Here is a 56902-nt window from a genome sequence, read left to right as displayed (position 1 = left end):
CATGAGCGTTCCCCACGTGCGTGGGGATGAACCGACGCTTTACAGCCATTCCCCGGCTGCCGATCCGCGTTCCCCACGTGCGTGGGGATGAACCGGCGAACATCACGCGCCCGCCCGGTCGCCGGCAGCGTTCCCCACGTGCGTGGGGATGAACCGCGCGCCGACCAGCATCAGCTGCGTGTTCACGCGCGTTCCCCACGTGCGTGGGGATGAACCGGGTTCTGAGATGGACGCATTTGCAGGGCTCGAGCGTTCCCCACGTGCGTGGGGATGAACCGGCGTGCGCGCGACGCTCACGCCCGGTGCTGCGGCGTTCCCCACGTGCGTGGGGATGAACCGCCCGCGCTGCCTGCTGGCGTCCCGGAACGCCTGCGTTCCCCACGTGCGTGGGGATGAACCGAAATCGTCGATCTTGGTGCCTGCTTTGGCGCCGCGTTCCCCACGTGCGTGGGGATGAACCGCCGCTGCTCGTGAGCTCGGCCGGCGGCTCGAAGCGTTCCCCACGTGCGAGGGGATGAACCGCGGTCAATTCCGGCGCGGGTTTGGTTGCTAGTGCGTTCCCCACGTGCGTGGGGATGAACCGCACTGCGCGCTGACCTACATCTCGCAGGCGGCCGCGTTCCCCACGTGCGTGGGGATGAACCGAACGCCTTCTGCCGCTTGTTCTCGGACCGGTTGCGTTCCCCACGTGCGTGGGGATGAACCGCACGTCTTGCCATTCGGCTTCGGCTTCCGGGCGCGTTCCCCACGTGCGTGGGATGAACCGTTCGACGAACTCACCGCCAAGATCGAAGACCTGCGTTCCCCACGTGCGTGGGGATGAACCGCGCCTTGTCGACTTCCCGAGCGGACTGAGCATGCGCTCCCACGCGCGTGGGGATGAACCGGGACGTGACGGACGGCACCGGGCCGCGCGAGGGCATTCCCCACGCGTGGGGACGAACCAGTGAGCTTCCACAACGCGCCCCCGGCATGCGCGCGTTCCCACGAGCGGCCGATCGCCCGCCCCAAATCGCGCCGACCGAGGTCGGTTAGTGCCAATCCTCCTTGCCGCAAGCTGAACACCCGCTGCCCCTTCCATCCGCGCAAACTTCCACCGGCCTGCCGCCATCTCCCCACCGCTCAGCCGCCGATCCCATGCGCCGCCACCTCCGCCGCTTCCGCCAACGTCTCGACCAAGCCCTGCCCAGCGCACTGCCCGAGGGCTTTCCGCTGCGCTATCTGCTGGCGAGCCTGCTGCTGGTCGCGCTGCTGCCGGCGCTGCTCGGCGAGGTGCCGGCCCAGCCCTGGCGCGATCCGCAGCTCTCGCCCGACGAACGCGCCCGCCTGCTCGAAGCCAAGCTCACGCCCGACGAGCGCATCGCGCTGCTGCACGGCCCGATGGGCACAGCCTTCGCCGGCAAGCCCAAGCCGCCCGGTGCGCTCGGCTCGGCTGGCTACATCCCCGGCATCGCGCGGCTCGGCATCCCGGCCCTGCAGGAAACCGACGCCAGCCTCGGCATCGCCAATCCGGCCGATGCGCGCCCCGGCGACGGCGCGACCGCGCTGCCGGCCAGCCTGGCGCTTGCGGCCAGCTTCAACCCGCGTCTGGCCTTCGACAGCGGCGCCATGATCGGCCGCGAGGCGCGCGCCAAGGGCTTCAACGTGCTGCTCGCGGGCGGCGTCAATCTGGCGCGCGATCCGCGCAACGGCCGCAACTTCGAGTACCTGGGCGAGGACGCGCTGCTGGCCGGCACGCTGGCCGGCGAGTCGATCCGCGGCATCCAGTCCGAGCGCGTGATCTCGACCGTCAAGCACTTCTCGCTCAATGCGCAGGAGTCGCGGCGCGAGTCGGTCGATGCGCGCATCGACGAGGCGGCGCACCGCGAATCCGACCTGCTCGCGTTCCAGTTCGCCATCGAGCGCGGCCGGCCCGGCGCGGTGATGTGCGGCTACAACCTGGTCAACGGCGCGCACGCCTGCGGCAACGACCACCTGCTCAACCGCGTGCTCAAGCGCGACTGGGGCTATCGCGGCTGGGTCATGTCGGACTGGGGCGCGGTGCATTCGGTCGACGACGCGACCCACGGCCTCGACCAGGAATCGGGCGAGCAGCTCGATGCCGAGGTGTTCTTCGGCGCGCCGCTCAAGGCGGCGGTGGAGTCGGGCCGCGTGACGCGCGAGCGGGTCGGCGACATGGCGCGGCGGGTGCTGCGCTCGATGTTCGCCGTCGGGCTGTTCGACGGCGCCTCGACCGGCGCGGCGCCGGCCGGCGCCATCGACCGCGCGGCCCATGCCCGCATCGCGCGCAACGTGGCTGCCGAGGGCATCGTGCTGCTCGCCAACCGCGCCGGCCTGCTGCCGCTCGGCGCCGAGCGCAAGCGCATCGCGGTCATCGGCGCGCATGCCGACGTGGGCGTGATCTCGGGCGGCGGCTCGTCCCAGGTGCTGCCCTGGGGCGGGCCGGCGGCGGTGGTGCCGGTCGGCCAGGGCGACAGCTGGATGCAGGCCTGGAGCCGCATCGTCTATCACCCGTCGTCGCCGTTCCGCGCGCTGCGCGAGCGGCTGCCGGGCGCGAGCGTGGTGTTCGACAACGGCCGTTATCCGGCGCAGGCGGCAGCGCTTGCACGCACGGCCGACGTGGCCGTCGTGTTCGTCGAGCAATGGATGATCGAGGCCATCGACGCGCCCGACCTGAGCCTGCCCGACGGCCAGGACGCGCTGGTCGAGGCGGTCGCGGCGGCCAACCCAAACACCGTGGTCGTGCTGGAGACCGGCGGCCCGATCGCGCTGCCGTGGCGCGACCGCGTCGGCGCCATCGTCGCGGCCTGGTATGCGGGCGCCGAGGGCGGCGCGGCGATTGCCGATGTGCTGACCGGCGCGGTCAACCCGTCGGGCCGGCTGCCGGTGAGTTTTCCGGACGGGCTGGCGCAGACGCCGCGCGGGCCGCTGCCGCCGCCCGATGCGCCGGCCGGCGCGCGCTTCACGGTCGATTACAGCGAGGGCGCCGACGTGGGCTACCGGCGTCATGCGGCGCTCGGCACGCGGCCGCTGTTCGCGTTTGGCCATGGGCTGTCGTACACGCGCTTCGGCTATGACGGCCCGCGCGCCGAGGGCGGCGACCGGCTCGCGGTAAGCGTGGAGGTGAGCAACCTCGGCACGCGCGCCGGCAGCGAGGTGGTGCAGGTCTATGCGCTCGATGCCGGCGGGCGGCGCGGCCGGCGGCTGGTCGGCTTCGACAAGGTGGCGCTCGCGCCCGGCGAGCGGCGGCGGGTGCGCATCGAGGTCGATCCGCGGCTGCTGGCGCGCTTCGATGTGGCGCGCGGCGACTGGCTGCTGCCGGGCGGCGAGCTTGGCATCGCCGTCGGCCGCGATGCGCTGACCGACATCCTCACCACCCGCGTGCGGCTGGATGAACGTCGGCTGCCGGCCGGCGAGGGCGTGGCGGCGCGGTAACTGCGTGCGGCGGCAAGTGCGTCGGGCGGCGTCAGCCGCCGGAGCCGCCTGCCGCCGTCACTCCGCCGTCACTCCGCCGCGCGCCAGCCGCCGCCGAGCGCGCGGATCAGCTGCACCCGCGCCGACAGCTCCGCCACCTTGAGCCCGATGCCGGCCTGCTGCGCCTGGGCCAGCGCCGCCTGCGCATTGGCCACCGGCAGAAAGGTGACCAGCCCGCCCTCGTACTGCCGGCGCGCCTGCTCGAAGGCGCGCTGCGCGGCGTCCTCGGCGGCCTGCTGATGCGCCGCTTCGTCGGCCAGTTCGCGGATCGCGGCCAGGCTGTCCTCGGCTTCGCGCCAGGCCACCAGCACGGTCTGGCGGTAGTTGGCCGAGGCTTCTTCATGCGCGGCGCGCGCGGCCGCCACATTGCCGGCGATGCGGCCGTTGTCGAACAGATTGAACGCCGCCGCCGGCCCCAGCGACCAGAAGCGGCTCGGCGCCAGCAGCCAGTCAGCGCCGCGCGTGGCCTCGCTGCCGAGCGCCGCACCGAGGCTGAACGTCGGGAACCATGCCGCGCGCGCCACGCCGATGTCGGCATTGCTCGCGAACACCCGGCGCTCGGCGGCGGCCACGTCGGGCCGGCGCTCCAGCAGCGCCGACGGCTGACCCGGCTGCACCGGCGGTGGCGCGGCCGGCAGCGCGCCGTCGGCCAGCGCAAAGCCGGGCGCCGGCTCGCCGACCAGCAGCGCGATCGCATTGCGCAATTGCGCCGAATGCAGCCGCAGCTCGGCCAGCGTGGCGCGCGTGTTCTCGACTTGCAGCCGCGCCTGATTCACATCCAGCTCGGTGACCAGACCGCCGGCGTGGCGGCGCTCGGCCAGCGCGAGCGCATCGGCAAAGGCGGCGAGCGAGGTTTCGAGCACGCGCCGGGTCTGCTCCTGGCCGCGCAGCGAAAAATAGTTGGCGGCCAGCTCGGCGCGCAGGCCGAGCCGCAGCGTGTCGAGGTCGGCGGCGCTGGCCTGCATGCGCGCATCGCCGGCCGCGACCGCATTGCGCACCCGGCCCCACACGTCGATCTCATAGCCCAGGCTGATGCCGAGCACCAGATCGTCGTTGACCAGCCGGGTCGCGCGGCGCGGCGCGTTCTCGGAAGTGCGCGCGCGGCTCGCCGAGGCGTTGAGATTCAGGCTCGGCAGCGTCGCGGCGCGCGCAATGCCGGCGAGCGCGCGGCTCTGGTCGTAGCGCGCCACGGCGGCGGCCAGGTTCTGGTTGCCGACCGTCACGCGCGCTTCGAGCGCATCGAGCAGCGGATCGTTGAAGCGCGTCCACCACGCGTCGGGGTCGAGGCTGTCGGCCGGCTCGGCCAGCTTCCAGCCATCGGGCGCGCTGGCGCCGGAGAAGGCCGCCGGCGTGGCGACGGCCGGGCGCTTGTAGTCGGGCGCCAGACTGCATCCGGCCACGGCGCAGGCCAGCCCGAGCAGCAGTGCTGCCGGCTTCACTTGGCTGCGCCCTTGGCGGCGTCGGCCGGCGCATCGGCCGGCACGGCCACCCGCACCGCCACGCCGTTGGCCGCCGAGTCGGACGGATTGAGCACCACGCGGTCGGTCGGCGCCAGCCCGGCGACGATCTCGATCTCCTTGCCGAAATCGCGCCCGGCCACCACCTGGCGCAGCGCGATCCGCTCCTGCGCATCGACCACCGCCACGTTCAGCCCGTCGGCGCGAAACAGCAGCGCATTGGTCGGCAGCCGCAGCACATCGGGCCGCGCCGGCAGCTTGAAGCGCACCTCGGCAAACGCGCCCGGCAGCACCGCGCCCGAGGCGTTGTCCAGGTCGAGCTGCGTCAGCAGCGTGCGCGAGCCGGGCGCGATCGCCGTCGCCGTGCTCGCGATGCGCGCCGGCCAGCCGGTGTGGGCCGCGCCCGCGACCAGCACGTCGGCGGTCTGGCCGACCTTGATGCCGCCGGCCAGCGACTCGGGCACCTGCACATACACGCGCAGCTTGCGGGTCGAGGCGATGCGGAACAGCGGTTCGCCGGCGCCGGCCGAGATCAGCGCGCCGGTCTCGGCATTGCGCGCCGTCACCGTGCCGGCAAACGGCGCCAGCACCCGCTTGAAGCCGGCGATCTCGCGCAGCCGCTGCACATTGGCGCGCGCCGAGTTGGCCGCCGCCGCGCGCGCCGTGGCCTCGCCAAAGCGGTCCTCGGCCTCCTGCGGCGCGACCGACCTGCTCGCCAGCAGCGTGCGATAGCGCTCGGCGGTGCCGGCGGCGATCTTTGCGTTGGCCTCGGCCGTGGCCAGATCGGCCTCGGCCTGGCGCAGCTGCTGGTCGACCTCGGGCGCATCGATCTCGGCCAGCAGCTCGCCGGCCTTGACCGGCGTGCCGATGTCGACCAGCCAGCGCTTGAGATAGCCGCTGGTGCGCGCATGGATCGGCGCCTCGTCCCAGGCGCGCACATTGCCCGGCAGGGTGAATTCATCGGCGCCGGTCGCTGCCTTGGGCGCGATCACGCTCACCACCGGCAGCGCCAGCGCGGTCGTGCGCTCGCGCAGTGCGGTCTCGGCCTCGGCGCGGCCGGCCAGCCGCCAGCCGACCAGCCCCACGATAGCCAGCGCCACGACGATGACCGGCAGCGCGCTGCCGGCATGGCGGCGCGCCGTCGGCCGCCGGGAAGAAAAATGAAGCGAAGGCATGGATCAGCTCCCGACCGTCGCCGCGAAGCCGGGCGCAGCCCGGCCCCGGTCGGCGCGGCCGTGCACGAGGGAAAAGACAACCGGGACGAAGAACAGCGTGGCCACCGTCGCGGCCAGCAGGCCGCCGACGACCGCGCGGCCGAGCGGCGCGTTCTGCTCGCCGCCTTCGCCGAAACCGAGCGCCATCGGCAGCATGCCGATGACCATGGCAAGCGCCGTCATCAGCACCGGGCGGAAGCGCGTGAAGCCCGCTTCGAGCGCGGCGGTGAAGGCGGACTCGCCGTGGTTCAGCCGCTCGCGCGCAAAGCTCACCACCAGAATGCTGTTGGCCGTGGCCACGCCCATGCACATGATTGCGCCGGTCAGCGCCGGCACGCTCACCGTGGTGTGGGTGATGAACAGCATCACCACGATGCCGCCCAGCGCCGCCGGCAGCGCGCTGATGATGACCAGCGGATCGAGCCAGCTCTGGAAGTTGACGACGATGAGCAGATAGACCAGCACCACCGCGCCCGCCAGCCCCAGCAGCAGGCCGTTGAACGAGCTGTTCATGGTCTGGATCTGGCCGCGCACATTCACCGACGAGCCCTTGGGCAGGTCCTTCTTGGCCTCGGCCACCAGCGCGGCGAGGCGGTCGGCCACCGCGCCCAGATCGCTGTCCTGCACCGCGCCGTAGATGTCGAGCGTGGGCATCGCGTTGTAGTGGCTCACCACCGCCGGCCCGGCGCTGCGCTTGAAGCTGGCCACATTGGCCAGCACCTGCGGCGGGGCGTTGCCGCTGGCGGCCGTGACCGGCAGCGTGGCCAGATCGTCGAGCGACTGCATGCGCGGCTGCGGCGTCTGCGTGGCCACGCTGTACTGGATGCCGGTGCGCGGATCGAGCCAGAAACCCGGATTGGTCTGGAAGCTGCCCGACAGCGACACCAGCAGATTGCTGGCGATGTCGCGCTGTTGCAGGCCCAGCTTCATCGCATTGGCGCGGTCCACGTCCACATTGATCTGCGGATAGTCGAAGGCCTGATGGATGCGCACATCGACCGCGCCCGGCACCTGCCGGATGCGCTCCAGCAGCTTGCCGGCCCAGGCCAGATTGCCGGCGACGTTGAAGCCGGTGATCTGCACATCGAAGGGCGCCGGCAGGCCGAAGTTGAGAATCTGGCTGACGATGTCGGCCGGCAGGAAGGCAAAGCTCACGCCCGGGAATTCGCCCGGCAGCCGGTCGCGCAGGGTGCGGATGTAGTCGGCGGTCGGCCGGTGGCCTTCGTTGAGCGCCACCAGAATGTCGGCATCGCCCGGGCCGATCGGCGCCGAGCTGGCATAGGTGAGGTTGATGCCGCTGTAGGGCAGGCCCAGGTTGTCGACGATGCCGGCGCGCTCGGCCTCGGGCACCACCTCGCGGATGACCGCCTCGATGCGGTCGCAGAGCTGGGCCGTGGTCTCGATGCGGGTGCCGCTCGGCGCGCGGATGTGCAGCTTGATCTGGCCCGCATCCACCGCCGGGAAGAAGTCGCGGCCCAGCAGCGGCAGCAGCGCCAGCCCGAGCGTGATGACCAGCGCGAACCCCGCCGCAAACCGCCACGGCCCGCGCAGCGCCGCCTCCAGCAGCCGGTGATAGCCGTCGCGCAGCCGCGCAAAGCGCAGCTCGAAACCGTGCTGGAAGCGCTGGAACACGCCGCGCGGGTTCTCATGCGCAAGCGGGTCGTGCATGCGCAGCCAGTACTTGGCGAGCGTGGGGATCAGCGTGCGCGACAGCAGGTAGGACGCCAGCATCGCGAACACCACCGCCTCGGCCAGCGGCACAAACAGAAAGCGCGCAATCCCGGTCAGGAAGAACATCGGGATGAAGACGATGCAGATGCACAGCGTGGACACCAGCGCCGGCGTGGCGATCTGGTGCGCGCCGTCGAGGATGGCGTCCTCCACCTCCTTGCCCTGCTCCAGATGCCAGTTGATGTTCTCGATGGCGACCGTGGCGTCGTCCACCAAAATGCCGACCGCCAGCGCCAGTCCGCCCAGCGTCATGATGTTGATGGTCTCGCCGAGCGCCGACAGGCAGATGATCGACGCCAGCACCGACAGCGGAATCGACACCGTGATGATGAGCGTGCTGCGCCATGAGCCGAGGAACAGCAGAATCATCAGCCCGGTCAGCGCCGCCGCGACGATGCCTTCGCGGATCACGCCGTCGACCGCCGCGCGCACGAAGACCGACTGGTCGCCGAGCAGCTTGATCGTCAGGTCGCGCGGCAGCCCGGCCTGGATGTCGGGCAGCAGCTCATGCACCTTGTCGATGATCGCCAGCGTGGATGCGTTGCCGGTCTTGAGCATGCTCATCAGCACCGCGCGCTTGCCCTCGACCCGCACGATGTTGGTCTGGGGCGCGGCGCCGTCGCGCACATTGGCCACGTCGCGCAGCTGCACCAGACCGTCGGCGCCGTAGCGCAGCGGCAGCTCGTTCAGGCCGGCCACGGTGGTCGGGCTGGCGTTGAGGCGCACGTTGAGTTCCTGGTCGCCGATCTTCTGCGTGCCGGCCGGAATCACGAGGTTCTGGTTGCCGAGCGCAACCGTCACGTCCTGGGCCGACAGGCCGTGGGCGCGCAGCGCGGCCGGATCGAGATCGACCTGGATCTGGCGCTGCTTGCCGCCGAACGGGAAGGGCACGGCCGCGCCCGGCACCGGCGCGAGCCCGGTGCGCACCTGGGTGTTGGCGGTGTCGTAGATCTCGGTTTCCGACAGCTCGTTGCTGGCGAAGGCGAGTTGCAGGATCGGCACCGTCGACGCGTCATAGGCCAGCACGAAGGGCGGCGTGGTGCCCGGCGGCGCATTGCGCAGCAGCGCCTGCGACACCGCCGTGATCTGGGCCACCGCCAGCTCGGTACTCACATTGGGCTGGAAGAAATACTTCACCACCGACACGCCGCCGAGCGATTGCGACTCGGTGTGCTCGATGCCGGTGATGGTGGTCTGGGCCGCGCGCTCGGTGGTCGCGACCACGCGGTTGGCGATCTCGTCGGGCGGCAGGCCGCTGTACTGCCAGATCACCGCGACGATGGGAATGCGGATCGCCGGAAAGATGTCGGTGGCGGTGCGCGCCAGGGTGAACAGCCCGCCCAGCACGATGAGGATGGCGAGCACGAGAAAGGTGTAGGGGCGGCCGAGCGCCACGCGGACTATCCACATCGGCGGGGCTCCTGCGGCCTGAAGGCGAGGCTCATTGTTGGTGACTTCGGTGAGTGGTTCGCGTCGCCCGGCTGGCGTCGAGCCGGGGCGCGGACGCAAGCGGCAGGCCAGCGCCGCGCAACGGCACCGGCCCAGCCGATTGTCATGACCGCGGGTTGCAAGCGCCTGTCGGCGCTGCTGCATGCGAGGCTGCGGCTGGCGGTTTTGGCGCAAGTGCTGCTCGATTGGGAGCAGGGTTTGCGCGCGTTGCAGGGCGGCGTCAGCGCGCTGCCGGCGCTCATGAGGGGCGACCCGAGTTTCGCGCGGTGAGCGAGCGGCTGCGCGCGCCTATCGCGCAACCCGTCTTCCTCGCTTGATCTGCGCTGCCTAGCCTCCTCGAACCCCAACGAGGAGACACAGATGAAAAAACTCGCAATCGCCACCGCCCTGTGCGCCGCCACGGCCGGTTCGGCCATGGCCCAGTCGACGACCAGCGTGACCCTGTTCGGCTTTGCCGACGCCGCCTATGTCAACCAGACCAACCGCGTCGCCACCGGCGCCGGCCGGGCGATCCAGTCGGGCGCCTGGCAGGCCTCGCGCTGGGGCATTCGCGGCAGCGAGGATCTGGGCGGCGGCCTCAAGACGGTGTTCGACCTGGCCTCGACCATCTCGATCGACACCGGCTCGCAGGCCAGCAGCAGCCGCATGTTCGACCGCAATGCCTATGTGGGCCTGAGCAGCGCCGACTACGGCACGCTGATGATCGGCCGCCAGGTGACGACGCTGACCGAGGCGCTGTGGGTCACCGATCCGCTCAAGGCCAACAACGGCGCCACCAACATGAATGTGCGCTACGGCTATCTGGCCGGCCCGGGCAATCCGATTGCCAACACCTTCGGCAGCGGCGCGACGCTGGCCAACAACTCGCTCGACCGCCAGGACAACGCCGCCAAGTACGTCTACAAGGCCGGCAACGGTCTGATCGGCATGGGCTATTACGCCTTTGGCGAATCGGCCACCGGCAGCAGCTCGGCCAACAAGTCGGCCGGCCTGCTCGCCGGCTATGACGGCAGCTCGCTGCAACTGCGCGCCGCCTATGCGCAGTTCAAGGATCCGACCGCCGCCAAGCTCGACGCCTGGACCGTCGGCGGCGTCTACAAGCTCGATGCGCTCAAGTTCAAGGCCACCTGGAGCCAGAACAAGATCGACGGCACGGCCGCCACCTATCACGAGCAGAAGACCACGGTTGGCTCGGGCGGCGTCACGTATTCGTACACGCCGTCGCTCGACCTGACGTTTGCCTACTACCGCGGCACGCGCGGCTTCGACAACGTGGCCACCGACCAGAAGGCGCAGAAGTTCTACTTCGTGCCCGAGTACTACCTGAGCAAGCGCACCTGGCTCTACGCCATCGCCGATTACGAGCGCTTCAACGCCAGCGGCGCCGCGCTCGACAACGGCACGGCGCTCAAGGCCGGCGTGCGGTCGTCCATGTATCTGGCCGGCGGCATCAGCCACGCGTTCTGAGCATTTGCTTTCCGCGCCGGCTCCCACGATGGCCGGCGCGGCTTTTTGCCCACCCATGACCCACACCGATTCCGGAGGCTGCATGCGCAGGTCGATCGCCACTGTTTCGATCAGCGGCTCGCTCGAAGACAAGATGGAGTCGATCGCGCGCGCGCGCTTCGACGGCTTTGAAGTGTTCGAGAACGATCTGATCCACAGCGCGCTGTCGCCGCGTCGGATTGCGGCGCTCGCCGCCGATCTGGGTCTTGCCATCGATCTGTACCAGCCGTTCCGCGACCTGGATGCGGCCGACGACAAGCTGTTCCGCCGCAACCTCGACCGCGCCGAACGCAAGTTCGACCTGATGGGCGAGCTGGGCGCGACCATGATTCTCATCTGCTCCAACGTCTCGGCCAGCGCCTCGACCGACGATGCGCAGATTGCCGGCCAGCTCTATGAACTGGCCGAGCGCGCCGCCAAGCGCGGCATCCGTCTGGCCTATGAAAGCCTCGCCTGGGGCCGCCATGTGTGGGACTACCGCCATTCCTGGCGCCTGGTGCAGCAGGCCGATCATCCGCATCTCGGGCTCTGCCTCGACAGCTTCCACATCCTGTCGCGTGGGCTCGACCCGCGGCACATCGAAGAGATTCCCGGCGAAAGCATCTTCTTTCTGCAACTGGCCGATGCGCCGCTGATGACGATGGACGTGCTCCAGTGGAGCCGGCATTACCGCTGCTTTCCGGGGCAGGGCGGCTTCGACATGCCGGCCTTCCTCGGCCATGTGCTGGCGGCCGGCTATGCCGGGCCGATGTCGCTCGAAATCTTCAACGACGTGTTCCGCGAGGCGCCGAACCGCGACACCACGCATGACGCGATGCGCTCGCTGCTGTGGCTGGAGGAGCAGGTGAAGCTGCGCCGCCCGGCGCCGTCCGCGGTCGCCGCAGAAGCGCCGCAAGCGCCGGCCAGCGCCGCGCGCGCCGCCGCCTTCAGCCGGGTCGAGCTGTTTGCGCCGCCGGCGCCGCCGCGCATCGACGGCACGGCCTTCGTCGAGTTCGCCGTCGACGACCGCACCCAGAGCGCGCTGTGCCGCGCCTTCGCCGCGCTCGGTTTCGAGCGCGCCGGCGTGCATCGCTCCAAGAACGTCACGCTGTGGCGCCAGGGCGAGATCAATCTCGTGGTGAACAACGAGCCGGGCTCGTTCGCGAGCGAATTCTTCCAGCGCCATGGCCCGTCGATCTGCGCGATTGCGCTGCGCACCGACGACGGCCTGCGCGCCGTCAACCGCGCCCAGAGCTTTCATGTGCCGCGCTTCGAGGGCCGGGTCGGCCCGCACGAAACCACCATTCCGGCGGTGCGCGGCGTGGACGGCAGCATCCTCTACTTCGTGTCGAGCGAGCTGGAGCAGCGCGGCTTCTGGGATGCCGACTTCGTGCTCGCCGCATCCGCCGACACGGGCATCGGCCTTGGCACGCTCGACCATGTGGCCATCGCCGCGCCGATAGAAAACTTCGACAGCGCGGTGCTGTTCCAGCGCGCGGTGCTCGGGCTGGAGCCCGGCGACAGCCTGGAGCTGACCGATCCCTACGGCATGGTGCGCAGCCGCGCGCTCAGCAACGACGCGCGCACGCTGCGCATCGCGCTCAACGTGTCGCAAAGCCGCAGCACCGTCATCGCGCGCAGCGTCGACACGCTGCACGGCGCGGGCGTGCATCACCTCGCCTTCGACTGCGCCGACATCTTCGCCAGCGTGGCGGCGGCGCGCGAACGCGGGCTGGTCTTCCTCCACATCCCCGACAACTATTACGACGACCTGGTCGCGCGCTTCGATCTCGACGCGGCCTTTGTCGCGCGGCTGCGCGCGCTGCGCGTGCTCTACGACCGCGACCCGGCCGGCGGCGAATTCCTGCACGCCTACACGCCGATGTTCGAGCGCCGCTTCTTCTTCGAGCTGGTGCAGCGCATCGGCGGCTACGACGGCTACGGCGCCTCGAACGCGCCGGTGCGCATGGCAGCGCTTGCGCGCGACGTGGCCGGTCTGGTTTCGGCGCCGCTCGCCCGCTGATCCCGCACGACAACGATCCCTCCCGCCTTCCACGAACCGAACGGAGTTTCACCATGCCCATCGGCGACCGTCCCCAGTTTCTCGCCGGCCTCATCGGCGCCGGCATCCAGCGCTCGCTCAGCCCCACGATGCACGAGCGCGAAGGCCAGGCCCAGGGCCTGAACTACCAGTACCGCATCCTCGACATCGAGCAGCTCGGCCTCACGCCGGCCGACCTGCCCAAGCTGCTGGAAGCCGCCAAGCTCATGGGTTTCGGCGGGCTCAATGTCACGCACCCGTGCAAGCAGGCGGTCATTCCGCATCTCGACGAGCTGTCGCCCGACGCGGCGGCGCTCGGCGCGGTCAATACCGTGGTCATCAAGGACGGCCGCACCGTCGGCCACAACACCGACTGGTGGGGCTTCGCCGAAGGCTTCAAGCGCGGCCTGCCCGGCGCCAAGCTCGACCGCGCGGTGCAGCTCGGCGCCGGCGGCGCGGGCGCGGCGGTGGCGCATGCGGCGCTCACGCTCGGCGTCGGCCGGCTCGCCATCTTCGACATGGACCCGACGCGCGCCGCCCGGCTCGCCGAGGAACTCTGCGCCCGCTTCGGCGCCGGCCGCGCCATCGGCGGCACGTCGCTGCCCGAGGAAATGGCCGCGACCGACGGCCTGATCCATTGCACGCCCACCGGCATGACCGCCCATCCCGGCCTGCCGCTCGATGCGGCGCTGCTGCGGCCGGAAATCTGGGTCTCGGAGATCGTCTACTTCCCGCTCGAAACCGAGTTGCTCGCCACCGCGCGCAAGCTCGGCTGCAAGGTGGTCAGCGGTGGCGGCATGGCGGTGTTCCAGGCGGTCGGCGCGTTCCAGCATTTCACCGGGCTGGAGGCGAATGCCGACCGCATGCTGGCGCACTTCGAGGAACTGCAAGCCGCCCGGTGACAGGGCCGCAGCAAGCGGATTCAATGACGGCTTCGGCGCGCATGCCAACCGCACAACCCAGCAGGGGCCAGCAATGATTTCGTCCAATGTCTGCATCGATACCGTCGCGCTCGGCGGCACGCTCGATGCCAAGCTCGCGGCCATCGCCGAGGCGGGCTTCAAGTCGGTGATGGTCTGGGGCAACGACCTCATGAGCGAGCCGGGCGGCGTCAAGCTCGCGGCGCGCAAGATCCGCGACTCGGGGCTGCAAGTGGCCGGCTTCCAGCTGCTGCGCAACATCGAGGCGGTCGAGCAGCATCTGGTCGATTACAAGATCGACCTCGCGCGCTCGCTGTTCGGAATGATGGAAGCGGTCGGCACCGATCTGCTGCTGGTGTCGTCCGGCGCCTCGGCGCGCGGCCTGCGCGACATTGCCACCGTGGGCGCGCGGCTGCGCATGCTGGCCGAACTCGGCGATGCCATCGGCGCGCGCATCGCCTACGAGGCGCTGTCCTGGGGCGGCTTCGTCGACAACTACGAACTGGCCTGGGACGCGGTGCGCGCCGCCGACCATGAGCGCGTCGGCCTCATCGTCGATTCCTTCCACACGCTGGCGCGGCATCACGCGCTGGAGCCGCTGCGAAAGATTCCCGCCGACCGCATCTTCATGGTGCAGCTGTCGGATGGCGCCTGGGATGCGCTGAGCGAAGTCGACGATCTCATCGAGAGCGCGCGCCATCGGCGCATCTTTCCGCAGGACGGCCAGCACAGTTTCGAGATGCAGCAGCTGATCGGCGTGCTGAAGGACATCGGCTTCACGGGGCCGTATGCGATCGAGATCTTCAACGACGAGTACCGGCACCTGGCGCCGGAGCTGGTGACGCAGAAGGCGGCGCAGACGGCGGCGTGGTTAAGGCCGTTGATTGGGTGAGGGCGGGAACGGAACATGTCGCCGTCGGCGACATGTTCGAATGACGTGTCGCCAAAATAGAAGACGGCGACATGACGTGGTCTCGCTGCGCCGATCCCGAGCCCGCATCCCATGCCAACCCCGAGACTCTCTGGCGGCCTGATCGCCCCTGCAACCAGCTTCCGCCCTTGCCGCCCGCGCAGGAGGTGCTGCGGGCTTGCATTGCCGCGCGCGCGGCGCTGGCCGAGCTGAAGCAGGCCGCCGAGCTGATTCCCAATCAGACGATGCTCATCGACACGATCCCGCTGCTGGAAGCCAAGGACAGCTCCGAGATCGAGAACATCGTCACCACCACCGACATGCTGTTCCAGCATGCCCAGGCCGACGGGACGGCCGATCACGCCACCAAGGAGGCGCTGCACCAGGGCTTCCAGTCGCTCAAGACGCGGCCGCTCTGCACCGGCACCACGGTGGAAATCTGCCGCACCCTCAAGGGCGCTGGCATGGACATCCGCCGCACGCCGGGCACCCAGGTCGCCAACGACCGCAGCGGCGAAATCATCTACACGCCGCCCGAAGGCGAGCGGCAATTGCGCGAGCTGCTGGCCAACTGGGCGACGTGACGCGCCGGCAGGACTGGGAGCCGTGGGTGCTGTTCATGCTGCAAGCGGTGGAGGCCACCTCGGGCTGGACCACGGCCAAGATCGGCGCCATCCGCCGGCTGGCCGAGCAGACCGCTGAAACGGCGCGCGGTCGTCTGCCCAAGATCTACAGCCGCGAGCTGGTCGACGTGATCTTCGAGCAGCCGTATTGCCGCATCGGCAATCTGGTCGAGAAGGAGGTGGCGCAGCGCCAGGCGGCGTCGCGCCATCTCAAGGATCTGGTCGGCATCGGCGTGCTGCGCGAGATGCAGCTGGGCAAGGAGAAGCTGTTCATCCACCTCAGGCTGATGCAGCTGCTGACGCGCGACAGCAATGATGTCGCTCCGTTGCTGCCTGCGCCGGTGCCTTGAACCATGCCGGCACGCGCCGGCCAGGCTTGCGATCGTGCAGCCGCCTTCGAAGGTCCATCCCTCAAATGCAAGAGAGCCCGACCGGTTTTACCGTCGGGCTCTCTTGCTTCGTCCGCCGGGCGGCGGACTCAGGTCACGTCAAACCGACCGCTTCGCCATCCGCGAATCCATGATGCTGCGCTCGCGCGTCCGCTGATACTCGCGCTGCTCGACCGGCACGGCATTGGGATTGCCCAGCTCGCTCATCGGCACGCGGAAGGTTTCGCGGGCGCTCCAGGCGGCGGTGGCGGCAACCGCGCAGATCAGCAGCGTGAGCGAGCCGATCATCATCGGGATGTCGGTGGCTCCGGGCGGCGCGACCGTGGCGAAGATGGCCGGCAGCATCGCGGTCAGCGCGGTGCCCACGTTCTGCGAGATGGCCATCGCCGAGACGCGGGTGCGGGTCGGGAACAGCTCGGGATAGAAGCTCGGGAACACCGCGTTGTAGCCCTGGTAGACCACGCCCCACATCAGCAGCGACATCACGATGGCCAGCGCCTCGCTGTGGATGCTGATCGCGTACAGATAGCCGAAGGACAGCAGGCCCGAGGCCAGCGCGCCGACGATGATCGGCGGGCGGCGACCGATCTTGTCCGACAGGTTGCCGACCATCGGGATCACCAGCACGGCCAGGATGTTGCCGAGCACCGGAATCCACAGATAGATGTCCTTGCTGAAGCCGATGCCGTAGCCGGGCTGCACCGCATAGGCCGCGCCGAAGATCGAGGTGACGACCGGGATCACGTTCATCAGCGCCATGCAGACCACGCGCAGCATGTCGGCCCAGCTGTTGCGGAAGGCTTCGACCACCGGCGCCTTGGGCACGGCGCCCTTCTTGTCCTCGGCAGCGAAGGCCGGGGTTTCCTCGACTTCGCGACGGATGATGTAGCCCGCGACGATCACGAAGAAGCTGAGCAGGAAGGGCACGCGCCAGCCCCAGGTGTTGAAGTCCTCGGCCGGCAGAAAGTGCGCGATCGGCAGGAACACGGCGGCGGCCAGGATCTGGCCGGCCTGCACGCCCTGCAGCGTAAAGCTCGAGAAGAAGCCACGGCGGCCAAACGGCGCGTGTTCAAGAATCATCGAGCTGGCGCCGGAGATTTCACCGGCGACTGCAAACCCTTGCACCAGGCGGATGACGACCAGCAGCGCCGGGGCCAGCCAGCCCACTTGCGCATAGGTCGGCAGCAGGCCGACGGCCATGGTCGAGAAGCCCATCAGGAACATGCACATGATGAGCACCTGCTTGCGGCCGTGGGTGTCGCCCCAGTGACCGAGCACGAAGGCGCCGATGGGGCGGGCGACATAGCCCACGCCATAGGTGGCAAGCGACGCGATGATCGCGACCTTGGGGTCGGTCGACGGGAAGAAGATCTGCGGAAAGATCAGCGACGCGGCGGTCGCGTAGATGAAGAAGTCGTAGTACTCGAGCGCCGAGCCGATCCAGCCGCTGGCGGTCGCCTTCTTCGCTTGCCCGCCGTGCGGCGGGCGTTCCGTGGTGCTTGCCATTTGAGTCTCCAATCCCGGGTTTTGCGTGCTCCGATTCGTCGGCCCTGCGGCCGGTCGATCGGACCTTGTTGATTGATGCGCCGCCAGCTTCCCTGAATCTTTTGCAGCCCGGCATCCGAAGGAACCACCCTGGCCAAACCGGTTTCGGACAGGGCGGGAGTCGGACTGCAAAGCTCTTGGATCAAGGCCGAGCGTTGCGCGGGTCGGTCAAAGCGAGCTTCCTTGACCGGGCGCAACGCCGTAATTCGACGTCGGCAGCGCAGGCTAGGCAGCGACTGCAAGCCGGGCAATCGGGCGTGCGCGATATTCGCGCGCTTGCGTTCGATGATTGCGCGGATCGCGGGTCGCCCCTGAGCCGGCAAAAACCACGCTTTGGCCGGGCGCTTCAGGCCGGGCTGGGCTCGCTGCGGGCGGCGGCGGCCGGGTTGGCGACGGCCGGATCGGGCAGGGCGGCGATGCCGGCCGCATGGTGGGCCGCGAGCCAGCCAAAGGTCATCGCGGGGCCGAGCGTGATGCCGCCCGAGGGATAGCGCCCGCCCATCACGCTGGCGGCGTCGTTGCCGCTGGCATAGAGGCCGGCAATGGGCTGGTCGGCACCGTCGAGCACGCGCGCCTGGGCGTCGGTGCGCAGGCCGGCAAAGCTGCCGAGGCTGCCGGCGACGACCTTCACCGCGTAGTACGGGCCGGTTTCCAGCGGCGCGACGCAGGGATTGGGCGCCTGCTCGGGATCGCCGCCGGCGCGGTTGTAGGGCGTGTTGCCGCGCTCGTAGGCCGGATCGCTGCCGGCGCGCGCATGGCGGTTGTAGTCGGCCACGGTGGCTGCGAGGCCGGCCGGATCGATGCCGCAGGCGCGCGCGAGTGCGTCGAGCGTGGCGCCGGTTTTCAGATAGCCGCTGCGCAGATGGGCGCCGACCGGCATCGGCGCCGGCTTGACCGCGCCCAGGCCCCAGCGGCGCAGAAAGCGCCGGTCGCAGATGAGCCAGGCCTCGGCCGGTGCGCCGGCCGGCAGCGCGCGCATCAGGCCGAGCATGAAGTCGTAATAGGAGTCGGCCTCGTTGACGAAGCGCCGGCCCTGCGCGGTGACGGCGATCAGCCCGGGCTTGGTGCGCTCGATCAGATGCGGGAAATGGCCGGCGCTGCCGTCGCCGCGCGGCACCAGCGACACCGGCGCCCAGGCCATCGGCTGGGCCAGATCGCGCGCGACTGCGCCGCCGGCCGCTTCGCCAAGGCGCAGGCCGTCGCCGGTATTGCTTGGCGGCGCGGCCGACCAGTGCCGGCCGTCGCCGGGCAGCAGCTCGCGCAGCCGGCGCGGATCGCGCGGAAAGCCGCCGCAGGCCAGCACCACGCCGCGCCGGGCGCGGATCTCGACCGGGCCGCGCGGGCTGTCGACGACGGCGCCGGTCACGGCCGCGTCGGCCGTGGTCAGCCGCAGCACCGGGCTGGCCAGCCGCAGCTCCACGCCCAGATCGAAGGCCGATTGCGCGAGCCGCGCGACCAGCGCATTGCCGTTGACCAGATGCAGCCCGCGCCCGTGCAGCGCCACATCCTTCAGATGGCGCAGCACGCGCCGGGTCACGTAGGCCAGCGACTTGAGCGAGCGCTGCGACTGGAAGAAGTGCCGCAGATCGGCGCCCGACGCGATGCCCATGCCCCAGAGCGTGGTGAGGTCGAGCGGCGGCTTGAGCTGATGGATGCGCGCGCCCAGCTCGCGGCCGTCGAAGGGCGCGGCGCAGACCGAGCGGCCGCCGGTCGCCGCGCCCGGCGTATGGCCGTGGAAGTCGGGCATGCGATTGCCGTCGATGAATTGCACCCGGGTGCGGCGGCGGAAGAACTCGACCATCGCCGGGCCGGCGGCGAGAAAGGCGTGCACCTTCGCTTCATCGAAATGCGCGCCGAGTTCATGCCGCAGATAGGCCAGCGGCACCGCCGGATCTTCATCGATGCCGGCGTCGCGCGCGAGCGGATTGCGCGGAATCCACATCCAGCCGCCCGACCATGCCGTGGTGCCGCCGAACTGCGGCTCCTTCTCGACCACGATCACCTTCAGGCCGAGCGCGGCGGCGGTCACGGCCGCCGAGAGCCCGCCGGCCCCCGAGCCGACGACGAGCAGGTCACAGACGAGGGGCATGGCGGTTCTCCTTCAGGCCAATCAGGCGGGCGGTTTGTGGAACAGGCGCGAGGCGCCGCTGGCGACGGCCAGTTCGGCCGCCACCGCGAGCAGATCGGGCGCGAGCGCGGCCATGCGCTCGGGCGTCATGCGCAGCGCCGGGCCGGCGATGACCACCGCGCCGATGGCCGGCTCGCCGGCAGTGCGGATCGGCGCGGCGAGCGCGGCCATGCCGGGCGCGGCCGATTCGCTGACGCCGGCCCAGCCGCGTTCGCGCGCCAGCCGCAGCGCCGCGAGCAGCGCGCCGACGGTGGTGGGCGCGGCCGGGCCGTAGTCCTCGGGCTTGCCGAAGCCCTGGCGCGCAACCGCTTGCAGCGCGGTCTCGTCGTCGAGCGTGAGCAGCCAGGCCTGGCCGGTGGCGGTGCAGGACAGGCGCGCGTCCATGCCCATGTCGGGGTCGTAGCGCAGGCCCTTGCGGGCGCCCTGGGCGCGCGCCACGAAGGTGAGTCGTTCGCCGTCGAGCACGGCGAGCCGCACCAGTTCGCCCGACAGCTCGGCGAGCCGGTCGAGCGCCGGCTGGGCGATGTCGACGATGCCCGACGAGTAGAGAAAGTTGAGCCCCAGCGCCACCAGCCGCGTCGTCAGCGCGTAGTCGCCAAAGTCGCGCAGCTGGCGCACATAGCCGAGCCGCGCGAGGTCGCCCAGCAGCCGGTGCACGGCGCTGCGCGGGATGTCGAGCCGGTCGGCGAGCGCCGCCAGCGCCAGGCCTTCGGGATGGGCGGCCAGCAGTTCGAGGATGGCGAGGGTGCGTTCGAGGATTCCGTTCATGGGGCGACCGGGGAGGGCGGAAAGGGCGCCGATGCTCCCACAGGCCGGGCGAGCAGGTTCGCGTTGAGTTGAATGATAGCCAAAAGTGGAATCAAGTTCCAAAAAACGGCTAGCATTCGGCCCATCCCTTTCGCAGCAAGGCCATGAGGAGCCAGCAATGCAGCATCCATTGAGCGGCGCGACCCGCCTTCATCTCATCGTCGGCGACCCGATCGCCCAGGTGAAATCGCCGGCCGGCGTCACCGAGGCGCTCCAGCAGCGCGGTCGTGATGCCGTCTGCGTGCCCTGGCATGTGGCGCCGGCCGATTTCGACGCCTGCCTGCGCGCCACCGCGCTGGCGCGCAATGTCGACGGAATCATCGTGACCGTGCCGCACAAGTTCGCCGCCAGCGCGCTCTGCGCCACGCTGACCGAGCGCGCGCGCTTTCTGGGCGCGGTCAACACGCTGCGCCGCAATGCGGATGGCAGCTGGCACGGCGACATGGTCGACGGCCTGGGCTTTACCCAGGCCATGGCCGACGCCGGCTGCAAGCCCGAAGGCAAGCGCGTGCTGCTGGTCGGCGCCGGCGGCGCCGGCTCGGCGATCGCGCATGCCCAGCTGATGGCCGGCGCCGGCACGCTCGCCATCCACGACGAGGACACGTCCCGGTGCGGCGCGCTGATCGCGCGGCTGGCCGGCCTCGGGCGCGGCGCGGTGGTGGCCGGTTCGCCCGACCCGACCGGCTTCGACATCGTCATCAACGCCACGCCGATGGGCATGCGCGCCGGCGATCCGCTGCCGGTGCAGGCCGAGCGGTTCACGCCCGAGCAGTTTGTCGGCGACGTGATTACCGTGCCGCTGGTCACGCCGCTGATCGCTGCGGCGCGCGCCCGGGGCTGCCGCACCTCGCTCGGCACCGAGATGTTCGGCCGCGTGCGCGAGCTGATGGTCGCCTTCCTGCTCGGCGGCGAGGTGGCGGCATGAGCGACGCCAAGATCGCCCCGACCGATGCCGCGCTGCGCCGCATCGACACGCCGGTACGCACTGCGCTGACCGACATTCCGGCCGACGCCAGCTTCGATCTGGTGGTGATCGGCGCGGGCGGCGCCGGCCTGACCGCCGCGCTCACCGCCGCCATCGAGGGCGCGCGGGTGCTGGTGGTGGAGCGCACCGAATTCCTCGGCGGCACGACGGCGCTGTCGGCCGCGACCACCTGGGTGCCGCTCAACTCGCATTGCACCGACGTGGGCTTTGCGGACAGCGTCGAGAAGGCCGAGGGCTTTCTCACGCGCGCGGTCGGCGAGCGCAGCCCGGCGGCGCTGCGCTCGGCCTTTGTGCGCAACGGCGCGGCGGCGGTCGACTACATCGAGCGCAACTCGCAGGTGAAGTACCGCGCGCGGCCCTTCCATCCCGATTACCTGTCGGAGCTGGAAGGCAGCACGCTGCGCGGCCGCGCCATCGAGCCCAAGCCCTTCGACGGCCGGTTGCTCGGCGACTGGTTCGGCCTCGTGCGGCCGCCGATTCCCGAGTTCACCGTGCTCGGCGGAATGATGGTCGACCGCGACGACATCGCGAACCTGCTCAAGCTCGGCCGCGACTGGAAGGCGTTCCGCCATTCGCTCGGCATCGTGGCGCGCCACGGCCGCGACCGGCTGAGCCATGCGCGCGGCACCCGGCTGGTGATGGGCAATGCGCTGATCGCGCGCCAGCTCTATTCGCTGCTGGAACGCGGCGCGCAATTCGCGCTCGGCACCTCGCTGGAGCGGCTGGTGCGCGACGGCGATGGCGCGGTCACCGGCGTGACGCTGACCCAGGGCGGCATGAGCCGCACCCTGCGCGTGACCGGCGGCGTGGTGCTGGCCAGCGGCGGCTTCAACCGCCATCCGCAAAAGCGCGCCGAGCGCCTGCCCGGCATCGACGCCAGCTGGTGCCCGGGCGCGCCCGGCCATACCGGCGCGGCGCAGGACCTGGCGCTGGCGGCCGGCGCGCGCTACGGCAGCGGCGGCATGAGCGACTGCTTCTGGGCGCCGGTGTCGCTGCGCAAGCGCGCCGACGGCAGCACCGCCGCCTTCCCGCACTTTCTGCTCGACCGCGGCAAGCCCGGCTTTGTCACGGTCGATCAGCGCGGCCGGCGCTTCGTCAACGAGAGCACGTCCTACCACCTGTTCGGCCTCGCGATGCAGGCGGCGCATCGGCAGTCGCCGGCGATCCCGGCCTGGCTCATCACCGATCGCGCCGGGCTCGAGCGCTACGGCATCGGCATGGTCCGGCCCGGCGGCAAGGGGTTGGCGCCGTTTCTGGCCGACGGCTATCTGATCGAGGCGGCCACGCTGGCCGAGCTGGCGACCAGGCTGGGCGCGGATGCCCCTGTGCTGCAAGCCAGCGTGGCGCAGATCAACGACGCGGCGGCCAGCGGCGTGGATGCGCAATTCGGTCGCGGCAGCACCGACTACCAGCGCGCCAATGGCGATGCGACGCGTACCGAGCTGGCCAATCCCTGCCTCGGCGCCCTCGGCCGCGCGCCGTTCTATGCGGTGCGGCTCTATCCGGGCGACATCGGCGCGGCGACCGGCCTGGTCACCGATGCCGCCGCGCGCGTGCTGGCCGAGGGCGACTGGCCGATCCCCGGGCTGTACGCGGTCGGCAACGACATGCACTCGATCATGGGCGGCGTGTATCCGGCGCCGGGCATCACGCTCGGGCCGGGGCTGGTGTTCGGCTGGCTCGCGGCGCTGGATGCGCTGGCGCGGCGCGGCCAGGGCGCGGCTGCGCCGGCGCGCTCGGCGGCGCTGGTCTGACGCGGCGGCTTGGCGCGGCTTGGCGGTGGGCCGGCAAAAGGCGGCCGCCCGGCCCGGGCCGCCGCCTCAACCGCCCGGCCGTCCGGCCGCCTCAGCCGCGCGCGTCGAAGCGCTGGATCGCGCCAGCGACCTGGGCGATGTCGATCACCTCGTCGGCGGCGCCGAGCTTGATCGCTTCCTTGGGCATGCCGAACACCACGCAGCTCGCCTCGTCCTGGGCCACGGTGTGGGCGCCGGCGTCGTGCAGCTGCTTCATGCCGCGCGCGCCGTCGTCGCCCATGCCGGTCAGGAGGATGGCCAGCGCATTGGCGCCGGCGCATTCGGCGGCCGAGCGGAACAGCACATCCACCGACGGCTTGTGCCGGTTCACCTGCGGCCCGTCGGCCACTTCCACGAAGTAGCTGCCGCCGCTGTGGCGCAGCTGCATGTGCCGGCCGCCGGGCGCGATCAGCACCACGCCGCGCTCCAGCCGGTCGCCGTCCTCGGCTTCGCGCACGTTCATCGCGCAGATGTCGTTGAGCCGCCTGGCATACATGGCGGTGAACTTCTCGGGCATGTGCTGGACGATGGCGATGCCCGGGCAGTCGGCCGGCAGCGCCAGCAGCACCTGCTCGATGGCCTGGGTGCCGCCGGTGGAACTGCCGAGCACCACCGGCTTGTTGACCGACAGGCTGCGCGCCGGCCGTGCGGCGCCGCGCGGCGGCGGCGCGGTGGCGGTGGGCGCAAATGAGGAACCCGCGCGCGCCGGCGCGCCGGCGCCACCGGCAAGCGGCCGGGCCCGGGCGGCGGCCCTGAGCGTCTGCACCAGCTCGCGGCGCGACTCCTCCAGAAACTGCTTGAGCCCGATGCGCGGCTTGGCCACCACCGCCACCGCGCCGGCGGCCAGCGCCTCCAGCGCCATCTGGCTGCCGCTGGCGGTGAGGGTCGAGCAGATCACCGTCGGCAGCGGGCAGTCGGCCATCAGCTTGCGCAGAAAGGTCAGGCCGTCCATGCCGGGCATCTCGATGTCGAGCAGCAGCACGTCGGGCGGCGTGCGGCGCAGCACCGGCTCGGCCAGGATGGGATTGGGCGCGCTGCCGATCAGCTCGATCTCGGGCTCGTCCTGCAACAGGTATTTGAGTGCCTGGCGCACCACGGCCGAATCGTCGACCACGAAGACCTTGACCGTCATGACCTCACCTCAGACCTCGCAGGCGACGACTTGCGGCGCGTCGGGGCCGACGGTCCAGCCGAGCCGCCGGTAGACCGTGCCGCCGACATCGTGGCCGGCCAGCGCGATGCCGTCCTGGGCCAGCGCGGCAAACGCCCAGTCGATGTTGGCGGTGCCCACATGACGGTCGCGGCACATGGTCGGGAACATGTTGCCGCCGCCGTACACATAGGCCTCGCACAGCGCCGGCACGATGCCGCGCGCGCTCAGCAGCCGGTACATCGTGCCGAGCGCCACGTCGCCGTAGACGCTTTGCCGCGCGGTCGCGCCGGCCGGCGGCGCGCCGGCATGGATGACATGGCACATCGCGCCGAGGCTGCGGCGCGGATCGGTGAGCACGATGGCCACGCAGGAGCCGAGCAGGGTTTCGAGCCGCACGCCGCGCTCGGCGCAATGCACGTCGCCCGGATGCAGCGTGACGACCGGGCCGACCTCGGCCGGCGCGCGCGGCGTGGCGATCATGCGGCCGCCTTGCGGAAGGCGCCCGGCGCCAGCGCCTGCAGCGGCACGGTCGAGGCGACCCGGCCCTCGGCGGTGCCGACGAAGAACAGCCCGCCCGGGCGCAGCTGGCCGAGCACCCGGTCGACCACCGCCAGCTTGGTCGGCGCATCGAAATAGATCAGCACGTTGCGCAGGAACACCACGTCGAACGGCCCGAGCGCCTCGATCGGCCGGCACAGGTTGAGCTGGCCGAAGCGCACCCGCGCGCGCAGCGCCGGCTGCATCTGCACCAGCCCGTCGGCCTCGCCCGCGCCGCGCAGGCAGTGGCGCTTGAGCCGCTGCGGCGACACCTCGCGCAGCCGCTCGGCCGGATAGACCGCCTGGGCCGCGCTGCGCAGCACCCGGTCGCTGATGTCGGTGCCGAGGATCGACCAGTCGGCGCCGATGCGACCCTGCTGCTGCATGTCGGCCAGCAGCATCGCGATGCTGAAGGCCTCGTCGCCGAAGGACGAGGCGGCGCTCCAGAGCGCCAGCGGCTCGTGGCGGCGGCCGCTCAGCTCGCGCTCCAGCAGCTCGAAATGCGCCGGCTCGCGGAAGAAATAGGTCTCGTTGGTGGTCAGCAGATCGACCGCCATCTGGAACTCGCCGCCGTCGTCATGGCTGGCGATCAGCGCCAGATAGTCGTCGAAGCCGGCGAGCCCGAGCCGCTGCACGCGCGGCGCGAGGCGTGCCGCGATCAGCGGCTTCTTGCTGGCGCCGAAGGACAGGCCGATGGCCGAATGCATCAGCGCGCTGATGTCGCGGAAGGTGCTGTCACGCAGCGGCTGCATCCAGATCCCCGGGCGCCGTGCATTGGGCCGCTTCGCAAAGCTCGGCCATCTCGTCCATGTCCATCGCCTTGTCGGGGTCGAGCAGCACGACGAACTCGCTGCCGACCTTGCCCATGCCGGCGATGAAGCGGCGCTTGACCGCCGCGCCGAAGGCCGGCGGCGGCTCGATGCGGTCGGCCGGGATCGCGATGACCTCGCGCACCGCGTCGACCAGCAGGCCCAGCTCGACCCGCTCGTCGGCATTCACCGAATCGAAGATCACGAAGCAGGTCTTGGCGCCGACCTCGGTGGCCGGCCGGCCGAAGCGCGCCTGCAGATCGATGACCGGCAGCACCGCGCCGCGCAGGTTGATGACGCCGCGCACGAAGCGCGGCATCAGCGGCAGCGTGGTCAGCGGGCGGTACTGGATGATTTCGCGCACGGTGCGGATGTCGAGCGCGAACACCTCGGCGCCGAGCCAGAAGGTGAGGTACTTGGTCGGCGCCGCGCTGGCGCCGGCGTCGGTGGCGGGCTGGTTCATCGCGGCGGGCTCAATAGGGGCGGAAGTTGCTGGCGGCGCTGTAGGCCACCTGCTGCGGCTTGGCGGCGCGGGCCGGCGCGGCGGCCGGGCGGATCGCGCCGCGCCCGCCCGGCTGGGCCGCCGGGCCGCGGCCGCGCGCGCCGCCGTCCTGGCGCATCGGCGCGGCGCCGTCGCCGAGGTTGAAGAAGGCCACCGACTGCTGCAGCTGCTCGGCCTGGCCCGACAACTCCTCCGACGTGGCGGCCAGCTGCTCCGACGCCGAGGCGTTCTGCTGCGTGGCCTTGCTCAGCTGGCCCATCGCGCCGCCGATCTGGGTGACCGATTCGCTCTGCTCCTGCGACGCCGCCGCGATCTCCTGCACCAGATCGGAAGTCTTCTGGATCGACGGCACGATCTCGTCGAGCAGCCGGCCGGCGCGCTCGGCGGTCGACACGCTGTTGCCGGCCAGATCGCCGATCTCCTTGGCCGCTTCCTGGCTGCGTTCGGCCAGCTTGCGCACTTCGTCGGCCACCACCGCAAAGCCCTTGCCGTGCTCGCCGGCGCGCGCCGCCTCGATGGCCGCGTTGAGCGCCAGCAGGTTCGTCTGGTAGGCGATGTCGTTGATGATGCTGATCTTCTGCGCGATCTGCTTCATGGCGCCGACGGTCTGCGTGACCGCCTGACCGCCTTCGCCGGCTTCGCGGCTGGCCTTGTTGGCCATGCCGTTGGTCACCTTGGCGTTGTCGCTGTTCTGCGTGATCGAGGCCGACATCATGTCGATCGAGGCTGTCGTCTGTTCCACCGACGAGGCCTGCTCGCTGGCCGATTGCGACAGGCTCTGCGCCGTCGCGCTCACCTGGTTGGCCGCGCCGGTCAGCGCATCGGCCGCCGCGCGCACCTCGCCCAGCACCTGCGTGAGCTGCTCGGCGGTCTGGTTGCCGCTGTCCTTCACCTTGCCGAACAGGCCCTGGTAATCGCGCTCGATGCGGTAGGCCAGATTGCCGAGCGAGAAGGCTTCGAGCAGCGCCGCCACATCGCCGAGGCCCTGCTCGCTGGTATCGAGCAGCTGGTTCACGCCGCTGCTCAGCGTCTTGAAGAAGCCCTGCTTGCCTTCGGCCTCCAGCCGCCCGCTGAAGTCGCCGGCCGCCGCCGCCTGCACGATGGTGTCGATCTCCTTTTCCACCGCCACTTCGGCGGTGCGATCCGACCATTCGACCACCGTGCCCATGCGCTCGCCGTCGGCGCTGAACACGGGGCTGGCGATCAGGCCGAAGGTCAGGCTGCCGACCTTGATCTGAGTGCGATGGGTGGTTTGCAGCGCGCCCAGCATGCTGCGCTGATGCATCGGATTCTTGTGGAACACGTCGATGCTCTGGCCGATGAGCTGGCGCGCGTTGAACTGCGGCAGCACCTTCCTCAGCTCGGCCTCGTTGGCGACCATCATCTGGGCCACGGTCTCGTTCATGTAGACGATCTCGTTGGCCGCGTTGGCGATCATCACATTGGTCGAGCACTTGTCGAGCGCATTGCGGATGCGCAGGTTCTCGATCTGGTTGGTCTCGCGCGCGATGCGCTCGCGCAGCTCGGTCTGCATCGCGGCCAGCGCCGTCATCAGCTCGCCGGTCTCGTCGCGGCCGCCGGTCTGGATGTGGTTGTCGAGCTTGCCGGCACCGATGGCGCGCGCCACGTCGAGCGCCGCGCCCAGCTGGCGCTTGAGCCCGCGCGTGATCGCAAAGGCCAGCGCGGCACCTGCCGCCAGCGCCAGCGCCAGCAGCGCGATGACCAGGTTGCGCGCGTCGGCGAGCGTGACATCGGCATCGGCATTGGCCGCCTCGACCCGCTCGCGCTCATACGCGGCCAGCTTGCCGATGGCCTCGATGTACTTGATCTGCATCGGTCGGGCGCGCTCGATCAGCACCTTTCGGGCGCCGGCCAGGTCGCCGGTCCGGGCCAGCGCGATGAACTCCTGCTCGGGCCCGGCATAGGCGCCCAGTCCGTCGACCGCGGCCTTGAGCGCCGCCTTGCCGGTGTCGGACCGGATGGTCAGCATCAGCGCGTCGCGCTGCTGGGCGGCCTGCGCATCGGCTTCGGCCATGCGCGCGAGTTCGGTCTCGATCGCCTCGCGGCCGTCGAGGATGAGCGCATTGCGCATGTGGCGGCCGTTGTCGAGCACCGCGATCTGCCAGTCGCTCGCATGCAGCAGCTTGGGCACGCGGTCCTGGGTCACGGTGGCCACCGAGCGGTTGAGTTCGGCCAGGCTGCGCAGGCTGCTGGCGGCGATGCCGAGCATGAGCGCCAGCACGATGCCGAAGCCGAGCGCGAGGCGGGTGGAAATCTTGAGGTCGTTGAGTTTCACGGGCGTTCTCATTGAAAGTGCTGCGCGCCGGCAGGGGCGGGAAGTTGCATGTCCGGTAGTGGAATGCCGGCCGGCGGGCCGCTCCTTACCGTCGCGGGAAAGCTGTCGGCGGCAGCGAGCGCGCCGAGGGAATTGACATCGAGGATCAGCGCCACCTCGCCGCTGCCCAGGATCGACGAGCCGGACACGCCGCGCATGTGCTGGAGCAGCCGGCCGAGCGGCTTGATGACGGTCTGCTGCTGGCCGTGCAGCACATCGACGATCACGCCGTAGCGCGTGTTGCCGGCGCGGATCACCAGCACGCTGTCGCGCTCGGGCGGCGGCGCGTCGAGCGCATACAGCGCGCGCAGGCTGACCACCGGCAGCACCTGACCGCGCAGCTCGATGCAGCTGCGGCCGCGCGCATCGAAGGGCGAGGTCTCGGGCCGGGTCGCGATCACCTCGCACACTGCGTCGAGCGGCACCACGAACTTGCTGTGGCCGACGCCGATCAGAAAGCCGTCGATGATCGCCAGCGTGAGCGGCAGCCGGATCTCGATGCAGGAGCCCTGGCCGGGCGTGCTGGCAATGTCGACCGAGCCGCGCAGCGCCTCGATGTTGCGGCGGACCACGTCCATGCCGACGCCGCGCCCGCTGAGGTTGGTGACCTTCTCGGCGGTGGAAAAACCGGGCTCGAAGATGAGCTTGAGGATGTCGGCATCGGGCGGCGTGACGCCGGGCCTGACCAGGCCGCGATCCCAGGCGCGTTGCAGCACGCGGTCGCGCGCGATGCCGCGCCCGTCGTCGACGATGCGGATCAGCACGCTGCCCGACTCGTGGCAGGCGCTGAGCGTGAGCCGGCCCTGGGCCGGCTTGCCGCTGGCGGCGCGCTGCTCGGGCGCTTCAAGGCCGTGGTCGAGCGCATTGCGCACCAGATGCATCAGCGGATCGGCGATGCGCTCGACCACCGCCTTGTCCAGCTCGGTATCGCCGCCGACGATCTCCAGCGCCACGTCCTTGCCCAGCTCGGCGGCGGTATCGCGCACCACGCGCCGAAAGCGCGCAAAGGTCTCGCCGATCGGCACCATGCGCAGTTGCAGCGTGCTGTTGCGCACCTCCTCGATCAGCCGGGTGATCTGGCGGTTGGCCTCGATCAGCGGGCGCTGCTGCGTGTCGCGCGCCAGCTGCGAGGCACCGGCGCCGGCAATCACCAGCTCGCCGAGCAGGGTGATGACTTCATCGAGCCGGTCGGCCTGCACGCGGATGAAGCGGTTCTCGTCGCCGTCGCGCTGCTGCTGCTTGCGCAGCGCGGCGGCCACCACGCGCGGATCGACGCCGGCCTGCTCGACCAGCACCTCGCCCAGCATCGGATGGCTGCCGCTGCGCGCCTCGGCCAGCGCCTGGCTTTGCAGGCCCTGGGCCAGCTGGCTCTGGGTCACGGCGCCGACCGCCACCAGCATCTCGCCGAGCTTGCGGCCGGGCGGCTGGGCGGCGATCAGCGCGGCGCAGTCGGGCAGGGCGGCGCAATCGGGCAGGGCGGCGGCGGGCGGTTCGATGCGCAGCGTGCAGTCGTCGCGCACGAAGCTGAACGCGGCCTCGATGCCGTCGCGGCCGAGCGGCGTGTCGATGCTGAAGTCGAAGGCCAGATGGCAGTCGTCGCCGGCCAGCGTGTCGAGCGGCGGCACCGCCGCGGTCTTGCAGCGGATCGCGCCCATGCGGCCGATGCCGCCCAGGTACTGGAGGATGGCCAGCGGGTCCATGCCGTTGCGGAAGGTGTCGGCATTGAAGCTGACCGCCACCTGCCAGTCGCCGCCGGCCGGCGCCGGCGAGTCCGACGCGGCGGCCAGCGCCGGCGTGGCGGCCGCCACGGCCTCGGTGCCGCTGGCCAGTTGCAGCCGCAGCACCAGCGCGGCGCGCGCCTGTTCATCGGCCAGCGTGGCGGCGAGCGGGTTCTGTGCCGCCTCGATCAGCGCGCGGATCTGGTCGTTGCTTTGCAGCAGCAGGCTGCCGAGCGCCGGCGTCAGCGCCAGCTGGCCCTCGCGCAGCCGGTCGAGCAGGGTCTCGACGTGATGCGTGAAGCCGACCACCGCATCGAGCCCGAACATGCCGGCCGAGCCCTTGACCGTGTGCGCGCAGCGGAACAGCGCATCGAGCAGCTCGCGGTCGTCGGGCGTGTCCTCCAGTTGCAGCAGCAGCTGTTCGAGCATCTCGATCTGCTCGTTGGCCTCGCTGATGAAGGCCGGCAGCGCCTCGGCGATGAAGCTGGCGTCGTAGCCGGCGTCGCTCATGCGGCCGCTCCGGCGCCGAGCAGCGCATCGAGGCCGAGCAGCGCGCAGGCCTGGGCCAGCGTCGGGCTCGGCCGCGCGAGTCGCAGCGTCCAGCCGTCGCGCGTCAGCTGGTTGGCCAGCGCCACCAGCAGCTGGAGGCCGGCGGCATCGACCTCGGCGACCGCGGCGGCATCGACCGCGAAGCTGTCGTCGGCGGCATCGTCATGGCTCAGGCCGTCGAGGCTTGCAAGCCATTGCGGCGCCAGCTCGGCCACCATGTAGATGGTGAGTTCGGCCGGCAGCGCCAGACGGGTCGTCACGGCGGCGTCCATCAGGCCAGCACCAGCTTGGAGACCGCCTCGAGCAGCAGCGGCGGCGCAAACGGCTTGACGATCCAGGCCTTGGCACCGGCGGCGCGGCCGGCCTGGATCTTGGCGTTCTGGTTCTCGGTCGTGAGCATGATGACCGGCACGTACTTGTGCCTGGGATGCTGCTTGACCTGGGTGAGGAAGGCGATGCCGTCCATGTTGGGCATGTTCACGTCGCTCACGATCAGGTTCACCTTGGGCAGCTCGGCCAGCTTGGCCAGCGCGTCCTTGCCGTCGGTGGCTTCGACGACCGTATAGCCCTCGCGGGCGAGCGCCATGCGCACCAGCGAGCGCAGCGAACTGGAGTCGTCGACGATGAGAATGGTCTTGGCCATGGGGTCTGCCTGCGGGTGGTCGGGTCAGAAGAAGAGGACTTCGGCGGCCGGTCGTGCCGGGCCGTCGTCATGGCCGGCAGCCGGCCCGGCATGGGCCTGGCGCTGCTCGGCGGTGGTGTAGTCGCGGCGCAGGTCGGCCAGCCAGGCGGCGGCGTCGGGCGCGGGTTCGTCGCGTTCGAGCGCGGTCTTGAGGCGGGCGATGTCGGCATCGATCACCGAGATGATCTGGCTCACGCGGTCCTGGAATTGCAGGCTCACGAACAGGTCCTCGATGTCGGCGCGGATGACGCCGCCCTGGGCCCGCATGCGCTCGGCATCGGCGCTCAGGTCGCGCACATGGGCCAGCACGTCCTGCACCACGCAGCCGGCCAGTGCCAGCGCGGTCTTGTCGCTGACCGAGGTGGCCGAGGCGGTCTGGACGGTGGCGCCGACCATCGCGGTGACGGCGGCCACGCGCTCGGTGATCTGCTTGCCGGTATCGGCCGAGACCTGGGACAGCACGCGGATTTCCTTGGCGATCACGCTGAAGCCGCGTCCGGCGTCGCCGAGTCGTGCGGCCTCGATGGCGGCATTGATGGCGAGCATGTTGGTCTGCATCGCGATGTGGCCGACGCCGCTGGCCATGTCCTGCAACTCGACGGTGGCGCGCGACAGGTCGTTGACGATGGCCAGCATCGCGTCCTTGCTGTCGAGCATCTGGGTCATGGTGGCGATCACCGGCTGCAACTGGCGCTCGCACAGGGTCAGCAGGCTGATCGTGCCTTCCTGCGGCGCGCGGCCGCTGCCCTTGCCCAGGTCGAAGCCGGCGGCCTCGCATTGCTCGGTGATCGATGCAAAGCTTTGCACCGCCTTGTCGATGGCGTCCTCGGTCTGGTGCCTGACGCTGCCCACATGCTGCAACCACACCGGCAGCACGCCGCCGAGCAGCGCCGACAGCCGTTGCAGCCGGTCGCCGCCGGCCGGCCGGGCACCGGCGTCGTCGGCAGCGGCCGGGCGCGCGGCGGCGCGGCGCCAGCCGGCCGCCAGCAGGCAGCCGGCGACGCCGAGCAGGGCGGTGAATTCGAGCGGGCCGGCGGCGCCCAGCAGCGGCAGGCCGGCAAAGCCGCAGGTGGCGATGCCGAGCGCCAGATCGGCGAACGGGCGGGCGGTGGCGGCGCGGTCGGAGGTCGGCGGATTCATGGGGCTCGGTTCGGGTTCAGGTCAGGGCCTTCTTGAGGTCGGCGTCGATGGCGCCGGCCAGTGCGGTCATGCGGGCGCCGAGTGCGCGCGCCTCGTCGAGCGTGCCGCCGCGCCCGAGCGCTTCGAGCGTGGCGCAGAGCCGGGCCAGGCCGAGCGCGCCGACCATCGCGGCCGAGGTCTTGAGGCGGTGGCCGAGCGCGGCCAGCGCGGCCAGATTGCCGGCGCTCAGCGCGGCGTCCAGCTCGGCCAGCGCCGGCGCGATCGATTCGGCGAACAGGCTGGCGTAGCGCCGCAGCTTCTGCGGATTGCCGGCCACCGACCGCGCGAGTATCGACAGGTCGATCACTTCCGGATCGCCCGGTGAACAGGCGAGAACCGGCGCCGGCGCGGCGATGGACGCCGGCATCGCGGCGCCCGCGTCGGCAGGCGTGGCGGCTGGCGCGGTCGTCGCCGCGACCGGCGGCCGCGCCAGCAGCCGGCCGAGCGCGGCATACAGCGCGGCCGGCTCGACCGGCTTGGTCAGGAAGTCGTCCATGCCGGCGGCCAGGCAGCGCGCGCGGTCGCTGGCGCAGGCATTGCCGGTCAGCGCCAGCACCGGCAGCCGGGCATGGCGCGGCATGGCGCGGATGCGGGCGGTGGTCTGGAGTCCGTCCATGCCGGGCATCTGCAGGTCCATCAGCACGCAGTCCACCGTCTCGGCGCCGAGCAGCGCGAGCGCTTCATGACCGTCGATGGCGACGATCACGCTGGCGCCCAGGTCTTCGAGCAGGTCGGCCGCCAGCTCGCGGTTGAGGTCGTTGTCCTCGACCACCAGCAGGCGCCGGCCGCGCAGATCGGGCGGCGCGGTCGGCGCGACGCTGGCGGCGGCGGCACTGCCGGCCGGCTCGAACTGGGCGGTGAACCAGAACCGGCTGCCGGCGCCGGGCGCGCTCTGCACGCCCACTTCGCCGCCCATCAGCCGGGCCAGCTGGCGCGTGATGGCCAGGCCCAGGCCGGTGCCGCCGAATTCGCGCGTGGTCGAGGCGTCGGCCTGGTGGAAGGACTGGAACAGCTGGTCGATCTGCTCGCGCGTGAGGCCAATGCCGCTGTCCTCGACCTCGAAGCGCAGCAGCACGCCGGGGCCGGCGCGGTGCAGCTGCGTGACCCGCACCTGGATCGCGCCGGCGCGGGTGAACTTGATGGCATTGCCCACATAGTTGAGCAGCATCTGGCCGAGCCGCTGGGCATCGCCGCGCAGCCGCGCCGGCAGCGTCGGATCGTGCGCGATGCGCAGCGCCAGGCCCTTGTTGCGCGCCGCCTGCTCGGTTTGCAGCGCCAGGTTGTCGAGCACCGTGGCGAGGCTGAAATCGGCGCAGTCGAGCTCGAAGCGGCCGGCCTCGATCTTCGAGAAATCGAGGATGTCGTCGACGATGCCGAGCAGCAGCCGGCCGGCGCGCCCGAGGTTGTCGAGGTAGTGCAGCTGGCGCGGTCCGGGCTCGGCCTTGCGCGCCAGATGCGCCATGCCGATCACGCCGTTGAGCGGCGTGCGGATCTCGTGGCTCATGTTCGACAGGAACTCGCTCTTGGCGCGGCTGGCGGCATCGGCGGCGCGGGTGGCCAGTTCGAGCGCATGGGTGCGTTCGGCGACCCGCGCTTCGAGCGAGACATTGAGCCGCGCCAGCTGGTTGGCGGCGCGGCGCAGCTCGGTCACGTCGCGGTAGCTGATGACCCGGCCGTGCAGCCCGGCGGCGATGCGCAGCGGCGTGACGCGGCACTCCACATGCCGGTCGTCGCTGAGCGCCAGCGCGGCGAAGTCGGCGCCGGCGCCAAGCGGATCGACGCCCGGCTCGGCCAGCTGGGCCCGCATCGCGGCCAGGATGGCGCGCGTGTCGGGTGCGCCGCGCCAGGCCGCCGGCAGCCGCCACAGGCGCAGGAAGTTGTCGTTCATGCCGGTGATGGCGCCGGCCGGATCGGTGACCAGGATGCCGTCGGCGGTCGCGTCGAGCGTGGCGGCCAGCAGCGCATGCGAGCGCGCCAGTCCCAGGTGCGCGCCGATGCGTGCGCGCATCACCGCCGGATTGACCGGCTTGACCAGAAAGTCGGCGGCGCCGAGCGCCAGCCCCTGCGCCTCATGCTCGGGATCGCCCTGGGCGCTGACGAAGATGACCGGGATGTCGCGCGTGAGCGCATCGGCCTTGAGCTGGCGGCAGACCTCGTGGCCATCCATGCCGGGCATCACCACGTCGAGCAGCACCAGATCGGGCAGGCGTTCGCGGCACAGCGCCAGCGCCTGTTCGCCGTCGGTCGCCATCAGGACCTGGAAGTCGGGCGCGAGCGCCCGATACAGCGCATGCACGTTGATCGGCTGGTCGTCCACCACCAGCAGGCGCGGCGGCGGTGCGGCGGCGTGCATGGCGCTTCAGCCGAGCCGGTCGAGCGCCGCGCGCAGCCCGGCCTCGGGCACCGGCTTGGGCAGCGTGGCCAGGATGTTGAGCCGATGGAAGCGCGCCATCAGCGCCGCCGAGTTGAGCGTGCGGTCGTCGAGACCCGAGGCCAGCACCACGCCGCCGGCATAGCCGAGCGCGCCGAGCTGCTCCATGAACTGGAAGCCGTCGCTGCCCGGCATGCCGAGGTCGCAGACGATGAGATCGGGCCGGGCGCGGCGGCAGGCGGCCAGTCCGGCGATGCCGTTCTCGGCGGTGCTCACGTCGCTCACGCCCAGGTCGCGCAGCATGTCGCCGAGCACGGCCAGCATGAACTTGTCGTCGTCGACCAGCAGCGCGTGCCGGGTTCGCTTGGTGTTGACTGCCAGGGTTGCGCTCATGGGGTCGCCGTCCGTGATGGCTGTAGGTGAATGCCTACAAACCTTGACCTTAGGCGCTGAACGGCATTGGCGACCGAAGGAAAAGAGCGGCTTTGCCGGGGCTAATGCGCCTGGGTCGGCGGCGATGCGCGGCACTGGCGTGGGATGGACTTTCTTATCCGCCAAAGGAGCGCCGGCCGGCGCCCGAAAATGGCCCGACCGATCCCGATCCCGGGGTCGACTCCGGGGAGAGCGCGATGCAGGCAGCGCCGCTGCGCGACGACGAGACCGCGAGCCTGGGCTCGCTGCATGCGCTCGATGTGCTCGACAGCGCGCCCGAGGCCGAATTCGATGCGCTGGTGCGCGCCGCCGCGCTGGCCTGCCAGGTGCCGATCTCGCTCATCAGCCTGATCGATGCCGGGCGCCAGTGGTTCAAGGCCAATCTGGGCCTGCCCGGCGTGCGGGAAACCTCGCGCGATCTGGCCTTCTGCGCCCATGCGGTGCTCGGCGACGAGTTGTTCGAGGTGCCCGACGCCCGGCTCGATGCGCGCTTTGCCGGCAATCCGCTGGTGACCGGCGCGCCGCACATCCGCTTCTATGCCGGCATGCCGCTGCGGCTGGCCGACGGCAGCCGGATCGGCACGCTGTGCGTCATCGACCGCGCGCCGCGCCAGCTCGATGCGACCCAGCGCGAGCTGCTGCGCTGTCTGGCGCGCGCCGCCGCGCTGGCATTGGCGGCGCGGCGCGAGCAGCAGCAGCGCGCGCGCGCCGATCTCATCCTCCAGCACAGCGCCGATGCCATCGTCGGGCTGGCGGCCGACGGCACGGTGCAGCGCTGGAATCCGGCGGCGGCGCGGCTGTTCGGCCATGCCGCCAGCGAGGTGCTGGGCCGGCCGTTCGCCGCGCTCATGCTCAGCGACCGCGCCGGCTGCCTCGTGCCCGCCGCCGACGGCCCGGCCGAGGACCGCTGCTGGCTCGACCGCCACGGCCGGCCGATCTGGGTCGCGGTCACCACCGTGGTCGAGCGCGACGCCGACGGCAGCGTGACCGGCGCCACCAAGTTCGTGCGCGACGTGAGCGCGCGGGTCCAGGCCACGCGCGATCTGCAAGCCAGCGAGGCGCGCTTTCGCGCCTTCGCCGACTGCTCGCCGTTCGGCATCTTCTGCACCGATGCCGAGGGCGACTGCACCTATTCCAATCCGCGCTGGCAGGAGATCCACGGCCTGAGCCTGGCCGAAGGGCTCGGGCGCGGCTGGGCCAGCTCGATGCATCCCGACGATGCCGCGACCGTGGTCGCGGCCTGGCAGGCGAGCGTGGCCGAGCGGCGCGACTACGACCTGGTGCATCGCGTGCGCCACCGCGACGGCGCGGTGCGGGTGGTGCATGCGCGCGCCCGCGCGGTGCTCGACGCGGCCGGCGGCATCGCCGGCTATGTCGGCTCGGTCGAGGACATCAGCCGGCGCCATCAGGCCGAGCAGGCGCTGCTGGAGGAACGCCAGCGGCTTGCCAACATCGTCGAGGGCATGCATGCCGGCACCTGGGAGCGCGACCTCGACAGCGGCGACTGCCGCATCAACGCCATTTACGCCGCCATGCTCGGCCATGACGCGAGCGCCGCCGGCATGGCCGCCGCGCTGGCCGCGCCGATCCATCCGCGCGACCGCGAGCGCGCCGACGCGCTGCTGCAAGCCCACCTGAGCGGCGCGACGCCGGCCTACGAGGCCGAGCTGCGCGTGCGCCACCGCGACCAGCGCTGGGTCTGGGTGCTCGACCGCGGCAAGCTGGTGCAGTCGGGCGGCGACGGCCGCCGGCGGCTGGCCGGCACGCGGCGCGACATCAGCGAGCGCAAGCAGGCCGCCGAGGCGGTGCGCGCCGCGATGCAGGACCGCCAGCGCATCCTCGACGCCATGCCGCTGCTGGTCGCCTACTGGGACCGCCGGCTGCTCAACCGGTTTGCCAACCGCGCCTATGGCCAATGGTTCGGGCTGGCGATGGAGACGCTGCCGGGCCTGCACATCTCGGCGGTGCTGGGCGGCGAGCTGTACGGCCGGCTGCTGCCGGCGCTGACCGCCGCGCTCGGCGGCGCCGAACAGCATCTGGAATGCCCGATCCGGCGCGCCGACGGCGCCATGAGCCAGGCCGACTGCCGCTTTCTGCCCGACCTGCGCGACGGCCGGGTGCATGGCCTGCTGGCGGTCGTGATCGACGTGACCGAGCTGAAGGACGCCCAGCGCGAGCTGGAAAAGCTCAATCTCGCGCTGCGCGCCCGCAGCGAGCAGGCCGAGCAGGCCTGCCATGCCAAGAGCGCCTTCCTGGCCAATGTGAGCCATGAGATCCGCACGCCGATGAACGCGGTGCTCGGCATGCTGGCGCTGCTGCGCCGCACCGAGCTGAATCCGCGCCAGGCCGACTACGCCGCCAAGAGCGAGGGCGCGGCGCGCTCGCTGCTCGGGCTGCTCGACGAGATCCTCGATTTCTCCAAGATCGAGGCCGGCAAGATGACGCTCGATCCGCAGCCGTTCCGCATCGACCGGCTGCTGCGCGATCTGGCCGATCTGGTCGCGGCCATGCTCGGCGGCCGGCCGCTCGACCTGCGCTTCGACATCGATCCGGCGCTGCCGGCGCTGCTGCTCGGCGATGCGCTGCGGCTGCGCCAGGTGCTGACCAATCTGTGCGGCAACGCGGTCAAGTTCACCGCCGCCGGCGCGGTGGTGCTGAGCGTGAGCGTGCTGGCGCGCGACGCCGCCGGCGTGACGCTGGAACTGGCGGTGCGCGATACCGGCATCGGCATCGCGCCCGAGCATCAGACCCGCATCTTCAGCGGCTTTGCCCAGGCCGAGGTGTCGACCACGCGGCGCTATGGCGGCACCGGTCTCGGCCTCGCGATCAGCCAGCGGCTGGTGGCGGCCATGGGCGGCGAGCTCGAGCTCGACAGCGCGCCGGGCGTCGGCAGCCGCTTCCACTTCCGCCTGACGCTGCCGGTGCTGGCCGAGGAAGGCGATCCGGTCGTGGACGCAGTCGCGCCCCGGCCGGCGCCGGTCCGGCTCGGCGGCCTGCGGCTGCTGGTGGTCGAGGACAACCTCAACAACCGGCAGATCGCGCTCGAGCTGCTCGAAGGCGAGGGCGCGACGGTGACGCTGGCCGGCGACGGTCAGCAGGCGCTCGATGCGCTGGCCGCCGACGCCGGCTACGACGCGGTGCTGATGGACTTGCAGATGCCGGTGCTCGACGGCTTCGATGCCACCCGCGCGATCCGCCAGCGGCTCGGCCTGGCCACGCTGCCGATCGTCGCCATGACCGCCAATGCCATGCCCAGCGACCGCGACGCCTGTCTGGCCGCCGGCATGAATGCGCATGTGGGCAAGCCCTTCGACCTGGACGCGCTGGTGCAGCTGCTGCGCCGGCAATGCGGGCGCGCGGCGCCGGGCGATGCGGCCGATGCCGCCGCGCCCGCCGGCACCGGCGCCGCGCCGCCGATGGCAGCCGTCGCGTCCGTCGAAGCCCTGACGTCCATCGCCGCCGCCGCGCCGCCCGATGCCGCGCTCCAGGCCGCCGCCCAGGCCGCCGGCGTCGCGCTGGCGCCGGCGCTGGCCCGGCTCGGCGGCCGGCGCGATGCGCATGCGCGCCTGCTCGCCGGCTTCGTCGAGACGCTGGAAGCGCTGCCGACCCGGCTGCGCCAGGTGGCCGCGACCGGCGGCGCGCCGGCCGCCGCGCGCGAGCTGCATGCGCTCAAGGGGCTGGCCGCCACCGTCGGCGCCGAGGCGCTGGCCGGCGCGGCGGCCGACGCCGAGCGCGCGCTGCACCGGGCGCCGGCCGCCGGCGTCGCCGCCACGCTCGATGACGCGATCGGCATCGTCGTCGCGGCGCTGCCGGCGCTGCATGCGCTCGACCGGGCGCTCGGCGCCGCCGCCCGGCCCGCGCCGCCCGCCGCGAGCCTGCCGCCGGCCCGGCTGCACGCCATGCTGCAAGCGCTGTCGGCCCAGCTGGCCGGCGCCGACATGGCCGCCACCGATTCGGCCGCCGCGCTGCGCCAGGCCTATGGCGCCGCCTGTCCGGCAGCGCTGCCGGCGCTCGACGCCGCCATCGGCCGGCTCGACTTCGCCGCCGCGCTCGGTCATTGCCGGGCGCTGCTCGCGGCCGCGCCGGCCGGCGACTGACCGGCCGGACGCCCGCCGCCGCCTTCTGTCGTCAAGCCGACATTCGCGCTGTAGCAATCAGTACATAGTGAACAAGCGGAATTGCCGGTCCTGCAAAAGGGGCCGGATTTCATTTCATATTCAGTAATGGCATATGTCTTGCTAATTTTTCCGCGTCACGCTGTATTCTTATCTATATACAAGCGGCTGGCCCACGAAACCAAAAATCCCGCATCGATCCCGATCCGTTTGCACGCTGTTGCCGACGCTGCATCCGGCGGTCGGCTGGCGTGATCCGGCCGACATCGGTCAAATAGCCACGCCGATATTGCGCTGCAAAGGACTGCAAACGGCAATCGATGGTCGCTCCGGCAATGGCAGGCGCGCCAATGCCGGCAATTCGCTGGGCGGATCGGCTTATTGCCGCGTTTGCCCCTTGCCGCACCATTTTCCAAAGGAGTTCTGCAATGAATGTTGAATGGCTGTCGCTGGCGATCGACTGGGGCGTGCTCGGTCTGCTGGCCCTGCTCAGCGTGGTGGTCGTGGCCATCGGCATCGAGCGCGCGATGTACTTCCGCGGCGTGGACGTGAACGGCGCCGCCGATGCCAAGGCGCTGGAGCTGGCGCTGACGCGGCGGCTGTTCGTGATCGCCTCGGTGGCCAGCAATGCGCCTTATGTGGGGCTGCTCGGCACGGTGCTCGGGATCATGCTGACCTTCGACCGCATGGGCCACGGCGCGGTGGTCGATACCGGCCAGATCATGAGCGGGCTGGCGCTGGCGCTGAAGGCCACTGCGGCCGGTCTGGTGGTGGCGCTGGTCGCGGTGTCGCTCTACAACGCGCTGCTGCGCAAGACCAATGTGCTGCTGCTCGAATGGGAGATCGCCCATGCGCGATAAATCCTTCGAGAGCCTGAACATGGTGCCGTTCATCGACATCATGCTGGTGCTGCTGACCATCGTGCTCACCACCTCCAGCTTCATCGCGAGCGGGCGCATTCCGGTCAATCTGCCCAAGGCCAGCGCCAGCAACGACGAGGCGCGGCCGGCCGAGACCATCGAGATCGACGCGCAGGGCAAGCTGTTTCACGGCGGCGCCGAGGTGGATTCGGCCACGCTGCGCAGCCAGCTCGCGGCGCTGCCGCGCGACACGCCGGTGCTGCTGCGCGCCGACCGGGCGGTGGCGCTGCAAGGCTTCATCGACGTGGCCGATCTGCTCAAGCAGCTCGGCTTTGCCAAGGTGGCGGTACAGACCGAGACGGGGCATTCATGAACGAGATCGCATCCGGCCTGCGGCCACCCTGGCGACGCGGCGGCCCCGGCCCGGCCGCGCGGCTGCGCCGCCCGGTCGTGCGCTTCACCTTCGCCCAGGGGCTCGGCGTCTCGCTGCTGCTGCACGGCATGCTGCTGTCGCCCTGGCTGCTGCATCGGCCGACGCCCGAGCCGGCGTCGCAGCGGCTGACGATGGAGCTGTTCGGCATGGTCGGCACGCGCCAGGTCGCGGCGCGCACGGCGGCCAGTGCCGCCGCGCCGGCCGAAGGTGCGCCGCCGGCGCCGGCCGCGAGCCAGCAGCCGCGCCCGGCGCCGGCACCGCGTCCGGCGCCGACCGAGCGGCCCGATCCCGCCGCGCGGCGCGACACGCCACCCGATCCACGCCAATGGCGCACCGCCAATGACGGCCCGGTCGCGGCACCGGCGCCAGCGGCAGCCCCGGCCGCCGCGGCGAGCGCCTCGGCCAGCGCGGCGCCGCCGGCGCCAGCAGCGCAGGCTGGCGCGATGTCGGTCGAGGCGCGCGCGGCCGAGACGGTGAAGGCCCAGCCCGAGCCCGATGTGGGCGCGCTGCGGCGCTATGTGGCCGCGCTCACGCGGGCGATCCAGTCGCGGCTGGTCTATCCGGCCGAGGCGCGCCGCGCCGGGCTGGTCGGCACGACGGCGGTGCGCTTTGTCGTGACCGAGAGCGGCGAGATCCAGCCCGGCTCGCTGGCCGTGCATCGCGGCAGCGGCTCGGCCCTGCTCGACGACAACGCGCTGCGTGCGGCCCAGGCCAGCGCGCCGTTCGACCGGCCGCCGCGCCGCATGGAGGTGGTGCTCGACGTGGTGTTTGCCGAGGACCGCTAGCCCGCGACCCCGGCCGCATGCCGCGCGGCCACATAGCCAAAGGTCATCGCCGGCCCGAGGTTGATGCCGCCCGACGGATAGAAGCCGCCCATCACGCTGGCCATGTCGGTGCCGGCCGCGTAGAGCCCGGCAATCGGCTGGCCGCGCTCGTCGAGCACCTGGGCCGCGCCGTTGGTCCTGAGCCCGGCAAAGGTGCCGAAGCAGCCGGGCCGCACTTTCACCGCATAGAACGGCCCGTGCTCGATCGGCGCGACGCAGGGATTGGGGCCGGCGTGCAGCGCATCGCCCTGCTTGCGGTTGTAGGGCGTGGAGCCGCGACCGAATTGCGGATCGCTGCCGTGGCGCGCATGCGCGTTGAACTCGCGCACCGTGCGCGCCAGCCCGTCCGGATCGATGCCGCAGCGCTCGGCCAGCGCGGTGATGGACGCCGCGCGTTGCAGATAGCCGCTGTGCACGAAGGGCTGGACCGGCACCGGAAACGGCCGCGAATGGCCGAGCCCGTAACGGCGCTGGAAGCGGTGATCGCAGATGAGCCAGGACGCGACTTCCTCGCCCGCCGGCGCGGCCGCCACCATCGCCGCCGTGTAGTCGTAATAGCCGTCGGCCTCGTTGACGAAGCGCCGGCCGTTGGACAGCACGCCGATGATCCCGGGCTTGGCGCGGTCGATGATGTGCGGGAAATGGCCGCTGCTGCCGTCGGCATGCCGCACCAGCGAGACCGGCGCCCAGGCCACCGGCGAGGCCAGATCGGTGGCGAGCCGGCCGCCGGCCGATTCACCCAGGCCGATGCCGTCGCCCGAGCAGCTTTCCGGCGGCAGCGCCAGATGCTCGCGGCCGCTCGGCGTGCGCGGGAACAGCGTGCGCCGTCGTGCGATGTCGTTGGGAAAGCCGCCGGCCGCCAGCACCACGCCGCGCGCCGCGCGGATCTGGATCGGGCCGTGGGCGCCGGCGACGACCGCGCCGGTCACCGCGCCCGCGGCGCCGAACAGCAGCCGCTCGGCCGGCGCCGATTCAATGAAGCGCACGCCGAGCTTGTCGGCCGATTTCGCGAGCCGGCCGACCAGCGCCACGCCGTTGACCAGATGCATCGCGCGGCCATGCAGCGCCAGATCGCGCAGATGGCGCACGAAGCGCCCGACCACATGCGCGAACGACTTGAACGAGCGCGTCATCGTGAGAAAGGCGGTGAGATCGGCGCCGGCCATGATCGGCATGCCCATGAACGAGGTCTCGCGCATGGTCGGGCGCAGCCGGTGCAGCAGCGGGCCGAGCTCGCGCGCGTTGTAGGGCGCGGCGATCACCTGATGGCCCTGTATGCCGGCGCCGGGCGTGTTGCCGTGCACGTCGGGAATGCCGTTGCCGTCGGCGAATTGCAGCTCGGTATTGCGCTCGAAGAACGCGACCATCGGGCCGCAGTTGTCGAGGAAGGCGTCGATGCGCTCGGGGTCGTAGCGCTCGCCGAGTTCATGGCGCAGATAGGTGCGCGGCTGCTGCGGGTCTTCGTCGATGCCGGCGCGTTTTGCCAGCGGATTGCCCGGCACCCACATCCAGCCGCCCGACCAGGCGGTCGCGCCGCCGAGCCTGGCGTCCTTCTCGACGACGATCACCTTCAGCCCGTGCCATGCGGCGGTGACGGCCGCCGACAGACCGGCCGCGCCCGAGCCGACGACGAGCAGATCGCAGTCGAGGGTTTGCGGCGGGCTCATGCGGCGGCCTTCAGATCGATGCCGGCCAGCATCCGCTCGGTCGCGATGCGCAGCCGCGTCGCGCGCTCGACCGCGCCGACGGTCCGGGCCAGCGCCTGCTGCGGAATCTCGACGCTCAGCGCGCTCGGCGCCTCGCCGACGGCACGCAGGATGCCGACCAGATCGATGCCGCCTTCGCCGGGCGGCAGCCGTTCGGCGCGGCCCTGGAACAGCAGCTCTTCGAGCGTCTCGGGCCGCTTCGCGGGCGCGTCGCAGAACTGCACATAGCCGAGGCGCGCCGGCGATGCGAGCGCGATCTGGTCGGCGGTGTTGAGCGCGCGGTCGAAATGGATCGGATCGATCAGCAGCCCGGCCTCGGGCATGCCGGTGGCCTCGACGATGCGCAGGCCCTGCACGAAGTCCCTGCAATCGGTCCAGGGCATCGGCTCAAGGTGCGGCCGGATGCCGTAGCGCCGGGCCAGCTCGCAGGTGGCGGCGAGGTTGGCGGTGAGCCGCGCCTCGTCCGGATCGTTGCCGGCGATGAGCGCGAAGCGCGCGCCGAGTTCGGCGCCGGTCGCGAACACCGGCTCGAAGTCGGCGACCACCGTCTCGGGCTTGAGCCGCAGGATTTCGATGTCGGAGGTGGTGATGCCGGTATCGGCCAGCACGCGCTTCATCTCGCGCACGGTGGGCGTGTCGCCGACGGTGTCGTGGGCCGGCTCGGTCGGCGTGGCCGGCACCAGTCGCAGGCCGATGTGGGCATAACCGGCGTCGGCGGCGCAGCGGATCATCGCGACCGGATCGAGTTCGAGCACGGTCAGCGCGGCGAGGGAGAGCGGAAGCTTCATTGCCAATGCTCCTTCTCAGCGCAGCGGCGAAAACGCGGCCGGCAGGCCGATGGTGGAAGTCATGTGCGTGAGATTGGCCGGCCCGCCAACCGGCGGCCAGACGCCGCTGGCGACGGCTTCGGCGCGGATGCGGCTGCGCTCGTCGACGCTCTTGTACGGCCAGATGTTGAGGAAGCGCGGCGATTCGCCGTCGAGCGCGTAGAAGGCGCCCACCAGCGGCGACAGCGCGCCGCGCGCCGGCATCGCCTGTTCCCAGGCGTCGATGGTGGCGCCGAGCGCGCCGTACTTGATGCCGTAGCTGCGCAGCTCGTAGACCGGGCCGCGCGCGCCGGTCTCCACTTCGGGCAGCCACGGGAAGCGCACGTAGGTTCCGGTTTCCAGCTTTTCGAGCCAGTCGGCGCAGCCGAGCGGATCGGGCGCGGCGAGCAGGCGCTGGCGCGCCTCGACCAGCGCATTGGCATCGTCGAAGCGGCGAAAGATCAGGATCTGGTTCAGCGCGCCGATGTCGGCATTCCACACGCCGAGCAGCTCGCCGCCGGCGGTCTTGAGATGTTCTTCGATGGCCGGCAGCGCCTTGCCTTGGGTGGCGACGCGGACGGTGAGGGTGGTGAGGTCGTAGATGCTCATGAGCGGCAGGAGTGAGAGGAAAAAACGGGCGCACGGCCCCGATCCGCAGGCCGGGCGGCCTGCGGCGGGACGGGCGTTGGTGACGGAAGGCGGGAGCGCCGCGCTCAGGCGCGCAGCAGGCTCGGCAGCGGTGGCGCGGGCAGTTGCACGTCGAGCCGCTTGAAGTAGTCGGACGACAGGCTGGCCAGCCCGATCTCGCGCGCGGCGTTGATGACCTCGGGCGCGATGCGCTGCATGCGCTCGGCATCGAGCCGGGCGGTCGGGCCGGCCACGCTCAGCGTGCCGAGCACGGCCTGGGTGTTGGGATGGCGCACCGCGACCGTCAGCGCGGCCAGGCCCAGCGTGGAGCAGTCGCTGACCGTGGCATAGCCGAGCGTGCGCGCGAGCCGCAGCCGCTCAAGCAGCTGCTCGATGGTTCGCGGTGCGTTGGGGCCGATGTCGGGCGCCTGGTTGAAGCCCTGGCGCGCGACCAGCATCAGCGCATCCTCGTCGCTCATGGTGGCGAGCCAGGCATGGCCGGTGGCGGTGCTGGTGAGCGGCGCGACCTGGCCCATGTCGGGGTCGTAGCGCAGGCCGCCGCGCGCGCCTTGCGCCTTGGCCACCCATACCTGACGGTCGCCGTCGGTCACGCCCAGTCGCGCCAGCTCGCCGGTGCTGGCGGCCAGCCGGTCGAGGATGGGCTGGGCCACATCGACCACGCCGCTGGCGGCCAGCAGGTTGAAGGCCAGCGTGACGAGGCGGGTGCTCAGGTAGTAGCGCAGGCTGGCGGCGTCCTGCCGCACATGGCCGAGCTCGGCCAGCTCGGCGAGCAGGCGGTGGGTCGCGCTCTTGGGAATGTCGAGCCGGTCGGCGATGTCCTGCAAGGGCAGGCCGGCGCCTTCGGTCGACAGCAGTTCGACGATCCCGAAGGCGCGCCCGAGTTGGGTCTGACTGGCCATCTGCATGCTCCTGTATCGACATGATCTCGTTCGATATAGGAACTCAGTTCCAGAATTGACGCAAGTCTTGAAACGACGCTCAGATGGCGTTGAGCAGCGAATGCGCGCCTTCGAGCAGGATCGGCAGCACCCGTTCCACGGTCTGTTCGGTGCTCTCCTTGCTCATCACCAGACTCACGCTGAGCGCGCCGACCACCTCGCCGACGCGGTTGCGCAGCGATACCGCGATGCCGCGCACGTTCTGCTCCATCTGCTGTTCGAGCAGGGCATAGCCGGTCACGCGCGCGCGGTCGATGGCCTGGCGCACGCTGGTCCGGTCGATCATGGTGAAGGGCGTGAACGGGTGGAAGGTCTGGCGCGCGAGCCAGGCGTCGACCTGCTCGGACGACTGGGTCGAGAGCATCGCGATGCCGGCCGACGATACCGACGCCGGCACCCGCGCGCCGAGCACGAAGCCCACGTTCTGCACCCGGTTCACGCCGTTGCGCGCCACGTAGACCACATCGTCGCCGTCGAGCACGGCGCAATAGGCGGCCTCGCCGACCAGCCCGGTGATGCGTTGCAGATAGGGCTGGACGGTGCGCGGCAGCCGGGCCGATTCCAGATAGCTCCAGCCCAGCCGCAGCACGCGCGGCGTGAGCCAGAACAGCTTGCCGTCGCTGGCCGCATAGCCCAGATGCACGAGCGTGAGCAGATAGCGCCGCGCGGCGGTGCGGGTGAGGCCGGCGCGCTCGGCGGCCTGGGTGGCGGTGAGGCGCGGATTGGCGTGGTCGAAGGCGGTGATGACGGCGAGGCCGTATTCGAGGCCGGCGATCCAGTCGCGCTTGTTGAGGTCGGTGGGCATCGGTGGGCAGGAACGGGCAGGGCGGCGGCGCCGGCCCAACTGCCGGCGCCGCCACCGCGCGGAATCGAGGCCGCATGATGCGCGATCAGCGCGCGTCCGGGCGCATTGGCCCGGTTGGGCGCGGGCCTGTTCCGACCGGCGGCGCGGCGTTCAGAGATCGATGACGAGCCGGGCGCTGCGGGCGCGCGAGCAGCAGGGCGTGAACTGGTCGTTCATCGCGTGTTCCTCGTCCGTCAGATAGAGGTCGCGGTGATCGGGCTCGCCGGCCAGCACGCGCGTCAGGCAGGTGCCGCACACGCCCTGTTCGCAGGACAGCATCACCTCGATGCCGGCTGCGCCGAGCGCCTGGGCCACGGTCCGGTCGGCCGGCACCGTGACCACGCGGCCGCTGCGCGCGAGTTCCACTTCGAACGCCCGGTCGCCTGCCTGCGCGGCCACCTCGGCACCAAAGAATTCGTAGTGCAGCCGGTCCTCGGGCCAGCCGGCGGCGCGCGCCGTGCCGAGCACCGCATCCATGAAGCCGCGCGGGCCGCAGACGTAGAGATGCGTGCCGGCATCGGGCCCGGCGAGCAGTTCGGCGAGGTCGGCGCGCTGCTCGGGCGGGCCGTCGTCGGCATGCAGCGCCACCCGCGCGGCGAAGGGCGCGGCGGCGATGCGTTCGCGGAAGGCCATGCGTTCGAGCGAGCGGCCGAAGTAGTGCATGCGGAAGTCGGCGCCGCGCTGCGTCAGCGCCTCGGCCATGGCCAGGATCGGCGTGACGCCGATGCCGCCGGCCAGCAGCAGGCTGCGCGCCGCGCCGGCAGCGAGCGGGAAGTGGTTGCGCGGCGCGCCGATGGTGAGCGTCGCGCCTTCGGCCACGAGCTCATGCAGCGCCTGCGAGCCGCCGCGCGAGGCAGGATCGCGCAGCACGCCGATCAGGTAGCGGTGGGTCTCGCCGGGCGGGTTGCACAGCGAGTACTGGCGCACCAGGCCATTGGGCAGATGCACGTCGATGTGCGCGCCGGCCTCGAAGGGCGGGAGGCTGGCGCCGGCCGCCGGCAGCAGCTCGAAGGAGCAGATGTCGGCCGCCTCGCTGCGCCTGCGTGCCACGCGCACCGTGAGCGTCGTCATGCCGGCACTCCGGCGCGGGCGGCCGCCTCGTCGGCCAGCATGCGGTCGAGCACGCGGCGCGCCTGCACGCCGCCGGCGTCGATGTTGAGCTTGAGCAGCGCGCGCTCGGGCCAGGCCAGCAGGTTGCGCTGCTGCGATTCGAGCATCTGCAAGTCCTCGGCAAAGATCGCGCCCTGGTTCTGCCGGATGCTGTCGGTGAGTGCCGCGTCGCCGGCCTGGAAGTGGCGCGCCAGGCCCCAGAAGTACCAGTGCGAGGTGGCGGTCTCGGGCGTGATGAAGTCGACCACGATGCCGTCGGCCTTGACCTCGGCCGGCGCGTCGAAGCCGCCCTTGCCGGCATGCGCCACGCCCACGTCGATCAGCACATGGCTGGGCGGAAAGAAGCGGCACTTCTGCCAGCGGTCGACCGGGATGTCGTCGCGCAGGCCGTTGGCGCGCAGCGCGGCCTGCCAGAACGGCGGCGGCATCACGCCATGCATGTCGCGCTCGGTGACGACCAGATTGCCGTCGACGCGTGTGGCCGGCGCGGCCTCGTCGATCTCCTTCTGGCCGATGCTGGTGGCGTGCACATAGGTCTCGTGCGTGAGGTCCATCAGGTTGTCGATCATCAGCCGGTAGTCGCACTGCACGTTGTAGATGCCGCCGCCATAGGCCCAGTCGGGCCGGTCGGCCCAGGGCAGGCGGTGGATGGTTTCCGGGTCGGCCAGTGCCGCGTCGCCGGGCCAGATCCAGATGAAGCCGTAGCGCTCCTCGACCGCAAAGCTGCGCACCGCCGGAAAGCCGCGCACCCGCTGGCCGGGCATGGCCACGGTGCGGCCGTCGCAGCCCATTTCCAGACCGTGATAGCCGCATTGCAGCCGGCCGCCGCAGACCTTGCCGAGCGACATCGGCGCGCCGCGATGCGGGCAGAAATCCTCCACCGCCGCGACCTTGCCGTCGGGCCCGCGAAAGAAGGCGATGCGCTCGCCGCAGATGGTGCGGCCAAGCGGCTTGTCGGCGGGCAGTTCGGCGGGCGTGCAGGCCACGTACCAGGCGTTCATCGGGAACATGTCGGCGTCTCTCCGGGTAGTCATTCAGTGCACGGAATGATGACTTGCGCGACCGGCTCGAAGCTCTCGGTGATTTCCCGAAGAGGCAGGCGGAATGCGGCTTTGGCGGGCCGGCGCTGCTGCGGTGCAGAATCGCCGGCTTCCCATCACCGGCAGCCCTCGCCATGTCAGATCAGCCGACCGACGCGCTCTCGATCGACCTTTACGACCAGCCCGGCCATCTGATCCGGCGCGCGCAGCAGATTGCGGTGTCGGTGTTCCACGAGACGGTCGGGCGCGACGTGACGCCGGTGCAGTACGCGATCCTGCGCATGCTCCAGGAGCGGCCCGGCATCGATCAGGTGACGCTGGCGCAGGAGGTGGCGCTCGACACCTCGACCGCCGCCGAGATCGCGGCGCGGCTCGAAGCCAAGGGCTGGATCGTGCGCGAGCTGCTGGCGCGCCGGCAGCGCCGGCTGGTGCTCACGCCCGAGGGCAGCGCGCTGCTGGCCGAGCTGGTGCCCGGCGTGCACGAGATGCAGGAGCGGCTGATGGGCAGCCTGGAGGACGACGAGCGGCGCGAGTTTTTGCGGCTGCTGCGCAAGTTCGTGCATCTCAACAACGAGCAGAGCCGGGCGCCGTTGCGGCGCAGCGAAGCCGGGCCGGCCGCGAGCGAATGACGACCGGCGCGGCGCGCCGTCAGGCCTCGGCCAGCCGGCGCCGGCCGTGCAGGCGGAATTCGGTCGGCCGCAGCCCGGTCTGCTTGCGGAAGAAGCGGCCGAAGTAGGCCTCGTCCTCGAAGCCGAGCTGGGCCGCGATCTGCTTGACGCTGAGCGACGAGTAGATCAGCTCGCGCTGGGCTTCATGCACCACGCGGCGGTTGATGACATCGAGCGACGACATGCCGAGCAGCTCGCGGCACAGGCGGGTGAGCTGGCCGGCGGTCACGCCCATCGCGGTGGCATAGGCGTCCACGCCCTTGCGCTCGCGAAAGCCCGCATCGACCAGCGCGCGGAAGCGCTCGATCTGCGCCGCCTTGCGCGAGCGCGCGCCGCCGTCGGCCGGGGCGAGCGCGCCGATGCGCGCGATCTGCACGAACAGCGCGGTCATCAGCGCCATGCCGGCGGCCACCTGCCCGGGCGCATGCACCTGGGCTTCGCGCGCGATGGCGTCGAACAGCGGCATCAGCGCATCGGCATGGCGCGAGCCGGCATCGACCGCGATCACGGCAGGCCGGCGCAGCGTGTCGAGCAACTCGGGCGCGGCGGTGCCGGCGAGCGATTCGAGCGGGCGCTGGGCCACGGTGACGACCGGCCCGTCGACATCGCGCGAGAAGTGAAAGCCATGCACCGAGCGCGCCGGCGCGACGATGAGCGTGCCCGGCTGCACCGGCCATTTGCGGCCGTCGATGAAGGCTTCGCCGCCGCCGCTGCGCACGAACAGCACCTGGATCATCGAGTCGTGCACATGCGGCTTGATCTCCCAGTTGAAGGCGCTGGAGCGCTCGGTGATGCGCTCGAAATGCACGATGGCCTGCCAGTCGGGATCGGCCGCCACGCCGTAGAGCGCGAAGTTGGGAACCTGCCGGGCGGGCGCCGGCGGTTGCGGGTTTTCAGCAGGTCGCATGCACGAATTGTCCTGTTCTTGGCTGGATTTGTCGATTTACCGACCGGCTCGCCTGACCGGATGATCGCCTCCCATTGCAGCAGCACATTCACCGGGAGACAGGACTTGAACATGCATGCACTGAGGCTTTCTCGCAGGCTCGGCCAGAGGCTGGCCGCAACCGAGGGTATGCCCGAATCGTCTGGTGTTGCCGGCGCCGTGGCCTGCGGGTTTTCCCGCGCCGGCGAGCGGGGCCGGGCATGAGTGCGGCGCTGCTGTCGGTGGTGGCCGAGGCCGACTGGCTCGGGCTGGCCGGCCGCACGATCGTGGTGACCGGCGCGGCCAGCGGCATCGGCGCGGCGGTGGCCGAGGGCGCGGCCCGGGCCGGCGCACGGGTCGCGCTGCTCGACCGCGACGCGGCCGGCGCCGAGCGGCTGGCGGCAGCGCTTGCGGCGCGCGGTCACCGGGCGCTGGCGCTGCAATGCGACATCTCGGACGAGGCCGGCGTGCTCGCCGCGGCGGCCCGCGTCGAGGCCGAACTCGGGCCGGCGGACGGGCTGGTCAACAACGCCGGCCTGCTGCGCGCCGGCGCGCTCGGCGAGGTGTCGCTGGCCGACTGGAATGCGGTGCTCGGCGTCAACCTCACCGGCTATCTGCTCTGCTCGCGCAGCTTTGGCGCGCAGATGACGGCGCGCGGCCGCGGCAGCATCGTCAACGTGGCATCGATCGCAGGCTGCCATCCGCAGACCCGCAGCGGCGCCTACAGCGCGAGCAAGGCCGGCGTGCTGCTGCTGTCGCGCCAGATGGCGGCCGAATGGGGCCCGGCCGGCGTGCGCAGCAATGCCATCTGCCCCGGAATGATCCGCACCGCGCTGTCCGAAAAGTTCTACGAGCAGCCGGGGCTGGAGCAGCGCCGCGCGGCCATCACCGCCAGCCGGCGCATCGGCCGGCCCGACGACATCGCCGAGGTCGCGCTGTTCCTGCTCAGCGACCGCGCCGGCTATGTCAACGGCGCCGAGCTGATGGTCGACGGCGGCATGAGCGCCATGCTCATGGACCTGGTGCCGCGCCCCGGCTTCAACGACAGCGCCGAACGCGCCCCGGCCGCCGCCTGACGCGGCGCCGACCTCAAACCCATCCCACGCCCCCGCTCCGGCAGCGCGTCTGCGCCGCCGGCAGGGGAGCGCTTTGCCCGGAGGAAACAGGCATGGCCAATCTCACCGACAGCAGCCTTGGGCGCCCGCTCGACTGCGACCTGCTCGTGATCGGCGCCGGCGCCGGCGGCCTCTCGACCGCCATCGTCGCCAAGAAGCACGGCCTCGACGTGATCGTCATCGAGAAGGATCGCCACTTCGGCGGCACCACCGCGTTCTCGGGCGGCGTGCTGTGGATTCCGGGCAATCCGGTCTCGGCCCGCAGCGGCGTGCGCGACAGCCGCGAAGCCGCGCTCACCTATCTGAAGAACGAAACCGGCGCGTACTACGACGCGGCGGCGGTCGAGGCCTTCCTCGATGCCGGGCCCGAAATGGTCGACTGGTTCGAGCGCGAGACCGAGGTGAAATTCATCCCCACGCTCTATCCCGACTACCACCCGACCGTGCCCGGCGGCGTCGACATCGGCCGCTCGATCCTGGCCGCGCCCTACGACATCCGCAATCTCGGCGCCGACATGGACCGGCTGCGTCCGCCGCTCCAGACCATCACCTTCATCGGGATGATGTTCAACTCGTCGAACGCGGATCTGAAGCACTTCTTCAACGCGACGAAGTCGCTGAAGTCGGCCATCTACGTCGCGAAGCGGCTGGCGGCGCATCTGAAGGAATTGGCGCTGTACCGGCGCGGCGTGCAGGTGACGAGCGGCAATGCGCTCGCGGCGCGGCTGGCCAAATCGGCGCTCGCGCTCGGCATTCCCATCCTCACCGGCACGCCGGCGCGCGAGCTGATCGTGGCCGATGGCCGCGTGACTGGCGCACTGGCGCGCGGCCCGAACGGCGACTTGCGCATCGGCGCGCGGCGCGGCGTGGTGCTGGCCAGCGGCGGCTTCTCGCACGACGTGCAGCGGTTGCGGCGCGCCTATCCGCATGTACGGCGCGGCGGCGAGCATCTGTCGCCGGTGCCCGAAGCCAATACCGGCGACGGCGCGCGGCTGGCCGAGCAGGCCGGCGGCAGGGTCGACATCCGGCTCAAGGATGCGGCGGCCTGGATGCCGGTGTCGCGCGTGCCGCTGGCGGGCGGGCGCTTCGGCGTGTTCCCGCATCTGCTCGACCGCTACAAGCCCGGGATCATCGGCGTGACGCGGCAGGGCAAGCGCTTCTGCAACGAGAGCGAGAGCTATCACGACGTGGGTGCCGCGATGATCGAGGCCTGCCGGCACGAGGCCGAGACCGCGATGTGGCTCATCTGCGATCACGCCACGATCCGCAAGTACGGCCTGGGCTTTGCCAAGCCGGCGCCGGTGCCGCTGGCCGGGCTGATCGCCAAGGGCTATCTGACCAGGGGCGCGACGCTGGCCGAACTGGGCGCCAAGGCCGGCATCGACGGCGCGGCGCTGGAAGCCACGGTGCGCGAGTACAACCTGGGCGCGGCGCAGGGCGAGGACCGCCAGTTCGGGCGCGGCAGCACGGCGTTCAACCGCTATCTGGCCGATCCGGCCAACCGGCCCAACCCCTGCGTGGCCCCGGTCGGCGCCGGCCCCTACTACGCGCTCAAGGTCGTGATGGGCGACCTCGGCAGCTTCGACGGCATCCGCACCGACACCGTGGGCCGGGTGCTGCACGACGACGGCAGCGCCATCGCCGGCCTGTACGCGGTGGGCAACGACCGCGCCAGCATGATGGGCGGCAACTATCCCGGCGCCGGCATCACGCTCGGGCCGATCATGACCTTCGGCTATCTGACGGCGCGGCACATCGCCGGCGTGCCGGAGCGCGCGGCGCCGGCGGCCCGGGTGCAGTCGCTGGCCGATGCGGCGCTCGCCGGCGCGGCCGCCAGCGCGCTCGATGCCACTGCCGCGCGGTCGGCGCAGGGGGCCGGCAATGTCGCCTAAGCCGCTCGTCGATCACCGCATCTACACCATCGTGCCGCGCCGCATGGCCGAGTTCATCGACGTGTTCGACCGGCTCGCGATGCCGATCCTGCTCGAATGCCTCGGCCATCCGCTCGGCTTTCACACCAGCCTGGTCGGGCCGCAGAACCAGTTCGTGCATCTGTGGGGCTATGACGATCTGGCCGACTTCGAGCGGCGCAGCGCACGGCGCGATGCGCATCCCGATTTCCCGGCCTATCTGCAGGCGTCGGCGCATCTGATCGTGGCGCAGGAGACGCGGCTGATCCGCGCCCTGACCCTGCCGAGCGTGAAAGGCTGGCGCGATGGACGGGCTTGATCCGGCGCCGGCAGCGGCCGGCTGCGCGCAGGACTTCGCGGGGCTGGTCGCGCTCGTGACCGGCGGCGCCGCCGGCATCGGCTGGGCCACGGCGCAAAGGCTTGCGGCTGGCGGCGCCAGCGTGGTCATCGCCGATCTCGACGGCGCGGCGGCCGAGGCGCGCGCCGCCGGGCTGGGCGCGGGGAAGGGCGCGCGCCACGCCGCCCATGCGCTCGACGTGAGCGAGCCGGCGCAGGCCGCCGCCGTGGTCGCCCGCCTGCTGCGCGACTACGGCCGGCTCGACGTGCTCATCAACAACGCCGGTCTGCCCGAGGCGCCGGCCGCCACGCTCGACCAGGAGCTCGCCGCCTTCGAGCGCGTGCTGAAGGTGAATCTGCAAGGCAGCTTCGTCATGTGCCGCGAGGCCGGCCGCGCGATGCTGGCGGCGCGCGGTGGCGCCATCGTCAACCTCGCGTCGATCGCCGGGCTGGCCGGCATCCCTACGCGCAATGCCTATGGCGCGGCCAAGGCCGGCGTGGTCGCGCTGACGCGTTCGCTGGCCTGCGAATGGGCGCATGCGGGCATCCGCGTGAACGCCGTCGCGCCCGGCTATGTGCGCACCGCGCTCGTGGCCCGGCTCGAAGCGGCGGGCGGCATCGACAGCGCCGCCATCGCCGGCCGCACGCCGCTCGGCCGGCTCGCCGGGCCCGGGGAGATTGCCGAGGCCATCGCCTTCCTCGCCTCGCCGCGCGCCAGCTACATCACCGGCGCGACGCTCGCGGTGGACGGCGGCTGGCTCGCGCTCGGCGCGCCCGATTCGGCGCTGGCCGCATTGCGCGCCGATCCGCCATCCGCCGCAGGGGAGGCCGCCAACCGCTGACGTTTCACCCATCACGACGCCGCAGCAGCGGCGCATGCCAACCCCTCGGAGGAGACAACCCCGATGTTCACGATCAACCTGTTCAACGGCCTGGTGTACGGAGCGCTGCTCATCATCATGTCGTCGGGCCTGGCGCTCATCTACGGGCTGCGGCGCGTGGTCAATTTCGCGCACGGCTCGCTCTACATGCTGGGCGCCTATCTGGGCTACAGCATCGCGACCCAGACCAGTTTCTGGGTCGCGCTCATCGCCGCGCCGCTGGTCATGGCGGCGGTCGGCGCGCTGCTCGACCGCTATGCCTTCCGGCTGCTGCAGGACCGCGATCCGCTCACGGTCGTCCTCGTCACCTTCGGCCTGCTGCTGGTCATCGAGGACTTCGTGCAGACCGTCTGGGGCAAGGACAACCTCTCGGTGCCGGCGCCCGATCTGCTCAGCGTGTCGGTCGACCTGTTCGGCACGCCGGTGCCGGCCTACCGCATGGCGGTGGTGGCGGTGGGCGCGGCGGTCGCGCTGGGACTGGTGGGCTGGTTGCGCTTCTCGCGTGCCGGGCTGTTCGTGCGCGCCGCCAGTACCGATCCGACCACCACCGCGATGCAGGGCGTGAATACCGACGCGCTCAGCGCCACGGTGGTCGCGCTGGGCACGGCGCTGGCCGGGCTGGCCGGCGTGGTGGCCGCGCCCTTCCTGTCGCTGTCGCCGGCCATGAGCAGCGATGTGCTGATCGACTCCTTCGTGGTGGTGGTGATCGGCGGGCTCGGCAGCCTCATCGGCGCCTTCGTGGCGGCGGTGCTGCTGGGCCAGGTGCAGTCGCTCGGCGCGGTCTATCTGCCCGACGCGGCGGCGGTGATTCCGTTCGCGCTGATGGTGGCCATCCTGCTCTGGCGCCCGTCGGGTCTGGCCGGCAACCGCACCTGAGGCCGCCGCTCATGTCGCTTCTCCGTTCCCGGCGCGCGCTGGCGCGCCACTCCCTTCGCATCTGAGGACGCCCCCATGTCGATCACCCGCATTTCCGCCGGCGTCGTCGCGGCGCTCGTGGCCGGTGCCGCGCTCGGCGGCAGCCTGTCGTCGGGCACCGCGCTGTCGCTGCTCACCCAGGCCAGCATCCACGCCATCTTCGCGCTCGGCGTCGGCCTGCTGCTGCGCCAGAACGGCATGGTCAGCTTCGGCCATGCCGCGTTCTTCGGCGGTGCCGGCTATGCCGTCGCCATCCTGCTGGAGCAGCAGGGCTTGCCGGCCGAGGCCGCCGTGCTGCTCGCCGTGCTCGGCATCGCCGGCTTCGCCTTCGTGCTGGCGCTGGTCGCGGTGCGCGTGCCGGGCATTGCCTTCGGCATGCTCACGCTGGCGGTCGGCCAGATGTTCTATCTGGTCGCATCGCGCACCCGTGGCCTCACGGGCGGCGCCGACGGCATGAACGTGAACTGGCCGGCCACGCTGTTCGGCATCGAGACCGCGCGGCTGCTTCAGCCCGGCATGCTGTTCCTCGTGTGCTGGACCGCGCTGGTGCTGCTGACCGGCGTGCTCGCGCTGCTGGCGCGCAGCCGCTTCGGCGCCGTGACCGAAGCCATCCGCGACAACGAGGAGCGCGCGCGTTTCATCGGCATCCGCACGCTGCTGCCGCGCGCGGCGGTGTTCGCGCTGTCGGCCGGCGTCACCGCCGTGGCCGGCGTGCTGGCGGCGCTCAACACCGGCTTCGTGTCGCCCGAGGGGCTGCACTGGAGCGTGTCGGGCGCGGCGCTGATGATGGTCATCGTGGGCGGCAGCCGCACGCTCTGGGGGCCGGCGCTCGGCGCGGTCGTCTATTTCCTGGCGCGCGACTTTCTCGGCGACTACGCCAGCCACTGGATGGCGGTGTTCGGCGTCGCGCTGATCGCGGTCATCGTCTTCTCGCCCGAGGGCATTGCCGGCGCGCTGCAACGCCTGCTGGCGCGGCGCCGCCCGGCGCCGGTGGCCGCGCTCGACAACGGCGCCGCCAGCGCCTCGGCCTCGCACTGATCCCGCCGCAACCCAAGGAGAACTTCCATGAGCGAAACCGCGCTCCAGGCCGATGGCCTGACCATCCAGTACGGCGGCGTGCGTGCCGTCGACGGCGTCTCCCTCACGCTCAAGCGGGGCGAGATTCGCGGGCTGATCGGCCCCAACGGCGCCGGCAAGTCGACCGTGATCGACGCCATCTCGGGCCGGCGCCGCGCCACCTCGGGCCGCGTCACGCTGCGCGGCGAGGACGTGTCGGCGCTCGACATCGTGCAGCGCCGCGCGCGCGGCCTGTCGCGCTCGTTCCAGCGCACCAGCATCTTTGCCCGCATGGGCGTGCGCGCGCAGGTCGAGCTGGCGGCGCATCGCATGGGCTCCGCCGACCCCGGCGCCGACGCGGCCGAGGTGCTCGGCGAACTCGAACTCGACGCGCTCGGCGACGCGGTCGCGGGCGATCTCGGTTATGGCGAGCAGCGCCGGCTCGATCTGGCGCTGGCGCTGGTCGGCAATCCGGCGGTGCTGCTGCTCGACGAGCCGATGGCCGGACTGTCGGTGAAGGAATCGCAGGATCTGGCGCGCCATCTGCGCCGCCT

General features: G+C 71.3%; 47 protein-coding genes and 1 CRISPR repeat array (2 of these 48 cut by a window edge). Of the genes, 22 read left to right on the top strand and 25 right to left on the bottom strand.

Translation table 11 applies throughout. The annotated features are described in order from the left end of the window. Nucleotides 1-706: a CRISPR direct-repeat array (repeat unit 29 nt; unit sequence GCGTTCCCCACGTGCGTGGGGATGAACCG) (it extends 1277 nt beyond the left edge of the window). A 431-nt stretch (nt 707-1137) separates the two neighbouring features. Next, complete coding sequence (locus B9P64_RS30120; protein ID WP_085315375.1) at nt 1138-3435, top strand: beta-glucosidase; 2298 nt, start codon at nt 1138-1140, stop codon at nt 3433-3435. Between the two features lie 68 nt (nt 3436-3503). On the opposite strand, the gene B9P64_RS30125 is transcribed toward B9P64_RS30120, so the two are convergent. From B9P64_RS30125 to B9P64_RS30135, 3 genes are read right to left on the bottom strand one after another with little or no spacing between them, the layout of a single operon-like run. Continuing rightward, nucleotides 3504-4913 (bottom strand): efflux transporter outer membrane subunit, encoded by a 1410-nt coding sequence (locus B9P64_RS30125; RefSeq protein ID WP_085315376.1) that lies wholly within the window; start codon nt 4911-4913, stop codon nt 3504-3506. After that, nucleotides 4910-6106: an efflux RND transporter periplasmic adaptor subunit gene (locus tag B9P64_RS30130; RefSeq protein WP_085315377.1), complete on the bottom strand. Its 1197-nt coding sequence runs from the start codon at nt 6104-6106 to the stop codon at nt 4910-4912. Before B9P64_RS30130 ends, B9P64_RS30125 begins: the two co-directional genes overlap by 4 nt. A 3-nt stretch (nt 6107-6109) precedes the next feature. After that, a complete protein-coding gene (locus B9P64_RS30135; RefSeq protein WP_085315378.1) occupies nt 6110-9286 on the bottom strand; it encodes an efflux RND transporter permease subunit in 3177 nt (1058 codons plus the stop codon). 144 nt (nt 9287-9430) lie between these two features. Here B9P64_RS30135 and B9P64_RS30140 point away from each other — a divergent pair, with 144 nt between their 5' ends. From B9P64_RS30140 to B9P64_RS30170, 7 genes are all read left to right on the top strand, one after another. Beyond that, nucleotides 9431-9595, top strand: coding sequence for a hypothetical protein (locus tag B9P64_RS30140; protein ID WP_176256748.1), 165 nt, complete (start codon nt 9431-9433; stop codon nt 9593-9595). Between the two features lie 90 nt (nt 9596-9685). Further along, nucleotides 9686-10792, top strand: coding sequence for a porin (locus tag B9P64_RS30145; RefSeq protein ID WP_085315379.1), 1107 nt, complete (start codon nt 9686-9688; stop codon nt 10790-10792). An 82-nt stretch (nt 10793-10874) separates the two neighbouring features. Next, nucleotides 10875-12833 (top strand): bifunctional sugar phosphate isomerase/epimerase/4-hydroxyphenylpyruvate dioxygenase family protein, encoded by a 1959-nt coding sequence (locus tag B9P64_RS30150; RefSeq protein WP_085315380.1) that lies wholly within the window; start codon nt 10875-10877, stop codon nt 12831-12833. A gap of 53 nt (nt 12834-12886) precedes the next feature. After that, nucleotides 12887-13753, top strand: coding sequence for a shikimate dehydrogenase (locus B9P64_RS30155; RefSeq protein ID WP_085315381.1), 867 nt, complete (start codon nt 12887-12889; stop codon nt 13751-13753). A 73-nt stretch (nt 13754-13826) separates the two neighbouring features. Continuing rightward, nucleotides 13827-14663, top strand: a complete 837-nt coding sequence (locus B9P64_RS30160; protein WP_176256749.1) for a sugar phosphate isomerase/epimerase family protein — start codon at nt 13827-13829, stop codon at nt 14661-14663. Between the two features lie 167 nt (nt 14664-14830). Then, nucleotides 14831-15265, top strand: a complete 435-nt coding sequence (locus B9P64_RS30165) for a Fic/DOC family N-terminal domain-containing protein (protein WP_328589858.1) — start codon at nt 14831-14833, stop codon at nt 15263-15265. Continuing rightward, nucleotides 15262-15654, top strand: a complete 393-nt coding sequence (locus B9P64_RS30170; protein WP_328589859.1) for a Fic family protein — start codon at nt 15262-15264, stop codon at nt 15652-15654. Before B9P64_RS30165 ends, B9P64_RS30170 begins: the two co-directional genes overlap by 4 nt. A 138-nt stretch (nt 15655-15792) precedes the next feature. Here B9P64_RS30170 and B9P64_RS30175 read toward each other — a convergent pair whose 3' ends face one another. The 3 genes from B9P64_RS30175 to B9P64_RS30185 form a co-directional block, all read right to left on the bottom strand. After that, entirely contained in the window at nt 15793-17199 is a 1407-nt protein-coding gene (locus B9P64_RS30175) for an MFS transporter (protein WP_085315383.1), read from the bottom strand. A 385-nt stretch (nt 17200-17584) separates the two neighbouring features. Then, complete coding sequence (locus B9P64_RS30180; protein WP_085315384.1) at nt 17585-19327, bottom strand: FAD-dependent oxidoreductase; 1743 nt, start codon at nt 19325-19327, stop codon at nt 17585-17587. 21 nt (nt 19328-19348) lie between these two features. Next, nucleotides 19349-20134, bottom strand: a complete 786-nt coding sequence (locus B9P64_RS30185) for an IclR family transcriptional regulator (protein ID WP_085315385.1) — start codon at nt 20132-20134, stop codon at nt 19349-19351. A 157-nt stretch (nt 20135-20291) separates the two neighbouring features. Between B9P64_RS30185 and B9P64_RS30190 the strand changes: the two genes are divergently transcribed. Then, on the top strand, nt 20292-21098 hold the full coding sequence (locus B9P64_RS30190) for a shikimate dehydrogenase family protein (protein ID WP_085315386.1): 807 nt from the start codon (nt 20292-20294) through the stop codon (nt 21096-21098). Continuing rightward, the gene (locus tag B9P64_RS30195) at nt 21095-22912 is read left to right on the top strand and encodes an FAD-dependent oxidoreductase (protein WP_085315387.1); all 1818 of its coding nucleotides are present in this window, start codon (nt 21095-21097) and stop codon (nt 22910-22912) included. Before B9P64_RS30190 ends, B9P64_RS30195 begins: the two co-directional genes overlap by 4 nt. 91 nt (nt 22913-23003) lie before the next feature. Here B9P64_RS30195 and B9P64_RS30200 read toward each other — a convergent pair whose 3' ends face one another. Genes B9P64_RS30200 through B9P64_RS30250 form a run of 11 tightly spaced genes read right to left on the bottom strand, consistent with a single transcriptional unit; the run spans nt 23004 to nt 35179 of the window. Next, nucleotides 23004-24083, bottom strand: a complete 1080-nt coding sequence (locus B9P64_RS30200) for a protein-glutamate methylesterase/protein-glutamine glutaminase (protein WP_085315388.1) — start codon at nt 24081-24083, stop codon at nt 23004-23006. A gap of 9 nt (nt 24084-24092) precedes the next feature. Continuing rightward, nucleotides 24093-24584, bottom strand: coding sequence for a chemotaxis protein CheD (locus tag B9P64_RS30205; RefSeq protein WP_085315389.1), 492 nt, complete (start codon nt 24582-24584; stop codon nt 24093-24095). After that, complete coding sequence (locus tag B9P64_RS30210) at nt 24581-25393, bottom strand: CheR family methyltransferase (RefSeq protein ID WP_085315390.1); 813 nt, start codon at nt 25391-25393, stop codon at nt 24581-24583. The genes B9P64_RS30205 and B9P64_RS30210 overlap by 4 nt, the downstream gene beginning before the upstream one ends. Continuing rightward, complete coding sequence (locus tag B9P64_RS30215) at nt 25377-25913, bottom strand: chemotaxis protein CheW (RefSeq protein ID WP_085315391.1); 537 nt, start codon at nt 25911-25913, stop codon at nt 25377-25379. The genes B9P64_RS30210 and B9P64_RS30215 overlap by 17 nt, the downstream gene beginning before the upstream one ends. A gap of 10 nt (nt 25914-25923) precedes the next feature. Next, a complete protein-coding gene (locus B9P64_RS30220) occupies nt 25924-28248 on the bottom strand; it encodes a methyl-accepting chemotaxis protein (RefSeq protein ID WP_217808654.1) in 2325 nt (774 codons plus the stop codon). A gap of 8 nt (nt 28249-28256) precedes the next feature. Then, nucleotides 28257-30515 carry a chemotaxis protein CheA gene (locus B9P64_RS30225; protein ID WP_139826176.1) on the bottom strand — a complete coding sequence of 753 codons (2259 nt, stop codon included), beginning with the start codon at nt 30513-30515 and terminating at the stop codon, nt 28257-28259. Continuing rightward, the gene (locus B9P64_RS30230) at nt 30512-30814 is read right to left on the bottom strand and encodes an STAS domain-containing protein (protein ID WP_176256750.1); all 303 of its coding nucleotides are present in this window, start codon (nt 30812-30814) and stop codon (nt 30512-30514) included. Before B9P64_RS30230 ends, B9P64_RS30225 begins: the two co-directional genes overlap by 4 nt. Nucleotides 30815-30825: 11 nt before the next feature. After that, entirely contained in the window at nt 30826-31197 is a 372-nt protein-coding gene (locus B9P64_RS30235) for a response regulator (protein WP_085315393.1), read from the bottom strand. 24 nt (nt 31198-31221) lie between these two features. Further along, entirely contained in the window at nt 31222-32376 is a 1155-nt protein-coding gene (locus B9P64_RS30240; RefSeq protein ID WP_085315394.1) for a methyl-accepting chemotaxis protein, read from the bottom strand. Nucleotides 32377-32392: 16 nt separating this feature from the next. Continuing rightward, on the bottom strand, nt 32393-34768 hold the full coding sequence (locus tag B9P64_RS30245; RefSeq protein ID WP_085315395.1) for a response regulator: 2376 nt from the start codon (nt 34766-34768) through the stop codon (nt 32393-32395). 6 nt (nt 34769-34774) lie between these two features. Then, on the bottom strand, nt 34775-35179 hold the full coding sequence (locus tag B9P64_RS30250) for a response regulator (RefSeq protein ID WP_085315396.1): 405 nt from the start codon (nt 35177-35179) through the stop codon (nt 34775-34777). Between the two features lie 236 nt (nt 35180-35415). Between B9P64_RS30250 and B9P64_RS30255 the strand changes: the two genes are divergently transcribed. The 4 genes from B9P64_RS30255 (at nt 35416) to B9P64_RS30270 (ending at nt 41411) form a co-directional block, all read left to right on the top strand. Next, on the top strand, nt 35416-39315 hold the full coding sequence (locus B9P64_RS30255; protein WP_176256751.1) for a PAS domain S-box protein: 3900 nt from the start codon (nt 35416-35418) through the stop codon (nt 39313-39315). Between the two features lie 446 nt (nt 39316-39761). Further along, the gene (gene exbB / locus B9P64_RS30260) at nt 39762-40193 is read left to right on the top strand and encodes a TonB-system energizer ExbB (RefSeq protein WP_085315398.1); all 432 of its coding nucleotides are present in this window, start codon (nt 39762-39764) and stop codon (nt 40191-40193) included. Beyond that, nucleotides 40183-40566 (top strand): ExbD/TolR family protein, encoded by a 384-nt coding sequence (locus B9P64_RS30265; RefSeq protein WP_085315399.1) that lies wholly within the window; start codon nt 40183-40185, stop codon nt 40564-40566. Before exbB ends, B9P64_RS30265 begins: the two co-directional genes overlap by 11 nt. Further along, on the top strand, nt 40563-41411 hold the full coding sequence (locus B9P64_RS30270) for an energy transducer TonB (protein WP_139826177.1): 849 nt from the start codon (nt 40563-40565) through the stop codon (nt 41409-41411). Before B9P64_RS30265 ends, B9P64_RS30270 begins: the two co-directional genes overlap by 4 nt. Here the strand turns inward: B9P64_RS30270 and B9P64_RS30275 are convergent. The 7 genes from B9P64_RS30275 to B9P64_RS30305 all read right to left on the bottom strand — a co-directional run bounded on the left by B9P64_RS30275 (nt 41408) and on the right by B9P64_RS30305 (nt 48512). After that, nucleotides 41408-43117, bottom strand: a complete 1710-nt coding sequence (locus B9P64_RS30275; RefSeq protein WP_085315401.1) for an FAD-dependent oxidoreductase — start codon at nt 43115-43117, stop codon at nt 41408-41410. The genes B9P64_RS30270 and B9P64_RS30275 overlap by 4 nt on opposite strands. Next, nucleotides 43114-43944: a sugar phosphate isomerase/epimerase family protein gene (locus B9P64_RS30280; RefSeq protein WP_085315402.1), complete on the bottom strand. Its 831-nt coding sequence runs from the start codon at nt 43942-43944 to the stop codon at nt 43114-43116. Before B9P64_RS30280 ends, B9P64_RS30275 begins: the two co-directional genes overlap by 4 nt. 15 nt (nt 43945-43959) lie before the next feature. Next, on the bottom strand, nt 43960-44571 hold the full coding sequence (locus B9P64_RS30285) for an NIPSNAP family protein (RefSeq protein WP_085315403.1): 612 nt from the start codon (nt 44569-44571) through the stop codon (nt 43960-43962). 104 nt (nt 44572-44675) lie between these two features. Then, nucleotides 44676-45509: an IclR family transcriptional regulator gene (locus B9P64_RS30290; protein ID WP_085315468.1), complete on the bottom strand. Its 834-nt coding sequence runs from the start codon at nt 45507-45509 to the stop codon at nt 44676-44678. 79 nt (nt 45510-45588) lie between these two features. Beyond that, nucleotides 45589-46353 (bottom strand): IclR family transcriptional regulator domain-containing protein, encoded by a 765-nt coding sequence (locus tag B9P64_RS30295; protein ID WP_085315404.1) that lies wholly within the window; start codon nt 46351-46353, stop codon nt 45589-45591. Between the two features lie 150 nt (nt 46354-46503). Further along, nucleotides 46504-47463: a PDR/VanB family oxidoreductase gene (locus B9P64_RS30300; protein WP_085315405.1), complete on the bottom strand. Its 960-nt coding sequence runs from the start codon at nt 47461-47463 to the stop codon at nt 46504-46506. Beyond that, a complete protein-coding gene (locus tag B9P64_RS30305) occupies nt 47460-48512 on the bottom strand; it encodes an aromatic ring-hydroxylating oxygenase subunit alpha (protein ID WP_085315406.1) in 1053 nt (350 codons plus the stop codon). Before B9P64_RS30305 ends, B9P64_RS30300 begins: the two co-directional genes overlap by 4 nt. A 164-nt stretch (nt 48513-48676) precedes the next feature. Between B9P64_RS30305 and B9P64_RS30310 the strand changes: the two genes are divergently transcribed. Next, nucleotides 48677-49171, top strand: coding sequence for a MarR family winged helix-turn-helix transcriptional regulator (locus B9P64_RS30310; RefSeq protein ID WP_085315407.1), 495 nt, complete (start codon nt 48677-48679; stop codon nt 49169-49171). A 19-nt stretch (nt 49172-49190) separates the two neighbouring features. Here the strand turns inward: B9P64_RS30310 and B9P64_RS30315 are convergent, their stop codons facing one another. Continuing rightward, the gene (locus B9P64_RS30315; protein WP_085315408.1) at nt 49191-50117 is read right to left on the bottom strand and encodes a helix-turn-helix domain-containing protein; all 927 of its coding nucleotides are present in this window, start codon (nt 50115-50117) and stop codon (nt 49191-49193) included. A 239-nt stretch (nt 50118-50356) separates the two neighbouring features. On the opposite strand from B9P64_RS30315, the gene B9P64_RS30320 reads away from it, so the two are divergent. The 7 genes from B9P64_RS30320 to B9P64_RS30350 all read left to right on the top strand — a co-directional run. Further along, on the top strand, nt 50357-51211 hold the full coding sequence (locus B9P64_RS30320) for an SDR family NAD(P)-dependent oxidoreductase (RefSeq protein ID WP_085315409.1): 855 nt from the start codon (nt 50357-50359) through the stop codon (nt 51209-51211). A 92-nt stretch (nt 51212-51303) separates the two neighbouring features. After that, a complete protein-coding gene (locus B9P64_RS30325; RefSeq protein ID WP_085315410.1) occupies nt 51304-53142 on the top strand; it encodes an FAD-dependent oxidoreductase in 1839 nt (612 codons plus the stop codon). Further along, entirely contained in the window at nt 53132-53479 is a 348-nt protein-coding gene (locus tag B9P64_RS30330) for an NIPSNAP family protein (protein ID WP_085315411.1), read from the top strand. The genes B9P64_RS30325 and B9P64_RS30330 overlap by 11 nt, the downstream gene beginning before the upstream one ends. Then, a complete protein-coding gene (locus B9P64_RS30335; RefSeq protein ID WP_085315412.1) occupies nt 53466-54338 on the top strand; it encodes an SDR family NAD(P)-dependent oxidoreductase in 873 nt (290 codons plus the stop codon). Before B9P64_RS30330 ends, B9P64_RS30335 begins: the two co-directional genes overlap by 14 nt. A gap of 63 nt (nt 54339-54401) precedes the next feature. Next, a complete protein-coding gene (locus tag B9P64_RS30340; RefSeq protein ID WP_085315413.1) occupies nt 54402-55253 on the top strand; it encodes a branched-chain amino acid ABC transporter permease in 852 nt (283 codons plus the stop codon). A gap of 75 nt (nt 55254-55328) precedes the next feature. Then, a complete protein-coding gene (locus B9P64_RS30345) occupies nt 55329-56330 on the top strand; it encodes a branched-chain amino acid ABC transporter permease (protein WP_085315414.1) in 1002 nt (333 codons plus the stop codon). A gap of 27 nt (nt 56331-56357) precedes the next feature. Then, nucleotides 56358-56902, top strand: partial view of an ABC transporter ATP-binding protein gene (locus B9P64_RS30350; RefSeq protein ID WP_085315415.1) — the 5' portion only. Its footprint extends 175 nt past the window's final position; the window shows 545 of its 720 coding nt (coding positions 1-545); it begins with the start codon at nt 56358-56360; the stop codon falls past the right edge of the window.

Origin of the sequence: Derxia lacustris (genome assembly GCF_002105195.1) — a bacterium.
GTDB lineage: Bacteria > Pseudomonadota > Gammaproteobacteria > Burkholderiales > Burkholderiaceae_E > Derxia > Derxia lacustris.
The sequence above is the reverse complement of the archived record's forward strand: the minus strand, read 5'-3'. Positions and strand labels throughout refer to the sequence as shown.

Excerpts from the sequence above, each read along its gene's own strand:
- B9P64_RS30120 (WP_085315375.1), top strand. The coding sequence starts at position 1,138 with ATGCGCCGCCACCTCCGCCGCTTCCGCCAACGTCTCGACCAAGCCCTG.
- B9P64_RS30130 (WP_085315377.1), bottom strand. The coding sequence starts at position 6,106 with ATGCCTTCGCTTCATTTTTCTTCCCGGCGGCCGACGGCGCGCCGCCAT.
- B9P64_RS30135 (WP_085315378.1), bottom strand. The coding sequence starts at position 9,286 with ATGTGGATAGTCCGCGTGGCGCTCGGCCGCCCCTACACCTTTCTCGTG.
- B9P64_RS30140 (WP_176256748.1), top strand. The coding sequence starts at position 9,431 with ATGACCGCGGGTTGCAAGCGCCTGTCGGCGCTGCTGCATGCGAGGCTG.
- B9P64_RS30145 (WP_085315379.1), top strand. The coding sequence starts at position 9,686 with ATGAAAAAACTCGCAATCGCCACCGCCCTGTGCGCCGCCACGGCCGGT.
- B9P64_RS30150 (WP_085315380.1), top strand. The coding sequence starts at position 10,875 with ATGCGCAGGTCGATCGCCACTGTTTCGATCAGCGGCTCGCTCGAAGAC.
- B9P64_RS30155 (WP_085315381.1), top strand. The coding sequence starts at position 12,887 with ATGCCCATCGGCGACCGTCCCCAGTTTCTCGCCGGCCTCATCGGCGCC.
- B9P64_RS30160 (WP_176256749.1), top strand. The coding sequence starts at position 13,827 with ATGATTTCGTCCAATGTCTGCATCGATACCGTCGCGCTCGGCGGCACG.
- B9P64_RS30175 (WP_085315383.1), bottom strand. The coding sequence starts at position 17,199 with ATGGCAAGCACCACGGAACGCCCGCCGCACGGCGGGCAAGCGAAGAAG.
- B9P64_RS30180 (WP_085315384.1), bottom strand. The coding sequence starts at position 19,327 with ATGCCCCTCGTCTGTGACCTGCTCGTCGTCGGCTCGGGGGCCGGCGGG.
- B9P64_RS30185 (WP_085315385.1), bottom strand. The coding sequence starts at position 20,134 with ATGAACGGAATCCTCGAACGCACCCTCGCCATCCTCGAACTGCTGGCC.
- B9P64_RS30190 (WP_085315386.1), top strand. The coding sequence starts at position 20,292 with ATGCAGCATCCATTGAGCGGCGCGACCCGCCTTCATCTCATCGTCGGC.
- B9P64_RS30195 (WP_085315387.1), top strand. The coding sequence starts at position 21,095 with ATGAGCGACGCCAAGATCGCCCCGACCGATGCCGCGCTGCGCCGCATC.
- B9P64_RS30200 (WP_085315388.1), bottom strand. The coding sequence starts at position 24,083 with ATGACGGTCAAGGTCTTCGTGGTCGACGATTCGGCCGTGGTGCGCCAG.
- B9P64_RS30205 (WP_085315389.1), bottom strand. The coding sequence starts at position 24,584 with ATGATCGCCACGCCGCGCGCGCCGGCCGAGGTCGGCCCGGTCGTCACG.
- B9P64_RS30210 (WP_085315390.1), bottom strand. The coding sequence starts at position 25,393 with ATGCAGCCGCTGCGTGACAGCACCTTCCGCGACATCAGCGCGCTGATG.
- B9P64_RS30215 (WP_085315391.1), bottom strand. The coding sequence starts at position 25,913 with ATGAACCAGCCCGCCACCGACGCCGGCGCCAGCGCGGCGCCGACCAAG.
- B9P64_RS30225 (WP_139826176.1), bottom strand. The coding sequence starts at position 30,515 with ATGAGCGACGCCGGCTACGACGCCAGCTTCATCGCCGAGGCGCTGCCG.
- B9P64_RS30235 (WP_085315393.1), bottom strand. The coding sequence starts at position 31,197 with ATGGCCAAGACCATTCTCATCGTCGACGACTCCAGTTCGCTGCGCTCG.
- B9P64_RS30240 (WP_085315394.1), bottom strand. The coding sequence starts at position 32,376 with ATGAATCCGCCGACCTCCGACCGCGCCGCCACCGCCCGCCCGTTCGCC.
- B9P64_RS30245 (WP_085315395.1), bottom strand. The coding sequence starts at position 34,768 with ATGCACGCCGCCGCACCGCCGCCGCGCCTGCTGGTGGTGGACGACCAG.
- B9P64_RS30250 (WP_085315396.1), bottom strand. The coding sequence starts at position 35,179 with ATGAGCGCAACCCTGGCAGTCAACACCAAGCGAACCCGGCACGCGCTG.
- B9P64_RS30255 (WP_176256751.1), top strand. The coding sequence starts at position 35,416 with ATGCAGGCAGCGCCGCTGCGCGACGACGAGACCGCGAGCCTGGGCTCG.
- exbB (WP_085315398.1), top strand. The coding sequence starts at position 39,762 with ATGAATGTTGAATGGCTGTCGCTGGCGATCGACTGGGGCGTGCTCGGT.
- B9P64_RS30265 (WP_085315399.1), top strand. The coding sequence starts at position 40,183 with ATGCGCGATAAATCCTTCGAGAGCCTGAACATGGTGCCGTTCATCGAC.
- B9P64_RS30270 (WP_139826177.1), top strand. The coding sequence starts at position 40,563 with ATGAACGAGATCGCATCCGGCCTGCGGCCACCCTGGCGACGCGGCGGC.
- B9P64_RS30275 (WP_085315401.1), bottom strand. The coding sequence starts at position 43,117 with ATGAGCCCGCCGCAAACCCTCGACTGCGATCTGCTCGTCGTCGGCTCG.
- B9P64_RS30280 (WP_085315402.1), bottom strand. The coding sequence starts at position 43,944 with ATGAAGCTTCCGCTCTCCCTCGCCGCGCTGACCGTGCTCGAACTCGAT.
- B9P64_RS30285 (WP_085315403.1), bottom strand. The coding sequence starts at position 44,571 with ATGAGCATCTACGACCTCACCACCCTCACCGTCCGCGTCGCCACCCAA.
- B9P64_RS30290 (WP_085315468.1), bottom strand. The coding sequence starts at position 45,509 with ATGGCCAGTCAGACCCAACTCGGGCGCGCCTTCGGGATCGTCGAACTG.
- B9P64_RS30295 (WP_085315404.1), bottom strand. The coding sequence starts at position 46,353 with ATGCCCACCGACCTCAACAAGCGCGACTGGATCGCCGGCCTCGAATAC.
- B9P64_RS30300 (WP_085315405.1), bottom strand. The coding sequence starts at position 47,463 with ATGACGACGCTCACGGTGCGCGTGGCACGCAGGCGCAGCGAGGCGGCC.
- B9P64_RS30305 (WP_085315406.1), bottom strand. The coding sequence starts at position 48,512 with ATGTTCCCGATGAACGCCTGGTACGTGGCCTGCACGCCCGCCGAACTG.
- B9P64_RS30310 (WP_085315407.1), top strand. The coding sequence starts at position 48,677 with ATGTCAGATCAGCCGACCGACGCGCTCTCGATCGACCTTTACGACCAG.
- B9P64_RS30315 (WP_085315408.1), bottom strand. The coding sequence starts at position 50,117 with ATGCGACCTGCTGAAAACCCGCAACCGCCGGCGCCCGCCCGGCAGGTT.
- B9P64_RS30320 (WP_085315409.1), top strand. The coding sequence starts at position 50,357 with ATGAGTGCGGCGCTGCTGTCGGTGGTGGCCGAGGCCGACTGGCTCGGG.
- B9P64_RS30325 (WP_085315410.1), top strand. The coding sequence starts at position 51,304 with ATGGCCAATCTCACCGACAGCAGCCTTGGGCGCCCGCTCGACTGCGAC.
- B9P64_RS30330 (WP_085315411.1), top strand. The coding sequence starts at position 53,132 with ATGTCGCCTAAGCCGCTCGTCGATCACCGCATCTACACCATCGTGCCG.
- B9P64_RS30335 (WP_085315412.1), top strand. The coding sequence starts at position 53,466 with ATGGACGGGCTTGATCCGGCGCCGGCAGCGGCCGGCTGCGCGCAGGAC.
- B9P64_RS30340 (WP_085315413.1), top strand. The coding sequence starts at position 54,402 with ATGTTCACGATCAACCTGTTCAACGGCCTGGTGTACGGAGCGCTGCTC.
- B9P64_RS30345 (WP_085315414.1), top strand. The coding sequence starts at position 55,329 with ATGTCGATCACCCGCATTTCCGCCGGCGTCGTCGCGGCGCTCGTGGCC.